The sequence below is a fragment of the Candidatus Nitrosopumilus sp. bin_7KS genome (assembly GCF_054095835.1).
In genome coordinates this window covers 57,672-115,342 of sequence record NZ_JBSWSO010000004.1, presented here as the reverse complement: position 1 = coordinate 115,342, position 57,671 = coordinate 57,672, and the positions used below count along the sequence as shown (strand labels likewise).

Genomic DNA, 57,671 nt, shown 5'->3' with positions numbered 1-57,671 from the left:
AAAGATACAGTATCTCCAAAAATTTGTCTCCATTCTGTTTTTAGAGAATCACTGTTCAAATCAATTGCTGTACCCATAATTGCAACATCATCCCCTCCATGAACTCGTTTATCAGGACCAGCATATGCACGTGGAGGACTATTTAGAGTACTTACAGTAATTTTTACATCATCAGTATCAGAATTTCCTTTAACATCAGTTACTTTAAGCTCAAACACTAGTGGCTCAGATAGAGATTGAATTGTTGGAGAAATAAAGTATGCAGAAGGTTGAGTTTTTTCATAAATTACAGTTGGAATGCCAGATTTTTGAGACCAGATAAATCTAATGTTGTCATTATCTGCATCAGTGCCTGTACCAACTAAATTCACAAATGTTCTCTGAGGAATATTTTGATCTTTTCCAGCATCAGCTATTGGAGCATGGTTTGATGGAATCACTTTGACTAGAGCCATGTCATTTGCATACCCATTACCTTGAGAATATCCAGTAACATGAAACGACAACAGTTCTTCATAGTCACCTATATCAGGTGCTGTAAATTCAATGTGATCTCCATGAAATGAACTAAGTGTAACAGGAGTTCCAATAAACTGAATCCAAAGATAATTAATTGGTTGATCATTTAATGTATGTCCAGTAACATCAAGACTTACAGTTTGACCTTCAGTAACTATTTGGATAGGTCCTGCTTCAATGGATATGGCCTTGTTGTTAATTTGACTAGAATACAATATTACATTTACAGTGTCACTTGCAACTCCTCCAAATCCATCATCAACAGTAATTCTAAATGTCAATGGTTCATTTTGTGAAAAATCAAAATAAACAGGCTGAAGTGTAAGATGTTTTTTTGTAATAGAAGATGAACCTACTTGTTGTCCTGAAACTTGTTCCCATTTGTAAGTTAGTGCATCCCCATCTTTATCTGTAATTTGAGGAATAATGCTGATTGCATTAATAGATTTAATTGCAAAGATATCAGGTCCAGCATCTACAACAGGTATATTATTTACAGAATTTACAATAATTTCTACAACATCAGAATTACTTTCACCTTGAGGATCAGTAACCAATAATTCAAAAGTGAGAACCTTGATTTCACCATTTTTGACATCAGGAGCCATAAATGTTGGCTCAAGATCAGTTGAGGAGGATAATTTTACAGGATCACCATAAATCTGAGTCCACTGGAAAGTAAGTTCTCCTGCATCAGAATCATATCCTTCGCCAATCAAAGTCACCAGTTTATTTTCAACAACATCAACTGATTCAATTTCTGCAAAAGATGATTCAGATATTTGGATATTAGTAGTATAGATAATGATGCCATTATGAAAAGTAATGATTGGGATTTCACGGTTATCACTTCTCGCAATTTCTCGACTATTAAGCATTCTATTCTTTGAACATAGACCATATCAAATATTTAGCCTCGATCCTCATTATGATCAACATATGAACTAGGCATGTAAGAAACACCCAAGAGTGAATTAACAAAAAATAATAAAGAAAGTGTTTATCTGAAGTGAATTAAATAGAAATTCTATTAATTATTTAGAAACAATGATCCCCAACCACGTTCAATTAACACATTTACTGAATCTATTTTTACGCAGGATGGTTTCTTTGTAATAAGTTTGTAAATCAGAACAGAGTCATTTTTACAATCAACGTGTGATTTTGGAATTCCTTTTTCTACTTGTTTTGCAGGTGGAAAATAATCCACAGGAATTTCAGCCTTTACTTTAGCAATTTTAAAAAGATTTAACTCATCTGCTCTTTCTAGAATTTTTTGGATTCTATCTTTATCTTTGTAATTCCATAGTGGATCTTTGTATAATGTAATACAGTCATCAGCCAATTGTCTAGGTTTTAGAATTTTGAATGTTTCCATACTAGTAATTTTATAATTATCATACCATGTTTCACATTGAATTAAATTTTTGACACGTAATTCGTATAGTCGTTTATTTTTAATTTCAGTGTCACCTACAATTTGACTTGCTGCAAGATTTCCACAAAGTCTTTTGCCTACAATTTTTTCTGCTTCTGTGATAGAGGGGTTATCTTGAATTAATTTTTTACAATCTTTTGCATCGTTAATGATAGTATCATAAGTGTCAGATTTAGATGTGCTTTGAGCATGTGCAGGAATGAGCAATCCCATTACTGCTACAAATAGTATGACATATTGAAGATGCACTACATTCTGGATCAGATAATAGAAGATAAAGCATTCTCATCAATGATCCAAACTTTTTACTTTCAAACCTAGAAGGATTTCAATCTAAACACATCAACATGTCTATAACTTCAAACCTTGACATCTGATGCATTATTAGATTTAGACTTTGCAAAAATTGCAATGATAATTATTGCAACAATGAGAATCAATGCCATAATTATTCCATATTCAGGTACGGTCTCTTCTTCCATGTTTTCATTTAACACATCACTTGAAACTGTAAAGTGTATCTGAGTTTTATCTTCTAAATCCTCATGACTTGCTTCAACAGTATATTTCCCCTCAGCAAAGCTAGGAGGAGTAGGAGTTATCATGTATTTGAATTTGCCCTCTGCATCAATTGTAACATTTGGTTGATAAACAATTTTCCCTGATGGATCATATACTACAAGTTTAATTGGATGAAATAATTGAATATCCCCCACATCTATAGTTCCCATAATTAGTAATCTATCAGTTGGACCTATTGTTGAATCATAAGATGAAAGAGAAATTTCTGCAAATGTCAAAGTGCCAAAGCCCAACATGAAAACCATAGAGGTAGTTAAAACAACAAAACCATATTTTAAAGTCAATTAAACATATCCTGACACGAAATACTTTTGAACATTACAGTTGACATTACGATGCATTTTTTGTTATTTGTATTAATACTTTAATTGAGTGATTTGAGAAATTCCCATCACATAGTTTCAAATCGTAGAAGATTTAGATTTTTGTTAAAGACACTCGAGCTGACTTTTGAGATTAGTTCAAGACTCTTACAATTTTTAGGGGAATTTGTTTCTAAATTTGGATAATCATAATAAGATTATGAAGTGTTAGAAAATAAAAAAAGAAAGCGTGCTTATCTTAAGCTACGCAGAGTTCGATTACTGTGTGTATCGCTATCGTTCCTGAATTTGTGATTGAGCCGCCACATAGGTTCATTATCTGACCCCAGTTTGTGATCGTGTTACTATTAGAAAACAATCCTTGATTTAGGATTGTATCGAAGTTCATAACTGGACCACTGTTGGTAAATGTGCCAGATGTCATGATTGTGCCGCTGTTAACCAAGTTCAATGAGTTGGTAAATGTGCCGCTGCTAATCAATACGCCATCAGTACCTATTTTGATAGCACCAGATGATGTGATTACACCAGTGCTAGTCAAGTGACCGTTATTTTGGATTACACCTGTTGGACCGTTAGTGATTGTTCCAGATGATGTTAGTTCACCAAAATTATTGAATGGACCACTATTTGTAACAGTACCACCGATGCTATCAATAACACCGTTATTGGTAAATGCACCAGATGTTGTTATAACACCGCCACTTGCGATGTTAATTTGTCCGTTATTTTGGATTACACCGCTGCTAGTTACTGTTCCAATGTCAAAGTTGACATTTGATGCAATTACTAGTGTGTCAGTTGGGCCAATTACAAGAGTTGCAACTACACATGTGGAAGTAACAGAGTTCCATGTTCCACCTACTGCTGGAGCTTCACAGGATATTTTATCATTGACTGTGGAAACTAATGCTGCTGCATCTTGAGCATAAAAAGCAACCATAGAAATCAATACTGCTAATACAGGAAGTATTAGGATTTGTTTAGTTCGTGTCATGTGTGTTCTAATGAGTATATTGTATTAAGCCGCGCTGACGTGAATGTGTGTTTAATGAACAAATGTAATAGTATAGTAGACGAATCTGTCAGTATTGTAAACCAGGCATCAAATAATTTTTGAAATCACTTTTGCAAAGTCCATGCCATTTTCAGTTAAAGAAACATGGATTTTATTGTCAATTACAGTAGATTTGACAAGGCCTTTTTTCTCCATCCAGACAAGATGTTTTGCAAGTCTTGCATAGTTTAGTTTTGTATCAAGTGCTAGCTGAGTTTTTCCGCCTGATGCATTTTCAGTCATGAATTTTACTATACGCATCAGAGTTTTCATGCTTGGATCAAAGGTAGGTGCAATAGATTTAGTTTTGATAATTTCTACCACTTTGGGATTGACGGCTTTGACCAATTACAAAACTTGATTAAAAAACAAAATTAATGTTGTTATCTATATTTCAATAAACAGGCATAAAGTCTATAGTTTTAAAGATATTTTGCTTTTGGCACTAATTACAACTATGCTCATAATTGAAACAACCAAAATCATCATCGCAATTGTTCCAAATTCAGGAACTACAATGAGTTCAAGATCTCCTCCATGAGGTACTGTTAGAGGAGCATCTGTTCCAATTCCTTGTAGTGTGATCTTAATCTTTACGTTATCGTTACTAGGCAATTCTTCTGTAAGATGATCACGAATACCTCTTTGATGGTTAATCATGATCTTGTCCAAAATAACTTGATCATTTTGAGTAACTAGAATATCATAGTTTACATCGATTAACTCTTGCCCATTTTCATCAGTAAATCTCAAATTAATTGTCATATGTTCTCTCTTTACAGGTTCTGAAGATGTAACAAATATCCAAGTAGAACCGTCATCTGAAAGAGTTTGTGTTTTTATCATTGAACCCAAATGATTTGGGCCAAGGCTAAGAGGTGATGGAATTGTTATTTCTGAAGCATAAACATTTGAACTGAAACTAGATAGAATAAACAATGAAGCAATTACAATAGAAAACCCATAAATGAAATTCATTTTCTTTTCATATATTTTAGATTTTATTGACAATGCATTATCTTATGTTATCAAGTATTAAGCGACGCTGACATGAATGTAGGTTTGAAGTACATAATTGGAAATAACATGGACAAAATTGTCAATGATAATAAAAGAATATTTTGTATTTTTATAAATGGGTTAAAATCCCATGTCTGAAAATTAAATTTTTCCTTGTATTCTTTCAAGAATAGTAAACAATGGCAATGCATCCCATTGATGAATATTAACATCTAATGAATCGGAACAAACTTTTGAATAATCTTCAAAGTATTTTTTTGCTTTTTCTTCTGTTGCCTCAAAGATAATCATACTAGTTTTATTGTCATCAAATCTTCCCGACCACATAAAATCACCTTTTCCACTCCATTGTCCATTTAATTCCTCAACCATAGGTTTGACAATATCTAATTCGTTTACAGAATCATTATTTTTTCTAGTACTGATAATCACCCACAATTTTCGTTCGTTAATTACATCTGGAATAAGTGGCACAGTTCACCATAATCATATCCCTATTAAAATTATTTTTTTCCAATTCAATTTACCAACATTTCTAGAAGAATAGTTTAGACCGTCAAAGGGTCTTTGTGTTTTAGTTTAAGACTCTTGGTTTGAATCCTTAGAGGCCTGAACCTTTCTTGGAGATAATTTATGATTCAATTTAGTCCGTCAAAGGAATTAGTGTTTTAGTTCAATTTTCTCGTAATCTAGAATAATTTTCAAAAATTTTAGAATAAAATAAAATGTGACTGATTATACTTGTAAAATACCATTTGTGATCAAATACTGAATTCCTTGAATGAATGCAGTATCATCTATTTGACCATCTGCCCACCAACCAGCATTATTCTTAATCCAAGATGGGATTTCATTTCCAGATGTCTCACCAGATTCTGTTTGAGGAATATCCATTATTTCCTCAGTTATCAAATACTGAATTCCTTGAATGAATGCAGTATCATCTATTTGACCATCTGCCCACCAACCAGCATTATTCTTAATCCAAGATGGGATTTCAGGTTCTGGAGAAAAAGGATTGAGTGCATCCGTGCCAATTATATCAATAAAAGAATCACCACTAAAAAATGGAATTACAAGAGTTCTAGATTCTGATGTAGAATCTATTTCTGCATAATCTGTTTCAAAACCATCAACTAAAATAAAAAATTCATCATCTAATGTGTCAAATTTTGCATCCAATAGTGATCTTGGAATTGTAATCTCAACAGTTCCATCAGAAGAAGTATCCATTGTAAGAATTAATTCAACAAAATCAGGATCCAAGAAAATTGTATCAAGAATTCCATTTTCAATATTATAATCTATATCAAATGAATCAACAGAAACGGTTCCAACATCCCCATATGAGAATGGAACCGATGTGAAAAGAATGAAAATAAATAGAAAACTCAAAAGATATGATGAATTTTTATAGTTCATCTTTAGTTCCCAGTGATATCTAGATCTTCTGCTAATTCTACAGAAAATTCATTTTCTGTTGTGTCATCTGTTGTGTCATCTGTTGTTGAAACAGTTTTTGTTAATGTACCAGTTCCATTAAGAAACCACATACCAGAAATTTTACTTTGAGGATTCAAAATTGAAACTTGAGTTGAATCAGTAATTTCACCTATAGGAGAATCTGCATTTAATGAAATTTTGAGCGTAGAATAAACTTTCTCAACCACAGCATCTTCTAAAAATGCTAAAACCACCAGAGAATCCTTTGAGCCGGAATCACCTGATGAAGTTGTTCGAGCTTTTCCAAATCCACAGTTGAAAGGTATACCATCCACTAGAATATCACATTTCTCTAATTCCAATTTTAGATTAGATTTGCTTTTGTCAAAAGTATTGAAAATTATAAAACCCTCAAGAGTAGATGATTGAGTTTTATTATGAATTCCAGAAAGGGTTACTGAATCAAATCTTAATTCGTATGTTTCAAATAAATTTAAAGTGGAAATTTTATCACCTAAGTAATCACCATTATTGATTTTATCAAGAATTTTTTGAGTTCTAGAATCTAATTTTTCTTGTTTTTCTAATAATTTTTTACGAATTTGATCAGATTTTTTAGCAATTTTATCTTCTACTTTTGCAGTTTTATCAGAAAATTTTTCAACATCCCCTGTAAAACTAGATTCAATTTTATTTTGATATTTTAATTTGATTTCTTTTAATTTTTCTTCATATTTGTTTATTTTTTTAGATAATTTCTCTTCAAGTTTTTTTCTATCAGAATCTAATTTTGCTTTCTTGTCGTCTAATTTTTGTTTTCTCTCATCATCTTTTTTGATTTCTTTTTCTTGTTTATCTTCTAATTTTTGCTTTCGCTCATCAGCTTTTTTGATTTCTTTTTCTTGTTTATCCAACTGTTTTTGATTTGCCTTTGAGTTTTCTTGATTAATAGGAATATCTTCTTCTGCAAATGAATTTTCAATTGAAAATAATCCAAAAGAACTACCAATCAAAATTGAGGCTAAAATTCCAAAGAAAATAAAATTTTTGTTCATTTAACAGCTCGACTAAACTATAGTTAAAAAGAATTGCTCAGCATTCATCTTATACGAATTAATTTTTTGATGTGTTCACAAGATTAATGAAATATTTGTGTAATGCCGTATCTTCAGTTAATTCAGGATGAAAAGCAGTACCAATCACATTTCCTTTTTTGACTGCAACTATTCGTTCATTAAATTTTGATAAAACTTCTACATCAGATCCTACTTCAGATACAGATGGTGCTCTGATGAATACTCCATTAAACTTTGGAATGTTGATGGAATCCATGGAGATATTAGATTCAAAAGATTCTTTTTGTCTTCCAAATGAATTTCTCTCCAATTTAATATCTAAAATATCTAAAAGTGGTTGATCAGTTTTACCAACTATTCGATCTTTTGCAGTATTTGATAACATAATCATTCCTGCACAAATTCCTAGAACAGGCATGCCGCTTTGAATTTTTTCTTTCATCACCTTTAGAGAGCCATTCACCAGAGATAAGTGACCAATTGTAGTACTTTCTCCACCAGGAATAATCAAACCATCCAATTGAGAAATGTCTTCAGGGGTTCTAACATCAACAACATTTCCATCTAGTCCTAATTCATCAATTGCAGATCTAGCTGACAAAATATTTTCTTGAACATCTCCTTGAATGGATAATACACCTACAGTAAGACTCATGCTGAGCCACCACGATCTTGCATACGTAATTCTAAAGTGTTAACATCTAATCCTATCATAGATTGTCTTTCATCAATCATTTTCTGTGCTTCTTTAACTTTATCTGATTCATTCCAAAAAGTAGTAGCTAAAACTATTGCTCTTGCTCTTTCTTTTGCATCATCTGAATTAAAGATTCCAGAACCAACAAAGATACCATCACAGCCTAAAGACATCAAATATGCAGCATCAGCAGGTGTTGCGATTCCACCTGCAGCAAAATTAACAACAGGTAACCTTCCAAGTTTTGCAGTTTGTTCAACAATATCATAAGAGACTTTGAATTCTCTTGACATTCTAACTAATTCTTGATTATCTCCAGAATCATAAATGGATTTAATGGTTCTCAACTCATCATTTACTTTTTTAATATGCTTGATAGCTTCTGCAACATTTCCAGTTCCAGGTTCTCCTTTTGTTCTAATCATAGATGCACCCTCTTCAATTCGTCTTAGAGCTTCTGCCAAAGATCTTGCACCATTAACAACTGGAGTAGTAAAGTCCCATTTCCAAATATGTCGAAGTTCATCTGCAGGTGTTAAAACTTCAGATTCATCAATCATATCTACATCAGTTTCTTGTAAAACTAACGCCTCATTGACATGACCAATTCTACATTTAGCCATCACAGGGATTGTAACAGAATCCATAATTTCTTCAATTATTCTAATACTTGCAGTTCGTGCAACACCACCAGCTTTTCTAACTTCAGATGGTAGTTTATCTAATACCATAACAGAGACAGCCCCAGCTTCTTCAGCAATTTGAGCTTGTTCTACATTTGTAACATCCATTACAACTCCATTTTTGAGCATGTGAGCGAACCCACGTTTAACAGTGGAAGAACCGCGTAGAGTATCAATTGAATTTATTTTGTCTGAAACTATTCCTTTAGCATCAAGTCGTTCACCAGATAAGGGAAGCATGTGTTAATTTTTCCTAAAGACTATTTGTATCTATTCACTAAATTCAGACATAATCAAATCTAATTCAGATTCAACCATAGTAATAATTGGTGGAATAAAATCTTCAGTTACATTTTGTTGTGGCCAATGAATTTGATTAACACGACCGTTTAGTGTAACTTTAACATTTGATTTTTGGTATTCAGTTGCATCTTCCATTATCTTAAAAGATTCAGAAGGAATTGAAATAAAACCAGTTTCTTTAATGAGTGCTTTAATTTTGTTAAGTTTGTTTTCGTCTAGTTTTGAGCTAACATCAGGTCTTAGATACCCTTGTTCAGTTACCGAATATTTTATGTCACCATTATTTTTGATATAAAGAATTTCAGTTTTTTGTGCACCAACACGCTCTGTTACACCATAAGAGATTTTTTTTAACTGATGTTTAGTATATTCAATTTCAACATTATCTGTATAATTAGCAGCTGATGTAGGAATTTCATTTTTGAGTAATAACGGAGTAGAAAGCAAAAGAGCAACAATAACTGGAATTGCACCCAATACAATGTAAATTGGTTTTACCATTTCACTGCAAATACCGCCAATTTGCAAATAAATCTTAGTAATGGTTAAAATTCAAGCAAAATATTTCGGTTCTTGTGGGTTCGTAGCCTAGCCTGGTAGGGCGATGGTCTCCAAAACCATCGATCGTCGGTTCAAATCCGATCGGGCCCACTTTGAAAAATTCTATTGATTGTTTCTCAATACATTTAGTGCAGATCCGGACTTGAACCATTCAATTTGTGATTTATTGTATGAATGGTTTAGAAGAATTTCATCTTTCTCTCCAGTAAGATGAGAAATGACACATCGTACTTGTTTATCCGGAGCTAATTCATTTAGTTCAAGTAAACTAATTTTATCGTCTTCTAGAATTTTTTCGTAATCTTCTGGATTACTAAATGTCAATGCCAAGATGCCTTGTTTTTTTAGATTTGTTTCATGGATTCTTGCTAAACTTTTTGTGATAACTGCTGCACATCCCAAGAAGCGAGGAGTCATTGCGGCATGTTCTCTACTACTTCCTTCACCATAATTATTATCAGCAACAATCACCCATCTCATCTGTTTTTCTTTGTATTGTCTAGCAATTTGTGAAAATGATTCTTGATTATTATTTAGAACATTTTTACCCTGTCCAACTTGATCATTGAAAGCATTAACTGCACCCAAAAGCATGTTATCACTAAGATTATCCAAATGTCCTCGTAAAGAAAGCCAAGCTCCTGCAGGGGAAATATGATCAGTAGTGCATTTACCTTTAGCCTTTACCATAATTGGAATGTTTTCAAAATCTTTACCATCCCATTTTGAAAATGGCTCTAAACGCTGTAATCTTTTACTATTAGGATCAATGATGACTTCAATATCATTAGAATTACTAGGAGGTGCAATGAAAATTCCTTCAGGCCTCATAAAACCTTCTTCAGGAACTTCTGGTGCAGGTTTAGGTGGTTCTAGTTTGAACTTTGTTCCATCAGATGCAATAAGATCATCCTTTAAGGGATTAAATGAAAGTCTACCACCTAATGCTAAAGCAATAATCATTTCAGGACTACCAATAAAATTCAGAGTATTTCTCTTACCATCATTTCGTCCTGGGAAATTTCTGTTAAATGTTGTAACAATAGTATTTTGTTGATCTTTTTCAAGTTCGGGTCTATTCCATTGACCAATACATGGACCACATGCATTTGCTAAAACAGTTGCACCTATGTCCAATAGAGAATTCATTTGTCCATCTCTTTCTATAGTACCGCGAATTTGTTCAGAACCAGGAGTTACCAATAGAGGGATTTTTGCTTTGACGCCTTTAGCTTTAGCTTGCTCAGCTAAACTTGCAGCTCGAGACATATCCTCGTAAGAAGAATTTGTACAACTACCAATTAATGCAACAGAGATTGAATCAGTATAATCATTAGATTTTACATCATCAGATAATTCAGAAATGGTTCTTGCCAAATCAGGAGTATGAGGACCAACAATGTGAGGTTCTAATGTTGAAAGATTGATTTCAATAACTCTATCAAAGAATTTTTCGGGATTTGATTCTATTTCAGGATCTGCAATAAGAGATTCTTTGTTTTGATTTGCTAGTTGAGCAATATCTTCTCTGTTCGTATATTTGAGATATGTTTCCATTCTTTCATCATAGGGGAATACAGAACAAGTAGCACCAATTTCAGCTCCCATATTAGTAATAGTGGCTTTGCCTGTACAACTGATAGATTTTGTTCCAGGTCCAAAATATTCTACGATTGCGTTTGTACCTCCAGAGACGGTCAACTCCTCTGCAACTTTTAAAATAATATCTTTTGGAGCAGTCCATCCAGTAAGTTCTCCAGTTAATTTTACACCAATTTTTTTAGGATAGAGTAATTCCCAAGGCAAGCCAGCCATGGTCTCTGCTGCATCTAATCCGCCAACACCGATTGCAATCATTCCAAGACCTCCTGCATTTGGAGTATGAGAATCAGTACCAATCATCAATCCACCAGGGAATGCATAATTTTCAAGAACTACTTGATGAATAATTCCCGCACCAGGTTTCCAAAAACCACATCCATATTTTGCAGATGCAGATTGTAAAAATTTAAAAACTTCACTATTTTCATCAAGGGAAACTTTCATGTCAATATCACCTTGAACTTCGGCTCTAATGAGATGGTCACAATGCACAGTTGTTGGTAATGTGGTTTGTTTTAATCCAGCTTGCATAAATTGAAGCATTACCATTTGGCCTGTAACATCTTGTAATGCAACTCTATCAGGTTTTAAAAAGACATAGTCTTTTCCACCTGTGAAAACAGTATCATCAATTTCATTTAGATGTCCAGATAAAATTTTTTCAGAAAGTGTTAATGATCTTCCAACTAGATTTCTATATTTTACAATATTATTTTTTAATTTCAAATAAACATTAGAAACAAGTTCTTCAGTAGTGTCAGTTTCCACAAAACATGATAAATTAATCCCAAATTTAATATTTACAATTGAAAAGTTCAAAAAATTCTTTCAATAGGCATACAAATTCTCAACAATTATAAGCCAAATACTGCTTTTTAATACAGTGCGGAGTAGTAGTAAATTTTCTAAATTGAGGTATAATTATGGTCAATAAAGGATTCCCAAAATTCGGTATGTCACAAGCAGGGGCATTTGTTGCAGCTCTCAAAAATTACAATTTACCTGATTTTATTTTAGTTTTGATTGCAAAAGAATGCAAATCAGAATTGCTTGAAAGAGGAAGAATAGATGATAGATTACAAAGTATGAATGATGATGCTTTAGAATTATTACACAAAGTTTTTGTTGGATGTGAAGAAGATTCTGCAGGAAAATATGCTCAATACAGATTCTTTGCATATGTTTCAAGTATGTATCATAAATGTGAGGTCATAGTTAACGATACCATTCCAGGTGCTTCAGGTAAAAATCACAAAGTTCCTATTGCAGTAAAAAACAATGGAATGTACATTGCAGTTGCATTTAACAAAGCAAAAGGAAATCCAGTAAACAAAAAAGAAACATCCAGATTTTATGAGATGGTAGATGATATCAAAAAAGGAGATCACGGTACCATGTTAACTGATGGAATTTATGGTTCTTCAATAGGCTTTAGAGCAGATGCTCTTGTAGAACTTGAAACATTAAGTAAATCAAGAAATAATGATCCAGAAAACAAATTAGATTTTAAAACTGCAAATTTTGAAAATAACATTTACTCAGTAACAAAATGTTAATTGTAAATATTTTTATTTTAAATTAAATTGAGAAGTATCCATTGCTAAAAACATCGGCTTACCATCAGTTTTTTTAAAATCTTCACCATACTGTTCAAATTCTAACTGTTCAAAAAGATGTTTGGTCCACACATCATGTACATCCTGAATGAATTTTTTATGTCCAGTAATTCTTAGCATTTCATGAAGTAGTTCATGTGAGACAATAGTGCAATTTTTTTCTGCAAGGAATAAAGTATCATCAGATTCTTTTGGAGATTGCCAAAATGCCATTCCAAAATTTTCGGCATGATATCCATCACAAGTACAATCAGTCCACCAAGGTTTGAAATGAGTTAGATAGAAATGGTAAATGTCATCTCCTCGTTGATGATGATCTCGTACTAACGTATGTGTATCAAGTCGTTGAAGAATGCTTCTAGGAGATGTGATCATTTCATCACATTGAATTTCAAAATCTTGATCAAATTTTTCTTTTAACCAATGCTGAAAAAATTTGCTCATTTTTTTAACATATTCAAATTCAAATTGTCGTTTTTCACGATCTTCCTCAGGCACCACAAAAATGAAATGCAGAATCATAATAAGAAAAAAAGGTGTTTATGTTTGACCTTCAATACCCATCAAGGTAAGAGTTGAACGAATCTTTTCAATTTTCCTGATTTTCCAGGTTATTGTTTCTCTAAGTTTTTCGACAGTGTCAGATTCGATCTTGGCCAAAATATCATATGCACCAAAAGTTCCATGAACTTCTTTTACACCTTCTAAGCCCTTTAGTTGCTTGATAATAGCTTCTTCAGAACCTAGTTCACAGTTTATTAAAACATAAGCTGTTGCCATACAGAAATTAGATAAATCGACTATATCAATAAAGCGATTTTTGTTAGGTTTGAGACATCTTTACAATTGCATCCCAGATAGGTTTGGGTACTGGCATAACAGATAATCTTGAAATTCTAATTAACTCCCAATCTTTGAATTTTTTCTCTTTTTTCATTTCATCAAGGGTTACTGGACGTTTCAATGTTTTTTTATATTTCACATCAACTACAATGAATCGCTCTACATCTTCTTTAGGATTTGAATAGGGTTTTGAAGTAACTTGCATAATTCCAACGGCTTGTCTTTCATCTCCTGTATGATAAAAAAATACTAAATCACCTGATTTCATTTCCCGCATGTGCTTTAATGCCAAATTATTATGAACGCCATCCCATACGGTTGTTTTTTCTTTTTTGAGTTGTTCAAAATTATATCCTCTTGGTCCACTAGGCTCTTGTTTTGCCAACCAGTAATTCACCATTTCATTTTATCATATTTTATCGGTGTTTAATGGTTTTTGAAAAAAGATATGTTCCCCGGTTCTGACTCGCACAAACTCATTGGTCATAGCCATACGCCTCCTCGCGTTCTGAAACCGGGGTTGCCCATAATGTAGCACGCCTGGGTGAATTAGAAATCACTGGTATCATTACGATCGACTCATCCTAATCCGTCTGCATGCTTGCTCTTGGGCGATTAATTATAGAATTACTCCTACTAAAAACCATTGAAGGAATAATGTCAAAAAGTATTTTGAATAAATTAATTTTAATTTTTAAGAATAGAGTCAGTCAATGAAATCTCAAATCCCACTACAGGTACGCGTATTTTATAATTTTCAATAATCTTTGAATCAATTTTTCCAACAATTCCAATTGGAATGTTATTTAGAAGAACAGATGCACAATGACCTTCTTCAAATGTAGGATTAGTTGCAGTCTTTGTTTCTATTTTAATTCCAAATCCAATGTTTAATGCAGATTGTATTATTGATTTTATTTCGGTGAAATTTGCATCTTTATGAGCACTAATTCCAGAAAAATTGATTTTTTCAGATATAGGGTTTTCAGTTGCAAACACTGTTCCAGTTTCAAACATTTTTTGAGGATAAGACTCGTGAATATTCCTTGAAAGATTTTCTAATAATCCTGGAAGTACTGAGTCCCGTAAAATAGTATGTTCTCGACTTTTTGAATCAAGTACTGAGAGAAGTTTGGTTGAATCCCTGTTGGTCATTTCATATAGCACACGCTTACTAGTCAAACTAGAATTCAATGCTTCAAGATATCCAAGTCCAATCATAGTTTGATCTAGTGATTTAAGTTTCAATGAAACTGAATTTGTTTGTCCAATAGTTTGAGAAGGAGATATTGTAGGTTCAAGATTTTGAATTCCATATCCTAAAGCAACTTCTTCTACCAAATCCATAGGACCAAAAATATCAAATCTATATGCAGGTATTGTGCAAATAATATTTGTTCCTTTAGATGATGCATCCAATCTAGATTTTTTCAAGGATGAAATAATTTTTGAAGATGTAAGATTCAAACCTAAAATTTGATTAATCAATGAAGAATTGACAGTTATTTTTCTATATTCTAATTTTGGTGAAGAATTTTTAGCGCCAGCGATTTTTACTGATTCTAAGGTAAACCCAGCACTTTGTAAAACAGTGGCTACCACTGATAACATATCTTCAGCATCGTCTTTATTGAGACCAGTTACCTCTACAAAGAGATTTTTTGTTTTAGTAGTGACAGTTGTAACTGAAGCGTTGATGATTGGAGGAAATGATACCATATTTTGTTTTGCATCTAAAATGATAGGAACTTGTGGAGACTGTCCAAGTAAAGAACCATAATCTTTTCCAACATCAACAGTATCAAGTATTTCTGAAATACTCAATTCTTTTTCAGAATTTAGTGGAATGAATTTGTGACTTCGATTAGTTGTAGTGTAAACTAATGGAAATGAGATTTTATCTAAATCATGTATTCCTATAGAAGACTTTTTTCTTTTTCTTCCAATTCCAAAATGAAGATCTTCTTGCATCGTCATTAATTGTTTAATTGTTTTATCGTCAATTTTTCCATTTTTTGCAATAATTCCAGTTACAAATGGTCTAATTCTTGAGACAGTAGATTTAACAGAAATTGGATACTTGTTTGATTTTTTTACATTTAGTTTAATTGGACCAGTCTTAATCCCAAGCAATCCTTGCAAACCAAGTGCAATTCCAAAATCAGTTGAATAATCAGGTCTATTTGGACTATATTCAACCCTTACAAGATCTTTATCTTCGGATTCAATATCCAATCCAAGAAAAGGTAAAGAATCAGAAATTTGTTTTTTTGATACTTTTCCAATTAATTTTTGGAGACGCGAATAAGATAATTCAACTACTGGCATTTTTTAGCACTCCTTAACCATCCAAGATTATTGTTGTAAAACTCTCTTACATCATCTAGATCATATTTTAGCATTGCAATTCTTTCAATCCCACCTCCCCAAGCTAAAACAGGTTGTGTAATTCCAAGTGGTTTAGTTACTTCAGGTCTAAAAATACCCATTCCAAATAACTCAATCCATTTCCCCAATTTTTCATTGTAAACCATAGTCTGAAGTGATGGTTCAGTATATGGGAAAAATGTTGGCCAAAATTTTATCTTAGTTATTCCAATTCGTTTGTAAAACTCTCGTTGAATTCCCATTAAATTTTTCAAGGATGCATCTTTTCCGACAACAACTCCTTCTATTTGATTAAATTCTACAAGGTGTTTGTAACTAACTTTTTCATTTCTAAATACACGTCCTAAAGAGAAAATTCGTGCCTCATCAGGCTTATTTTCAGCTAAATGTTTGATAGTTACACAAGTAGTGTGAGTTCTAAGAACCATTTTTCTTGCTTCGTTAATGTCCCATTGATATCTCCAATTCTTTTTGTGGGATTCAGAAACTTTTTTAATTTGTTCAGACGTTCCAATTTTTTTAGCATTTATTCTATCAAGATAAAATGTGTCTTGTAATTCTCTAGCCGGATGATCTTGTGGAGTAAAAAGAGCATCAAAATTCCAAAAGCTTGATTGGGTCATGTTCCCTAAAATTTCAGAAAAACCAAGTGTAACAAATATTTCACGAATTTCATCAATTGTGTCTTTTAGTGGATGAGTTCTTGCAACAAAAACTTCTGGAACATTAGCTTCAACATCAATTGCATCTGAAGAATCAGATAATTCTATTTTCATCGCTGTGTCAGTTAGAGAAATTTCTTTTGTCTTTTTAGGAGTATCAATAATAAAATCAGGACGTTTCAATAATGATGCTAAATCATTTTCATCAACAAGACTTTTAGGAATTTGTTTGGTTCCAATTTGTTTGAGAGTTTTTTCTCCTGGAAGTTCATCTGCAGAAACAAAAATCGATGAAATTTGATCAGTTGTTATTTCAATCCAGTTATTTTTTTTACATAATCCCATAGCTGGTCCAAAAATTGTTCCTAATTCTTTTTGTAAATCAGATAATTTTCTAGGGCCATCTTTTAGTAAATCTAACAAACGTCGTTCAGGTAAATTCATCTTCAAAGATTCGATTCCATTTTTACCTAAACTTAGAATACTAACAGAGGATTCATCAACAATAGCTAAATCTTTTAGTTTCAACCATTCAATCCCTCGTCTTATCTGATCTAGTGAAAGTCCTGTAGAATTTTGAAGCATTTCAGGAGATTGTTTTCGATTAGCTCTTAATGAGGTGATAATTTTTTTTTCAATATCATGAAAAACTTGCGACAACAGCAAAGAATCCGAAAAAGACTTTTTAAACCTTAACCTAAGTCAAGATGAATGTCAGCTGATGACTTTATTGTAACACCTTGGCATGTTGAGGGTGAAATTGACTATGATAAACTAATCAAGCAGTTTGGAACTGAAAAAATTTCTTCAGAATTACTCGAGAGAATTAAGAGAATTACAGGCGAGGATCATTTTATGCTCAGAAGAGGTATTTTCTTCTCACATAGAGAACTGAATAGAATTCTTGATGAATATGAGAAAGGAAACAAATTCTTTCTATATACTGGAAGGGGTCCCTCAGGACATACTCACATAGGACATTTGGTACCATGGATGTTTGCAAAATGGTTACAAGAAAAATTTGATGTGAATATGTATTTTCAACTTACCGATGATGAGAAATTTTATTCTAAACCTAATCTTACTTTAGAAGATACAAAAAAATTTGCTTATGAAAATGCATTAGATTTTATCGCATTAGGTTTCAACCCAGAAAAAACAAAGATTATCATCAATACAAGGAATATTCAAACATTATATCCAATTGCAGCTCAGGTAGCAAAAAAAATTAATTTTTCAAATACAAAAGCAACATTTGGTTTTACAAATGAAACAAATCTTGGAATGATATTTTATACATCATTACAATCAGCTCCATGTTTTATTGAAGATAAACCAGTTCTAATTCCATTAGGTGTAGATCAAGATCCTCATTTTAGATTAACAAGAGACATTGCTCCAAAAATTGGAAAACAAAAACCAGCGTTGGTTCACAATATCATGATTCCCAGTTTAGAAGGACCAGGTGGAAAAATGTCAGCGTCAGATGAAAAAGGTACAATCTACACAACTGATTCACCATCAGAAGTAAAAAAGAAAATTAACAAACATGCATTTTCAGGAGGACAACCAGATATTGAACAACATAGAAAACTTGGTGGAAATCCAGATATCGATGTTTCTTATCAATACCTAAGAATATTTTTTGAACCAAATGATGAAAAATTAAAAACAATTTATGAAGATTATAAATCAGGTAAACTACTTTCAGGTGAACTAAAAGCTATTCTGATTGAGAAAATTAATGCATTTCTTGCAATCCATCAAGAAAATAGAGAAAAAGCTAAAAACCGAATAGAACAATTTCTTTTTGAGAATAAATGAAGATCAGTATTACTTGTGATGATGAATATGAGGCACAAAAACTAGCCAGTCTTATTTTCATAAAGGATGGAAAAGAAACTTTTATCACAGGGATTCTAAACATTGTGAAAAATGAACTTGTGATTTCATTAAAAGACAAATCTGCTCATAGTATACTACTCAAAGATGAAGAAACAGTAGAGAATTTTGCAGATTTTATTCAATCAGTATTGGACAAAGAACACATGTTAATTTCAACGAAAATTATTGAACATGTTGTAGAATTAGTCAAAGAGTGATTCTAGAGACCAAATACAGCATATGCAGTTACAATTCCAACAACAACAATTAGAGAGATCCCTAATGCCTTGAAATCACTATTCATAGATTAATTTGAAAATAATTATAATTAAAGTGTTAATAAATTCTCAAAAATGATTTTATAAATTATCTAGGAAAATATTTGCTCTTTTTTGATTTTGGTCTTGAACTGTCTTCAGAACGTTTTTTCGTAGGTTCTCTGATTTGATTACAATTTAAACAAAATACCTTTAATTCTTCTCTAGCAACATCAGGTGCGGAGATATATTTGCCCCATGAGGCAACATCGCCACCACGGCCAGAGTTATCAGAAGTAACATTTTCAGAAATTGGACTAATTCCTAAAGCTCTTTCATCACTAAAACCACAACTAGAACAGACTTTTCCACCTAAAATTTCATATAGTTTTTCTTTTATTGTTTCAAAAAATTTGTCTGAACCACCGGAAAAGAAACTCTCTTGTTTTCTCAAAAATTTATCACTTCGGGGTTTTCTAGATCTGTTATCATCTCTACTAGATTCTCGTCTAGATGAAGTTCGTGAACCTCTATCATCTCTGGAATATCTTGAGCCTCTATCATCTCGTGAAGAACGTGAACCTCTATCATCTCTGGAATATCTATCATTTCCTGAATCATCTGGTTTGTGTTGTCTGAAACAATCACTACAGTAGACTGGTTTGTTACTTCTTGGAACAAATGGAACTGTACATTGATTTCCACAATCAGCACAAGTTACCTCGGTATCTTCTCTATCATTATCTCTTGAACCTCTATCATCTCTGGAATATCTTGAGCCTCTATCATCTCGTGAAGAACGTGAACCTCTATCATCTCTGGAATATCTATCATTTCCTGAATCATCTGGTTTGTGTTGTCTGAAACAATCACTACAGTAGACTGGTTTGTTACTTCTTGGAACAAATGGAACTGTACATTGATTTCCACAATCAGCACAAGTTACCTCGGTATCTTCTCTATCATTATCTCTTGAACCTCTTGTATCTCCAGAATTTCTAAAAGAACGAGATGTATTATTTTCTCGTCTGGAATTTCTTCCATCTGTTTTTCCATCTGAATACTTTGATTTGTATAAGTCCATTAATAGAGAAATTAAGATCAATTGGTTATAGATACTTAGAGCTTTGATTTGTGCCTAGAATAAAAAAATCTCATTAAACTAAAGATTTGTCCATTTCAGTCGACATTATTTCTTGTACTTTAAGGAAATAGAGTTTTGTGGAATATGGCATATCATCTAAATTATTATCAACTACAATCATAAAATATCTTACAGCACGTTTTGAGATATCTAAATTAAATTTCATTGGAAGAACAGGATCTTGATGTACTTTGATTTTATCCTGTAGCCATGGAGGAGCCATATCAATAGTTTCTTTGATAATCTTATCATACCAATATGAAAGATTTTGAGGATGTAATCCCTGTTTGAGATTTGCTACATCAGTATCAATTTTTTTCATCATGTGGTTAATGATTGCCATAAGGCTCAATCCAAAAATTTTGTTTTATTCCAATTACTCAAAGTTCGATAAGCTACTTGTCAATTGATAGCAAGTTTCCATCGATATCGATTTCAGAATTCTTAATTCTAGTCGTAGATATTCTAGTACCATCTTTTGCTAAAAACATTGGAACCGTAACAACTTGAACGAGTGGAAGATTCTTTTTTGCTCTCAATTCATTAAGAATGGTTCCCTGAATACTAGTTTCGTCACTAACAACTAATGCTTCAACTCCTTTTTCTAGAACTGCCGGACCAAAATCATTTTCTAATTTACTAATTTCAAAAGAAGCATCAGGAAATTCTTTTGTTAAAACGGATGTTAAATTTTCAAAACGTTGATCATATTTGTTTATAGGAATTTTTCCTTTTTTTGCAGCAAATTCATCACTTGTAATTCCTATGATAACTTTATCAGAAATCTCAAATGCATTGGATAGTAAAGTGAGATGACCTTTATGGATGATATCAAAAGTTCCACCCATTGCTACAAGAGAGAATTGAGACATGCAATATGATAATTTTCTTTAAAAATAAATCTACTAGTTTTTTTATTGGTTTTTACTCTAAATTATTTAGAAATTTTAGGTTATTTTGATAATTTCATGAATCCTTCTTTGATTAAGAATTGAATTCCTTCAACAAATGAATTGTCATCTATTTGTCCATCTGCCCACCATCCAGCATTGTTCTTAATCCAACTAGGGATTTTATTATTTTGAGAAACTGAACCTTGTTCAGTAATTGGGATTTGCATGAATCCTTCTTTGATTAAGAATTGAATTCCTTCAACAAATGAATTGTCATCTATTTGTCCATCTGCCCACCATCCAGCATTGTTCTTAATCCAACTAGGGATTTTATTATTTTGAGAAACGACATCGTTAGAAATTACTTCAAATGCAATAATTGCAATTGTTGCCTTTGAATTCCCATATTGGGCTTTTACCGTAAATTTACCATCACTAAATTTTTCATTAAGATTAACTTCATGCAAGAAAGTACCATCTGCATTTACAGGAGTTTTTTGAGATACAATTAGATTATTGCCAGTACCAAAAATTGTAATTCGTAAATTTCTGTCTTCATCATATTTGTTTACGCTACCAGAAAATACTACAGATTCTCCAAGTGAATATGATGTATTATCAGAAATAATATCTACAGTGTAATTGTTAGCGCTGCTTTGTTCAGGAGGTCCACCATAACCCAAAACTGACTGTCCGGATGAAGATATTAAAATTAAAGAGATTATTGAAATAGTGAAAATTTTCTTATTCATAATTATGATTGTACATTCCTTTCTGCATTTAAACGGTGAGAAATGATGAGTAGATTTAGTTTACAATTATTAGAACAAATGGACCCTGCTCAGCAATTGGGATATTATTTCGATCCCAAACAAATGTTTCAATGAAATACAAACCAGGTTTTTCTGGAATCCAATCTATGACTTGTGATTCTTGACCAGTTCCAATAAATCGCCCATCATACGATCCAATATATTCCACATATGGTGATTTCCCAGATTCCTTTACTTGCACATAGTATGTGTAAGCAGTTTCATTAGATTCTTCATCTGCAGCAAATTCAATTTGGGTTTTACTTTTTATGTTTACTTGAGAACCTACACTTAGTTCAGATAAGCTATTTCCACTAATATCTTCTACTGATACATTTGATATTGTGATTAGTTTATCAGGAATTTGGGATTCAGGAATTTTGATATCTACCCAGTCAGAAACAAAAACACTAGATTCTGCAAATAAGAAAAACCCTACTGCTCTTGAGTTAATTTCTTCATTCAACTCGAAAGACACATCAGTGTTTAGAGGTATATTTCCTAGTTCTATTGTGGATACGCTAAGAATTCTAGGAGGTTCAAATCCATCATAAAATGCAAGATAGACATTGGTATTATTACTTGGAGCTCCTCCATTTTGTAAAACTCCTGAGAATCTAAAGGATGTATCTAAAAATACATCAGTAGAATATGCTGTGAGTCCTGAGAATTTTTGTGGTGACGGATCAAATCCTACAAGGGAGATAGATGCATCCGTGATTTCAGGATTAGCAGTTTTTGAGCTTATTGAAAATGTGGATTTACCATTTTTTGCAATTACTTCAAGGGTAGTATTTCCCGTAACAATCTCTAAAGGAGCAGGGTCAAATTCATCAAAAAATTTAACTTGAATTTTAACATTTTCTATAGCTGTTTGGGAACTATTGTTTTCAGCAATTCCAACCACAACAGTATATCCATCTGAATCTCGATAGACATGGATATTTTCTTCGTTAAGAAGTACAGTTAGAGTGGAAGGAGTATCAGTAACTTCTGCTGAAAATGCTTGTGAAAAAGGAACTAACAGTAATATCAAAAATGAACATAAAATGACTTTGATCATATTCTTCCATGAGATTAGGGATTAATTTCAGGTAGCATAACAAATAGTGAACAAGAAAGGTAACAACGTTAAACCCAGTTCACACTAAGATTAGAAGAATAAAAAGAAATTAAAATAGATGTAATTATTTTATTTTCTCTTTGCGGTAATTGCTAACCAGTAAACTAAACCTGGAGCTAAACCAACAATGAGTGGAATCCATACAGGCCATCCATCGACTACACTTGTCATAAGAAAAAACCCAAACTTATCCTATTTAAATCCATCCTGAAGTCTGAATTTCATCATAGATCGGGAAGTTAGAAAGTGGACCGGACGGAATTTGAATCCGTGACCCCCCGCGTGCAAGGCGGGTATACTACCAGGCTATACTACCGGCCCACAAAAAGAATGAATAAAGTGTGGATTTTAATTGTTGTCTTCTTGGCAAGAATTTTATTTGAAAACATGATATTTTCAGCATGGTACTTTTAGAATCACAAATCAAACTAAAAACAGGAGATATCGCACCAGATTTTGAATTGTTAGGTATTGACGATAAAATGCATTCATTAAATGATTATGGAAAATACAAAGGGATTCTAATAATTTTCATGTGTAATCATTGTCCATATGTAAAAGCAAAGGAAGATGCACTCAATGAACTATTTGAAAAGTGCGGTAAAGATATTGCAATAATTGGAATCAACAGCAATGATTCCACAGATTACCCTGAAGATAGTTTTGAGGCTATGAAAGAGACAGCAAAAGAGAAGGGGTTTGAATTTGATTATCTAGTAGATGAAACACAAGAAATTGCCAAAAAATATGGTGCCATGTGTACACCAGATCCTTTCTTGTTTAATGCACAAAAACAACTAGTTTTTCATGGAAAGATAGACAACGCCATGAAACCAGATGATCAGGCAACTGAAAAAACTATGATTATCAATATGGAAAAATTGATAGCTGGAGAAAAAATTGAAAAAGATTTTGACCCATCAATTGGCTGTTCAATCAAGTGGAAATAAAATTAAACTTAAATGAGTCTAGCCTAGAGATTTCTTCGTGGGCTCGTAGCTCAGCTTGGCTGGAGCGTTCGACTGATAATCGAAAGGTCATGTGTTCGAATCACATCGGGCCCATTTTTTATCATTTTAAATTTTGAGAAATTGTTTGAGACCATTGTAAAATATCACCTATTTTTTCAGATGTCAAATCGGATTGGATTTTAGTTTTTTTAGATACTTTTCCACAAAGTGCTAATTTCATTTGTTTTCCAGATTTTTCTTTTATTGGATTTATAGAATCTGCAAAAAAGTTTAGACCTTCATAAGTTTGAGAGAAAACTGTTATTATCAAAATGCCAGGTTTCTGTTTCCAAATTTTTCCTATTAATTTTTGAAGATCAAGATCAAATAATATATTGATTGAAGAAGACATATCTCCCAAATGAGAAACCTTCCATCCATCAGAATGATAAACCGCAGAAGCTGCTTCAGAATATAATACACTTTGAGCATCAGCAGCAATTACAATTATGTTCTTTTTTGGATCAGAGACAACCTGAATTTGGTTAAAAATTTGAAGGGATTTTGAAATAGTATTCATCAAGAGATTTTGTTCAGAAGTCCCAATTTTTCCATCATCAAATAATTTCTTGATATGATCAATGGATGGGAAAATGACTTCCAATACCAATCTATTCACTGTACCCCCAGAGTGAATACAATTACGAATCAAAGAATAGACTTGATCCTCCGTACCTTTTACCAAATAATCAAGATACTCCGGAATCACTTTGAAATAATCATCAGGAAATTTGAAAGATTTCTGACCAGGTTCTAAAAACCATAAAGTGACATTTCCAATATTTTTTTGTCGAAGCAATCCTTCTGCAGCAAAAACCTTGAGATATTTTGACATTGTAATTCTACTGATACCAATTTTTTCAGAAATTTCAACTCCAGACATTCCAGAAACTGAATCACCCAAAATTGAAATTAGTTTTTCTCTAATCTCCTCAGTTGAATAGCCTCTTCCCATAGTGCTCTTGGACTATAGTATTCTATAAAGACTAATTTTCATTTAGAATAACAGGTATTATTTTAGAATAAAACATTATATACTTGGGTACTGTATAGTACGGTAAGGAAAAGTAAATTGCCAAAAGCCGGATTCAAATCAATCACTGTTTCAGAAACTGTTTATGATAAATTCCATGAAGTTTATCAAAAGAGTAAAGACGACCTAACAATGAAAGGGGTCAACAGTTTTGCAGGTTATGTAACTTACATGTTAGAGGAGATGATGCAAAAGGACAAGACCTTTGCAAGGTATGCTCCAAAGATTGAAAAAATTTCAGTTGATGATGATCGTGTTGTTCTAAAAGATAATATCAAAAATAGAATTGCAGAAGTTGCAATTCAAAAAGGCGAATTATTTTGTCAGCTCTGTGATGAGAAAGATTGTGTCCATGTTGGATTTGTATTCTCATTGCCAGATGTTTATGAAGTTCTAAATTCTAGAGGAATCAAAAATCCAAGATAAGTGGAGGAGGTGGGATTTGAACCCACGAACTCCTGAGAGACAGGATCACCCATTATTTGATCTTAAGTCCTGCATGTCCAAAAGCACATAGTGCTTACTTTGGCCAGGCTTGATTACTCCTCCAAAAGGATAAAAATCTGAGTGAAATTTAACAGTTTAGAGTGAATTGGCCCAGAATGAAGAATTATAAGGATTTTCTACAGGGTGAATTTGTGCTTCGGTAGCTCAGTCTGGTAGAGCGTTACATTGGTAATGTAAAGGTCACGGGTTCAGATCCCGTTCGAAGCTTTCTATTTTCTAAATCATAGATTTTACCAATTTACGAAATTTCTATTTAAGCTATTTCATGACTAGGAAAAAGTTAGTTCCAGATCAAATTATTTTATGTATAGTACTGTTAATGATTTTTGCAATTACAACTATTGAAACAAGAATACAGTCAAATTTCAACTGTAACCCCAAAGCCATTTGTAAAATGGGCTGGTGGAAAACGTCAACTAATTCCTATACTAAATGAAAATTTACCCAAATCCTTTGGCACATATTATGAACCATTTTTAGGTGGAGGTGCATTATTGTTCCATATTCTTGCTGAAAGAAATGCTCAAAAATGCAGTATCTCAGATTTGAACTCTGATTTAGTTTTGACATATACTGCAATTCGAAATAGAATTGATGAGTTAATTTCATCTCTAAAAAATCATGAAAGGAATTATCAAAAGGATTCTAAAACATACTATTATTCAGTTAGAGAATCAAATCCAAGAAGTGAAATTGAAAAGACATCAAGATTGCTTTTTTTAAATAGAACCTGTTTTAATGGATTATACAGAGTTAACAGTAAGGGGAAATTTAATGTCCCCCTAGGCAGTTACACAAATCCCAATATAGTAAATGAAGAAAACTTACGTTCAGTTAGTGATATTTTACAATCAAGTAAAGTTGCCATAAAATGTAGAGATTTTGAATCAGTACTTCAAGATGCAAAAAAAGGAGATCTAGTATACTTTGATCCACCATACCAACCAGTTAGTGAAACTGCCAATTTTACAAGTTATACCAACAAGAGTTTCACATATGAGGATCTAAACAGACTTGCTGAACTTTGTATGAAATTAGATTCCAAAGGATGTAAAGTTCTATTGTCAAATTCAGACTCTAAAGAAGTTGCAGAAATTTTCTCAAACAAATCTTGGAAAATTAATAGAATCCGAGCAAACCGTTCTATCAATTCAAACTCCAAAAAACGAACTGGACACTTTGAATTATTGATTAAAAATTATTAAAAAAATATAATTTAATTTTTTTAAATTTTTAAAATCAAAAATTTTTGTAGAGAATCATCTAAGGGGTAAATAATAAAATGAAAAGGTTGGAGTGTTAGTCCCACTTTGACCAAGCGGCCATCCATCTGTATGTCCAAGTGTTCAATTTACAACCTAAAGCTGCAAATGTACATGCCAATACTGCACCTGCACCTGCACCGAGAGCAACTGGGCTGTTATAGAATTTGCCGACTTGCGGTTCGATTGGTGTCATATATGGTGGCAATGTTGGTCTTGGATATTTGAATGCCGTTTCTAGTGGGTCTGCTACTGTTATCAGGTTTACCATGTTGAATAATGGTAATGACATTCCTACCAGTACGCCGCCAAACAGTATCAAGGAGTGCTTGTTCTTCTTTGTTGCCCAGTAAACCAAATCCAACAGCATTGCTGAAGGTAGCCAAACTGGAGTTACAATGAAGTCATATGGATATCCGAGTGCAAACCATGCACCTTTTGCAATCCATGTGTATACTGTCATAATTAGAGCGTAGTACGTTGCTGTGCCTGGAACGCCTGTAAATGTAAGATAGTATGTAGCACCTACAATAAGCATCAACGTTTGCGATATTGAAAATACCGTGTACGAAGTCCAAGCCCAGTCAGTGTAGAAGATGTAGTCTCCTGCATTAATTGTTAACAGTGTTGAGTTAACTGCAACAACTACTATGAATAAGTAGTGTGTACATCGTCTTAACCAGACCATAAGAAGGTGAAGAAATGGTCTGTATATAAAATTTTAGAGTGTGATGAAGATCGTTAACCAAAACTAAAAAGGAAAATGAAAAAGAAGTGTCTGAAGGGGTTACCTTCTAGTTACCAACGAATAGTGTTATGAATATAGTACCTGCTGTAACTGCGGCAATACTGCCTGCTACGATACCATTACTATTCTTATTGGAACCTTCTTCCATGACTTTAACACAGAAGATGTAACCTATTGCCTCAATGATTGTCAATACGATGAATGCAAAGTGACCACTTGGTGTTGGATATGCCCAAGGATAATAGAAGTATCCTGCTGCAGTTCCACCAAAAGTTGCTAACCATGCTGCCCAGAATGAAATAGTTATCATACCAGTCATGTTTTCAACGCGTCTACCAATCATTCGTTCTACATCGGCACTTGATGATCCACCAGCGCCGCCAGAACCGAATCCTTTAGGAAGAGTCATTCTGGAATTATTCTAATTCAGATTCTTTTAAGTCTTTCTTAATTGAATAGGACTTGTACGATCTACGTCGTTTTTTAAAAAAATAAAATAAAAAATGTGCTAATGCACTTTTTCTAAGGAATTGCTCGGCTGTACAATTTGCCTTCTAAGGCCATCTTGTACATCTCTGCAACGTATGGGTTCTCTCCAGGAGTTTCTGCACCAAGTTCTACGAGTCGAGCATATACTCTAACTACGTATGCTAGTGCACCCATGAAAGCCACTACGACTCCCATGTTAAACATCCAATGGTTTGGAACTGCAAATATTTCTTCTACAAACCAGAAATGCCACATCTCATTGACACCAATTGTAAACATGGTTGCAAGGTAACCAAGAATGGTCATCTTCAATCCAGTGTTCATTGAATTATTTGGGCCTCTAAGAACTGGGATTTTTCTATCATAGATTGCTGCTGCTCCCCATCCAAGTGGTAATGTGATGAAGTGGGAGTATAGCCACCAGTGAGCTGGTGTGAAAGCACTATCTCTGATAGAGGTTTGATGCAAAGAACCATCAACGAAGTTATCAACTTCGACTGATGCTGCAGTAGAACCCATAGCAATAACGATGAGCCAGATTTTCTTTAGTCTCTGGATCTCAACTTCTTTTGGGATTAATGCGGGCATCTGTGCCATGTACACTATCATGTGAATTCGGAATATAAAGTAAGAGTTTTAGAAGACAGTGATTTTTTCCAATTTATTATAATTATTTAGAAACAATATAGAATTATTACACATTCATACTTTAAAAATTCTATTATTTAGTACATTTTTTTATCACTTTCATTGTTATACATCAATGATATACAATGAATTCAATATCGATCCTCGTTGTTAAGGTAAAACATATAACGACGTGTTTTGTTTCCTGACTTTAGGGATAACTATGGTCGAAAAAAGAATTTTCGTATTTGGACTAGCTGTAGTACTTGCACTAGGAACTTTAGGTTTCAACTGGGTTGAATCCGTACTTCCAACTGCAGATGCACACGGTGTCCAAGCACAACTCCAGAGTCGTTTCATCAGAATTGAGGATGAAACCTTCAACAGACAATCCCTACAAACTGGCGAAACCTTGACACTTCAAGGAACTTTAGTTAGTTTAGTAGAAAGAGACCTAAGAGGATGGCTATCCATTTTCACAGAGTCAACCAACGCAGGTAACAGATGGGAGATGTTGGCAAGAGATCCACCAGGAAACGTCTTTGACATTCCAGGTAACTCAGTCATCGATTACTCACTATCTGCCAAAGCACTTGAAGCAGGTGTATACCACGTACACACCCAACTCAATGTAGCAAAAGTTGGTCCAGGACTAGGTCCAGGTCAAACAGTAGTAGTTGAAGGAGATCCAATTATCAAACCAATCCCATATACTAACATCGCATATCAATCAATCATTATCGGTGTTGGATATGTCATTACGTTTGCAACACGACCCTGGCAAGTAATCTAAACAACCCACTTTTCCTTTTCATTTATTAGATTCTTCTTTACGGTTTCCGTAAAACAATAAACCAAGTTTTATCTTCTAGAAAATAATAATAAAAATATGCTAAGTTTTAAGATAACAAAATTAGATATTTTTCAAAGTTATTTTTTTGGAGAGATAGAATTCCGTTCTGACAAATACAAAATGAACATTCAAAATCAAAGAAGAGGAAAAGTTCTAAAATTACCATTTGAGATAAAACCAAAAAATGAAAAAATTGTGGTAAGAATATCAGGAGAAGGAGGTTTGTTTATGGAAGATTATCTTCCTTACAAAGGAGAATCAGAATGGTTAGAAATTGACTCTGATGAGATAACATACTTTCTTGCAGATCATCAAGACCAATGTGACACCATTGAAATTATGTATGAATAAGAGAAAGGACTTTAAGGAATCTGGTCAAAGTCATCACGATGAAATATCCTGGAATGGGGGATCCATACAAGAAAAAGAAAACTATCAGATTTCTTTTGATATCTGCAATCATAGCAGTATCAATAGGATTAGGAAGTACTGTAATTCAAAGTCAATTGAACCAAGACAATCCTCTCAAAGTCTGTATAGATGATAGAGAAACCCCATACAAAATGAAAGTCACTTTGGAGTTAATTATAGATGGTCTTCCAACACCAATTCCTGCCAATATTAACGCCGGATTTAATGAAGGAGAATGTAAAAGGACTATGTACACTCTAACAGACGATGGAACCATCTATGTTGAATGGGAAGAGGATTATTCATGGGAAATTGGTCACTTTTTGTGGATGTGGGAATTCCCTCTAAGAGACATGGATCAAGACAAATCAACATTCTATGTTAATGATAAAGAATCATCACAATTCATCAATACCCCATTACAAGACGGATATCACTACAAAGGAGTATTCACTACAAAGGATTATGATTCATCCAAAGACAAAGACTTCCTACCAGAATTAGAAAATTAGTATTTGTAAACTTTGTAAAAAATAAAATTGAAAGAATATAATAATTTGAAATTATATCATATGCAATAACTTAAGCTGAATCTACATAATTTTTAGATTTTAAAATACCATAGTTTCCACTGAAAGATATTAAAAATAATGAAAAGATGAAAGTTGGTAATATTACCAGTATTTACCGTTGTCTGGAATGAGACCGATACCTTCTCTTTCGAAGTGTCTGTCTAATTCGTCAACCCATCTCTCACGGTTGTCTTTGTAAGCCCAGCCGTGTACACGTAACCAGAATGAAATAATTCCAAGAAGGAATACTGTGAACATAATGGTTCCGAAGATGTAAATCATTACATCGTAAAACAATGGATCATAGTTTGGTCCTAGTTGTCCTGTAATTGAAGACAGGATGCTTAGGAAAGTACCTACGATAGGAATCATAATAATTTGGCTCTATTTGTGCGATATATACATTTCTTTTATTTTCAGAAAGTACGAGATCAGTATTCATCAAGAAAGAAAATGAACAAACTCAGTTTACACTAAGAAAAGATAATAAAATAAGAGAAATGTGAGGTTTGTTTATCCTCTGCCCATTGCTGCGTATTTGCCTGATCTTCCTCTTAAGAAGAAGGCTCCTGCAATACCACCGAATACTGCACCTGCAATAACTGCTGCACCAACTACACCACCTGCATCAAGATATGGAGTTCCTGAGCCAGATGCTGGGTTAGCTTCTGCTGCTGCGATTCTTCTTGTTTGAATCTCAAGTGCTTCTTCTAATGTGTATGATCCGGTTTGTCCTTCACTACCGACATTACCCATGTACTGTGCAAATGCTACTGCACTTTCTGCATAGAGTCCTATAGTGAATACAGCGATTAAGGATGCTGCTAAGAGTATTTTTGTATTCATACGATTTACCTGCTCGTTTTGGCGGACGAGAGATATTTAACTTTTATTCTGAACATCAAATTTCGATATAATGTACGAGATCAGTATAAGTAACGTTTAATTCTGTTCTATATTGAGCCAAATCATGGGACGAATGCATACACACAGACATGGGAAATCACACTCCATCAGACCTGCTGTACTTCGTGCACCTTCTTGGATTACACTGAGTCCTGAAGAAATTGAAGAATTAGTAATTAAATATTCTAAAGATGGTTTGACTCCAAGTCAAATTGGAATTAAATTAAGAGATCAACATGCCATTCCTCTAATCAAATCAATTACCAAAAAAAGTATGGGTCAGATTTTAGAGGAAAATGATTTGAAAGCAGAGATGCCTGAAGATTTAGGAAATATTGTTACAAAAGCAGTAGGTCTTCAAAAACACCTCAAAGCAAACAAAGGAGATAACAGAAACGTAAGATCTTTGGAATTAATTGAAGCCAAAGTTCACAGACTATCAGTCTACTACAAAAGAATTGGAAGAATTGATAAAACATGGAAGTATAAATCCGTGGTTGCTCAACTAGAGTAATGACAAAATCACTAGATGAATCACTGTCATTTTTCAAAGATAAAATTTTAGATTGTATAAAATCAAAAAAATCAATTTCTGTTACAACACATATTGATTGTGATGGATTAACATCAGGAAGTATAATCACTAAAGCCCTAATCAGAGCAGGAGCCAATTGTACAGTTAGAACATCAAAGGAATTTAGTAAAAATGTTCTAGAGTCATTCAAAACAGATTCTAGAGATTTTCATATAGTTACTGATCTTGGAGGAGGTTTTGCAAATGAATTAGACAAAACATTAGGAGATAATTGGATTGTTTTAGATCATCACCAAATTCCAGATGAGGAATTAGATAATCAAAATGTCATAAATTCTTGGAAATATGGAATTGATGGAGGATCTGATATTTGTGCTGGAGGAATGGCATATCTAGCCTCGGAAGCACTAGATGAAAGAAATTCAGATTTGTCTGCAATTGCTATTGTTTCTGCTTTGGGAGACAGACAAGACCAAGGAGAAAGAAAATCATTTACAGGTAAAAATTTTGAAATTGCAAATACCGCCAAAGAACTGGGTTTAGTAGATATAGATTTAGACTTGTTGCTAGTTGGAAGAGAAACAAGACCTCTTGCAGATTCTTTGGCATTTACATCTCAACCATTCATTGAAGGATTAACCTGGAACAGAGAAGCATGTTTTTCACTACTAAAATCATCAGGAGTTAATCTCAAGGAAGAAGGTAGATGGAGAGTGCCAGCAGATCTTAATGAGGAAGAAAAAAGACAAGTCATAGAATCAATTACAAAATTTGCATCTGGAAAAAATACGACTGAAATAATGTCAGAATTAATCGGATATACCTATACATTTCCAAGAGAAGACAACAGAAGTTTCCTAAGAGATGGACGAGAATTTTCAACAATGTTAAACTCTTGTGGCAGAATTAATCGCTCAGGAGTTGGAATGGCAGTATGTATGGGAGATAGGAATAAAATCCTACGAGAAGCTGAAACCATCCTAACAGATTATAGAAAAATGATCAGAGAATATATGAATATTTTATCAAATGAAAGATGGAGAATTTCAGAAAGTGAGACATGTGTAATGGTCAATGGCGAAGACATAGTTCCAGAAACAATGACGGGAACTATTTCATCATTAATTGCAGGATCACCTAAAAACTCTGGAAAAATTGTAATATTGAGAACCAAAGGAGAAGAGAATACAATAAAGTTCTCATCAAGGAAATCTTTTGGATGTACATCAGACATCAATCTTAGTGAAATTATGAGAAATGGAGCTGAAAGATTTGACGGTATTGGAGGAGGTCATAATGCTGCTGCAGGAGCCAAAATAACTAAAGACAAATTGGATGAATTTCTTAACTATTTAGAAGTAAATGTCGTTAACGTGCCAAGTTCAAGTAATTCTCAATAATATATCAAAAGAAAAAGCTGAAGCTGTGAAAAAAGCCTTAGAACCAGACAATGTAGATTTTCCAGAAGGATTGAGTCTTTATGTTGAAAATATTGATAACAAACTAGTTTTTAATTTTGAAAGTAAGAAGAACATGAAACAGCTTACAAGTACAGTCGATGAAGTTATGGAACATATCCAAGTTGCTCTAAAGGTGATCGAATAATGTTAGATCCTAAACTAATCAAAGAGAAACCACAAGTAATTCGAGAGATGCTTAAAGCAAGAGCTGTTGATTTTGATTTAGATACACTAATAGAATCTGATCAAAAAAGACGTGAATTTATTATCAAAACAGATGAGTTAAGAAAAAAGAAAAATGAGATAGGTATTCAAATTGCTCAAAAGAAAAAAGCAGGAGAAAATACAACTCAAATTTTAAATGAAATGGTTCAAGTTTCAGCTGATCTTACAAAATTAGAAACAGGTCAGGAAACAATTGAAAATACATATTCTAAATTAGCATTAACCATTCCAAATCTCATTCATGAATCAGTTCCTATTGGAGCAGATGAGAATGCAAATAAAGAAATCAAAAAGTGGGGAGAAATTCCAAGTTTTGATTTTAAAATAAATGACCATATCGATATCTCTGAGAATTTAGATTTGGTAGACCTAGAAAGAGCTGCCAAAGTAGCAGGAGCTAGATTTTATTATTTGAAAAATGATCTTGTTAGATTAAATCAATCATTAATCCACTATGGATTAGATTTTCTGGCAAAAAAAGAGTATTCACTTGTTCAACCCCCATACATGATTAATCGAGAATCTATGGAAGGAGCTGTAATTGCTGATGATTTTGAAGAAGTAATCTACAAAGTTGAAGATGAGGATCTATATCTTATAGGAACATCCGAACACGCTATGGCCGCTATGAGAGCAAAAGAAATTCTGGAAGGAAAAGAATTACCATTAAGATATGCAGGAGTTAGCCCATGTTTTAGAAAAGAAGCAGGAGCTCATGGAAGAGATCAGAAAGGAATTTTCAGAGTTCACCAATTTGATAAAATAGAACAATTCGTATTTTCACGACCTGAAGATTCTTGGAAAGAACATGAAAAAATGTTAGCAGTGGCTGAAGAATTTTATCAAAACTTGGAAATTCCTCATAGAGTAATGTTACTATCATCAGGAGATATGGGAAAGGTTTCTGCAAAGACATATGATATTGAGGCTTGGATGGCAGGACAAAACGCATACAGAGAAATTGTTTCATGTTCAAACTGTTTAGATTATCAAGCAAGGAGATTGAAGATTAGATTTAGAGATAAGACAAATGAAGATACACAGTACGTGCATACTCTAAACAGTACTTTGATAGCTACAACCAGAGTTTTAGTATCAATAATGGAGAATTTCCAAACCAAAGATGGCCACATTAGAATCCCTAGTGTTTTACAGAGTTACATGGGAAATCAGAAAGAGATCTAGTGATATACCCTTATATTTTGGGTTCAAAGGTCGTTAATAATTGGCACGTAGAAAAGGTCGAGTAAAGGACAAGTGGCGAGAAAAACGCTGGGTTACAGTATATGCACCAGATTCATTTAACAATGTCCCAATCGCATATGTTCCAATTACAGATGACGAAAATGCAGTAGGTAGAGTTATCGAAGTGACACTATATGATATTCTAAAAGGAGATCCTTCACAACATCAATACAAAATCTATTTCCAAATTCACAAGATTGATGGAGACAAAGCTACAACAATTTTCAAGAGATATGAATATTCAAAAGAATTTTTGCGTAGTTTAGTAAGAAGAGGATCATCAAAAATTAATTACAGTATTGATATTAAAACAAAAGATGGCTATGTCTTTAGAATCAAATTATTGGCTCTAACACATAGAACATTAAACACATCCAGACAACATGCTCTAAGATTAATTGCTCAAGAAGTAATTAACAAAACAATTCCAGAAATGACAATTGATCAATTTGTTCAAGCAACATGTTACAGTAAAATTAATTCAGACATTATGGCAGCATTCAAGAGAGTAATCAGAGTAAGACATGTAGGTCTTGAGAAAGTAAAACTCATCAGAACTGCAGACAAAGAAACAAAATTACTAGAAGCATAACCAACAAAGTTATTCTTTTACAATATCATGGTAGATAAGATTGAAATTACAATCGATGTAATTGTTCATGCAACAGAAGATATTTCAAAAATTTTTCAATCTTTTGAAGATGTTTTGAATCTCAAAGAAGAGTGTTTTACAATTGAAGAAACAGAAGGACATTATGAAAATCCAATCATCATGTTAAAGGCAAAAATTGTAAAAAAACAGGCTCAAAATTTGATGAGTAAAATGCTTGAACGATTAACAGATGAACAAATCAATGACTTAACTGAAGAAATTGAAGAAAGAACAGAAGATTCTAGGTTCCACATGAGACTAGATAAACAAGAATTGATCAAAGGCAATCTAATGATTAGTGAAAAAGAGACAATAAAATTAAAAATCCACACACCAATTTACAACAGAAAAGACACTGTCAAAATATTTACAGGAATTTTTCACAATGCCAACTAGATTAAATAGGAATAAAACAACCATACAATTTGGGAATGAGGAAATATTAGCCGCTCCAGTCTGAGCGAAAGCTTTGAAGACGCCGCGACGAACCGACCCCTTTTATCGATCAATAATTTTGAGTTATTGATTTTACATACTATTTGATGGTATTATTTTAAATACCGATAGACAAACCCCAATATCGTTGGCAGATTATGATGTTATAATCGCAGGTGGAGGTCTTGCAGGTACAATTACAGCACAAGCTGTTTCTCACTATTCAAAACAAAATTTGAAAATCTTAATTGTTGATAGGAATACAGAATTTGTACCAGGTCGAAAATCACTAGCTGGATGGGTATGTGGAGATGCATGCTCCAAAGAAGCAGTTGATTTTATGACAGAGAGAATCAAAGTTGAATGGACCAAACCAGAAATTGAACATGATGTAAAAGGAGTAATGGCATTCTCCCCAGATAAAGAAACTTCAATTCCTTTTGACGGTGATGGGTTTATGCTAAATCGTCAAAAATTACCAGAAATTCAAAATGAAAGATGTAAAAAAATGGGAATTGAATTTGAATATGAAATTAATGTTACAGGTTTAATTTACGAAGGACAACAAGCAGTTGGAATTCAAGGAGTGGATAACAAAACAAAACAGCCATTCAAAAAAACATCAAAGATTGTAATTGATGCAACAGGAGTCACATCTATGCTTAGAAATGGTCTTCAGAACTCTACCAAAGTAGAAAAAAGAATCGATAGACGTGATTTAGAATCAACTGGAAGATATATCATGCATTTTGAAAAAGGTCAAAACGATCTTACTGAATTTGATCCAGATTATTGTATTATTCATTTAGATCAAGACATTGCTCCTGGTGGATATGGATGGGTTTTTCCAAAAGGAGATACTAAAGTTAACATTGGTTTAGGAGTTGAAAAATCCCTACTAGATAAAAGAAACAAACGATTAGGGAAAAAAGATAATGTTGAATCATTAATGAAAGAATACCTTTACAGAAATACTGCAATTAAAAATGCAAAGTTATCAGAAGAACCTCAAGATATTAACAATAATTCAGGAGTGTTCCAAGTTTCAGTTAGAAGACAAAACGATTGTATGGTTTCAGGAGGATACGTGATGGTAGGAGATTCAGCATGGATGCCAAAACCAATTGATGCGGGTGGTATTGGGCCCGCTTTAATTGCAGGTACAATTTTAGGAAACAATGTGGCCCAAGCATTAGAAGCAAATGATGTTTCTGAAGCAGGTTTATGGCAATACAATTTAGATTACATCAAAGAATACGGATACAAAACTGCAGGTCTTGAACTCTTTAGACGATTAATTCAACAAATGTCTAATGAACAAATTAGTTATGGAATGAAACACTTTTTGGGAAAACTTGATGCTGAATCAATTAGTAAAGGAGAACATCCAGACTTTTCAGGATTAGGTAAGATTGGAATGATAATTAGAGGTGCAATGAATAAAACAGTTGCAGATGGACTCAGATATACTTCTAAAGAAAATCAATGGTTAGTTGAACATTATAATAATTATCCAAAAGATCCATCAGGATTTGATGAATGGAATAAAACGCTACATCAAAGACTACAAGAAGCATTTACAAAAATAGAATCATTTGATTCTTAGATCTAATATTAAATATTGTAGAATTCATTGAAAACATACTTTGGTAGAAACTCAATATCTAGACTGGAATAATTCAATTCAAATTCTAAACAAAGCATTTGAGGCAGGTCTTTTTGTGCTCATAATTGGTCCAAAAGGAACGGGAAAGACATCACTGGTAAGGGATTTTGCCAAAAATAAAAACATCAATTTAGATTCCATCAATTTTAGTTTAAGAACTAGAGAAAGTCATTTGGTGGGTACTAAAACACTAACAGATGGAACAGTTAGTTTTGACGAAGGTCTGTTAATCAAATCAATGAAAAGTGGAGATATACTATACCTAGATGAAATCAATTCAGCAGAAGCAGATGTTTTACTTAGGTTAGATGAAGCATTAGATGACAGACGTCAAATTGTCTTAAAAGAATCTACAGGTGAAGTAATCAAGGCAAAAGAAAATTGGTTTGTAGTTGCAACAATTAATCCATTAACACATAGTGGAACAAAAGAATTGCCACCACAATTACTTAGTAGATTTCCAGTAAGAATTAGATTAGAATATCCACCTGAGAATATAGAATTAGAAATTATAAAAAAATACGTTTCAGGAAATCACGAATCAGAGATAATTCAAGCAGTTAAACTAGCAAATACATTAAGACAGGCGGCTGCAGTTGAAGAATTATTTTATTCACCAAGCTTAAGAGAAACAATTGCTTTTGCTAAATTATTAGATAAAGGTATGGCAGCAAAAGAAGTAGCTAAGATTGTTTTTGGAAATGTCTATACACAATGGGGCGATATAGAATATCAAAAAGTAAGTGACATCATAACTTCAATGTTTGGAAACTAAATGCAAGCAATTCAATTACAAAATGATTCTTTAGTTGAAATAGCAACTTTTCTTGTTAGAAGATGGTCTGAAAATGAAAACATAATTGTAGAAATTTCAGATAAAACAGAAACAAAAACACGTCTAAAAGAAAACAAAGTAATCTTAACTCCAATGGAAAAACGAATTGGGAATGATTTTCAAAAATATCGTCAATTTAGAACATCATTATGGTATGAGGCCATGAGAATAAAATATTGCAAAAAAATTCTCAGTGATGATCATGCATTTGGATTTATTCTCAATTCAATGGAGGCTCAAAGAATTGAAAAATTGGGAAGAAAGATTTGGAGGGGTATGGATGAAGAAATCATTTTCAATTATACGTATATGCTTGTAGCAAGACCACAATTACACACAGTATATGGGAAAGCGAGGATTATAGAGGCATTTTATCAATATTTCATGTTTGGGGCATTGAAAGGTGAAATTCAACCAAGTGACTTTGAAAAAATAAAAAAAGCAGTAATTTTTGCCAAATCAATTGTTGATCAAGCAATTGAAAAAAAACATGATACCGATTGGATTGAAAAAAATATCACTGAAATAATAAAAATATTAGATATTGATTCTCTTCTAACCATTCCAATTTCTTTGCCTTTTATGAAAGCTGGAATGGCATTATCAGAAGAAGAATTGCTAAAAGTACTCAAAATAATTTCTAAAAATAAAGAAGGTGAATTGGGCACAATTGATCCAAAATCCGTAATTAGAGGAGATGATGTTTATGATGAATACAAAGTACTATTAGATGAAAATAAAAAAACAGAAAATAAAGGATTAGCAACTGAAATAATAGGAATTCAAACTCCATCAATAAGAAATGTAGACGAAACAACAATCTATGATATGAGTTTGATTAATGGATTAAAAACAAAATTCAAAGAATGGAAAATGGGTTGGAAAGAACAACATCTCAGTTCAGGAGATGAATTTGATGAGGAGAATTACATTGAAGGTAATGAGCCATTTTTTACAGATGTTAAAAAATCAATTAAAACAAAAATTGTTATTCTATTAGATCATTCATCCAGTATTGCATCAGATGCAATTGAATATAAAAAAGCAACTCTAGCATTATGTGAAGTATTATCTTTTCTTAAAGTGAAATTTGCAGTTTATGCTTTTAGCACTGAAAATAGATCAATGGTTTGTTGGTCAATTAAACCAGAAAATGTAAAATGGAATAGTATCACTGCAAAAAGATTAACACAAATTGTTGCTAACGGTTCAACGCCATTAGCTGAAGTTTATGATAAAATGTTTCCAATTTTACAATCAAAGAGGCCAGATATTTTTTTGACATTAACTGATGGGGAACCTTCAGATCCTGATGCAGTAAGAAATATGACTAAATCTTTCAAAAATTTAGGAATTAGCATGGTGGCTTTAGGATTGGGCACAAATACAGTTAGAGCCACCACCATAGCAAATAATCTTAGGCATTTAGGATATGAAAAAACCATGGCAGTTAGTAGACTAAAAGATATTCCAAACAAAGTTATCGGTATTTTAGATGTATGAAGTAAAATCAAAAATGAATCAATTTCAAATAATATCAGATATTTTATATGAGCAAAAAATTGACTGCACCTAGAGAAAATATGTCAGAAACTGATTATGATAAACCTCTACTGGAAAAATTTGAGCAAGAGATTTGGAGTAAAATTCCGCACTTAGAAGGAGAAAAAGTTGTGAACGCAACGCCGTTAATTGACCTTACAACTGATTTTAAGGAATGTGCAAAAAATCTCTACAAACTAGACATTTCAGATTTAGACTTGAAAGTGTATGGAAAATTTGATGCAAACTTAGTATCAGGTTCAATCAAAATTAGACCCGCAATTCACATTATGCATGATGCAATTAAAACTGGGAAGTTGAAAAGTAATCAAACAATTATTGAAGCAACATCAGGTAATTTTGGAATTGCTCTTGGACAAATGTCAAAACTTGGATTGACTGTTGTATCACTTGTTTCAAGGAAATTACAAGAAGGAGTCTTTAAGGAATTAAGAGATGAAAATATTCGGATAATGGATTTGGATATGGATATTTGTCCCGCTCCTGGAATGAAAGATAGTGATGCTGATGCATTAAAAGCAAAAGCAACGGCAGCAAATATTCGTTCTCAATTAGCCGAATTGGGTTTTGATCCTATAATTTACGATAAATCAATTTCTGAAGTTGAAACACTATTAGCTGCACAAGATATTATCAATCTTGCAAAATTACTTTCTAAAATGTATGGATGTTTTTGTCCAGAACAATATGATAACGAATTAAACATTCAAGCTCATAGAACAATTACAGCAGTAGAAATTGATCAGCAATTACATGAAAATGGAGATTCATTAGAAGATTATAGAATTGTGTGTTCTTTTGGAACAGGTGGTACATCTGGAGGATTAAGTAAATACATGGATGAAAAATATGGTAAAAAGGCAATTCACGTAGTATTCCCAATTCCAGGTCAAGATGTAGCAGGAATTAGAACAAAAGCAAAGGCAGACGGATTAAAATTGTATAATCCAGAGGCATATGCTGCTCAACACGAAGTTGATTTTGGACAGGCAAAACACTTACTCAAATTCTTTGTTGAGAAAGGTCACAATATTGGTGAAAGTACTGCGTTGGCCCTATATTCGGTTTTAGAAATGCTCAGTAATGGAGATAAAGGTAAATTTGTAGTTGTAGTTGCAGACGGTATTGAAAAGTATAGGAAAAATCTAGAAGCAATGTCAAATAATCAGCGTATGCAAGTCTCATTAGATGAAGCATCAGCAAGTGTACAAGAATATGATAAAATAATATGGGTACATACATCATATACTCCAAAAGAAGAAGGGATTGAAATGATTGCTAAATCTTTAGGAATAGATAAAGAGAAAATTATAATACCCAAAGCCAGTACAATTAATCAATTGTTATCTACACAACAAATTCCTGAAGAATTAAGTAAAGATCTAGACGGTTCTAAAGGTAAATCATTGTTAATTTGTATGGCTGGAAATACATCATTAATGACTGCTCAAGTACTTGCAAGTAAGGGCATAGTAACTGAAAGTTTGAATGGAGGTATAACAAATTTGCCAGAAGGGCAAGGTAAAAACCCAGGTCAATATATCAAAGCAGCTACCGAATAATAGATTTGAAATGTCTTTCAGTTTCACAACCATTTGCTGATTTAATTATTTCAGGAAAAAAAACTATTGAATTAAGAAATTGGAATACAGAATTTCGTGGAGAATTGTTAATTCATTCTCCACTAAAAATTAGGACAGAAGATTCTAAAAGATTAAAAATTAATAAAAAATTCATCACAGGTGCAATCATTGGCAAAGCACAGTTATACGATGTTAAAAGATATGATTCATTAAAAGAAATCAAATTAGATCAGAAATATCATTTTGCATCAAAAAAATTTCAAACTAAAATATTTGGTTTTATGTTAAAAAATGCTAAACCATTACGAATTCCAATTCCATGGAAAGGTCAATTAGGAATCTTTGATGTAAATATTCCAAAAACAAAAATCAAAAATAAAGAAATTGTATCAGACATCATAGATGAAGAATATCGTTATCAATGGATTGGACATCATTAGAAAATTAAAAATCAATAAAAAATTTGACTAGTATATATAAAGGCCATATATAAAGTCCCTCGTTATGCCTCAAACCAAACCTATTGTTAGTGTTGAAAATGTTGTGGCATCAGCATCAGTAGACCAAAAGATTGATCTTATTGAAATTACTAAAAAATTCCCAGATACTGAATATCATCCAGAACAATTTCCAGGACTTGTGTTTAGATTAACAAAACCCAAAACTGCAACTCTAATTTTTCGAACTGGAAAAATGGTATGTACTGGAGCAAAATCAGAAGAGATGGCAATTAAAGCTGTTAACACAGTTGTTCAACAACTAAGAAAAGGTAAAGTTAAAATAAAAAAAGATGCAGTTATTACAGTTCAAAATATAGTCGCATCAATAAATCTGGGTGGAAAAATTCATTTAGAAAAAGCTGCTCGAACATTACCTAGAAGCATGTATGAGCCCGAACAATTTCCAGGACTTATTCATAGAATGGTAGATCCAAAAACAGTATTATTGTTATTTGCATCAGGAAAACTAGTGTGTACTGGGGCAAAAAATGAATCAGATGTTTATCGTTCAGTTCACAATGTACATGCATTATTAGAAGAAAAGTCTCTAATGATTTATGATGAATAATTTTTAATTTGTTAAGTTGACTAAAGACATTTTTGAGGATGAAAAAATTAAATTAACTCCTGAAAGAGGTTTTGATTTAGTTGGGATTGATTATTTTGCAGAGCCTGGTAATCAATTGTATTTAGTAGAACATTTTGAAATGTATCAGGATGCTCTTAATGCAAAAAAAGATCGAAAAATTCAGGATGAATATTTTGTTCTTTACAAAGGAACAGGGAATGAATATTTCTGTAGATAGATTAGAAAAATCATAAAACTTTACTAAAGTTTACACAATCTCTTATCATTTAGTTAAAAAATTTAGAAATAGTGTCTGATGAAGCAAGGGATTTAATTGATACGTTATATGAAAAAGAAAATCCAATCCAAACTCAACAAATATCCAAACAAATGAATCGTAAAAGTCCAAAAGCAAAATACCAGATTTTTGATGAGTCAGAGTTTACGCGAGGAAGAGAAGTTCTAGGGGATCTTATTGTTCATGGAATGATAGCCTCAGGAGGCACAGATATTGATTGGTTAATTGAACATAGAGGAGGATTCATCATTTTGGAATTTAAGGGATTTCATAATGATAAAATCAACATAGCAAAAGGACAGATGATAGCTTATGAAAAGTTACATGAAAAATTAAACATGGCAACAAAATGTTATCTATACGTTGTCGGATGTGATGATATTGATTTTTCTAATCCAGATTCAACAATATGGATTTTTGAAATGAATCAATGGAAATCAGGTGCAATACCCAAAAACACTACAGACATCTATGACAACGATGTAGGTAAACAAAACAAATTCATTGTTTATCGTGAATATATGAATGAAATAAGTGTAGAAAAGTTACGAGATTTAGTAGACTCACATTGGAAAGAATTTGAATAAATTATGCAGTAAATGAAAATGTGTTTGATTTTATTTCTTTACCATCATCTACTGTAATTGTATAAGTGCCAGATTTTTCCCATCCTGAACCTCCTGCAATAGCTAAAGTTGAAAATCTTCCATCACTTTTTAATGATATTTGTTCTGCCCACACAATTTCATTATTTTGATTCTTTATTGAAAGATTCACAGTTCCTTTAGAAGTAGACACTCCACTAATTGAAATTAAATCCTTTTTGTTGTAGGATTTTAAATCAGTTTGAATTGGTTGTGAAATTGATGTATTATCAGATGAAGTGTTAATTGAAGTTCCAGTTGGAAGACCATTAAGAGAAACTGCTGCTGCAATAATTATTACTAAAGCTAGTCCACCAATACCAAACATAATTTTTTTATTTTTTGATTTTGAATATGATATTCTTGGGACTTGAGTTTGGAATGATTGAGTTTGTTGAATAGATTGAATTTTAGGCATAATCACATCAGGAACTGATGGTTTTTCTGTAACTGAAGGAGTTGGAGTAAATTCAGGTTTTCTTCCTAGATGTTTTTCAGCTAATTGTCGGACATAATTTCTTTCATAATTACTGATAACTTCATTATTTTCACACGCTCTACAAATTTGCTTGAGAATTCTGTCATCCCCAAAATCCTTATCCAAAAGAGCTTTTACATCATCCAACAATGGATCTGTCATGTGTATTTTCTCTCAAATTGATTATTTATGAATATATGTCAGAAAGCTATTTTGCATAGATTTTTTGGGCTTGTATTATGACTGTTCTAATGTAATCCTTAGCAGTTGAATCAGTAACCCCCATTTGCTTTGCTCTTTGATAAAGATCAATTTCTTTAGGATTTAACAGATAACACTTCAAGAGATAATTGAGCCTATGAGACCTTTTTTCATCACTTTTCATAATTTTATTTTTCTCAGATACTAAAAAGGTCAGAGGATTATGACATAACCAACTAGAGCCATAGTATCATAAAATTTGAATAAAAACATATGATCTTTTTTAAACAATACGAAAAAAAGAATGGAAATGAAACGAATTGAGGCAACTGTTCAATCAACCAAGGTTGGGGCAGTAACTGAAGCAATAAATGATATTGTTGGAGGATACACCGTTCTAGAAGGTAAAGGTAGAGGTTCTGGAGCCAGACAAGAAATGAGATCTGGTAGAGGGACTGGTACTGTTACTGCAGAATACAACCATGTTGCATATGTTACTACAATAGTAGATGACTCAGACGTAGAGAAAGTTTCCACAGCAATTGCTGATGCAGCTTTTACAGGCAAAGGCGGAGATGGAATTATTGCCGTATCCAATGTCGATAGCGTTCTGAATATCGCATCTAAAAAGAGTGGTTCTGAAGCCCTCTAATCATTTTCTTTTATTGAAATTATAAAATATTAGAATTAATGTAAATTAAACTGCTGAGAGGAATGGTGAATAAACCTCTCAGGGTGGTATCCCTTTGGGGGACATGTTTTTTGAAGGGATGGTATAGCATTACAATTTTAGTATAAAAGCGAAGGATTTTGAAGATTATTGTTGACCTTCAATTCCCATTAACGTTAGTGTTGATCTAATTTTTGGGATTTTCCTAATTTTCCATGTGATAGTCTCTCTCAGTGCTTCGACTTGGCTTGATTCTACTTTAGCCAAAATATCATATGCACCAAAGGTACCATGTACTTCAACAACACCTTCAATAGACTTTAGTTCTGAAATAACAGATTCTTCAGAACCTAGCTCACAGTTTATGAGGACATAAGCTGTTGCCATTAAAATTCAATTCCTATTTTCATACACAAAATACACTCTTGAAATATATAAGAATAGTCCATTTTACTTAAAAATTCAATTAAAATTGAATCATATGATAAACAAATGTAAAGAGATTTTATTTAATTTAAAATATTTTTAAGATAAAGAATATGCATCTTTCATAATTTTTTCTAATTCTTCAATATTTTTTGAAAGAGTGATTTTGGAGCGTAATTTTGAACCGCCTTTCATCCCTTTAGTAAATCTCATGGCCTGACCCTTGATGTTTGCAAATTTTATCTTGTATTGATTTGTAATGTGTAAATAATCAAAAAAAGAATCTAATCTATCTTTGAATGAATATTCATTGTAAGAGTTAGTTTTTAGATAATCATTTATTTGTTCAAACAAAAACGGATTACCCATTGCACCTCTACCAATCATTACATAATCACAGTTCGTATGATCAATCATAGTTTTAGCATCCTCAGGAGTAGTAATATCACCATTTCCAACAATTGGAATACTAGAAATTTCTTTTAATTCTTTGATTAAATCCCAATCAGCAATTCCAGAATATCCTTGACTGACAGTTCTAGGATGCAATGTAATCATTTCAATGCCTTCATCTTCAGCAATTTCTGCTATATCTCTAAAGAGAAATTTACTTGCATCTGTAACTCCAGAACGAATTTTTAAAGTTACAGGTTTTTTAACAGCATTCACAAGAGTGCTAAAAATTTGTTGGGTTAGATTGACTTCTTGTAACAATGCACCACCTGCCATTTGTTGCGTAATATGGGGAGCTGGACAACCCATGTTATAATCAATGATGTCAAAATATGGCTCTACAATCTTTGCAGCTTTCTCTAACGCAGGAAGATTAGAACCAAAAAGTTGAATTGAAAGCGGGCGCTCATCATCAGAATATTCAATGAATTCTTGAATTGTTTGCATTCTTTCTTTGAGTTGACTTTCTTTAGCAATAATACTATGAATATTTGTAAATTCTGTTACAACTAATCCAGCACCCATTTTTTTACATTGTAAACGAAGTGCAGGATCACTTACACCTGCCATAGGTGCTAAAAATGCCCTACTAGAAAATTTTGGAAGCATATTCTAACTTTACAAACTGAATATATTTATCATTCAAAAAGATACCAAAAAATTCTATTAATTATCTGGGCAACCGTCTAAATCACGGTCACCATCATAATCTTCAGGATCAAGAGGACATAGATCTTCATCATTGATGATACCATCTAAATCATCGTCGTGGACAAATCTTTGTTGTTCTGGAGCAGTGTCAGGACAACCGTCATGATCATTGTATTTATTCCAGGTTTCTGGACTTGTTGGACAAGAATCAATTGCATCCCAATATCCATCACCGTCTGAATCAGGTCTTGTAGGAGTGGTAGAATCTGCTGCCAATACATCAGGACAACCGTCCCAGTCTAGATATCCATTAAAATTCTCTTGTTCATCAGGACATGCATCTTTTCTATCATCTATTCCATCTCCATCAGCATCTGCAAATATGTAAGAGGGTATTGTACTAATGATAGAGTCTGGACAACCGTCTTCATCTTGATAGAAATTATAAGTTTCAGGTTCTAGTGGACATGCATCAGAGACATCAACAATTCCGTCCTGATCAGAATCTATTGTAAATACTAATTTGTCAGGGCAACCGTCTTTGTCTTGGAAACCATTGAATGTTTCTGGTTGAGCAGGACAAGAATCTAGAATATCAGGAATGCCGTCACCGTCAGAATCTACTGTACGTTTGTTATCATGAATTTGATCTGGGCAACCGTCTTCATCGAGATACCTGTTGTAAGTTTCTTTAGAATTAGGACATTGATCTACATTATCAGGAATACCATCAAAATCAGCATCACCATAGGAATCATATGCTATAGTGTCTGGACAACCGTCTTCATCTTGGAAACCATTGTATTTTTCTGCAAATGTAGGGCATAAATCAAATTCATCTGGAATTCCATCGTAATCAGCATCTGGTAAAGCAGATTTTGAAAATCCAGGAATGTCTGGACAACCATCAGTATCTAAGAAATCATTATAATTTTCTGGCTCGTTTAGACATTGATCCCATCTGTCATCAATTCCATCACCGTCAAGATCCGGAAATATGTAAGATGAGACGATAGAGTCAGATGAATCTGGGCAACCGTCACCGTCTTTGAAGAAATTATAAGTTTCTGGTTCTAGTGGACATGCATCTAAAACATTTGGAATGCCATCTTGATCAGAATCTATTGTAAATACTAATTTGTCAGGGCAACCATCACTGTCTTTGAAACCATTGTAAGTTTCTGGTTGATTTGGACATTGATCTAAATTGTCAACAATACCATCACCGTCAGTATCATATGTTTTCGAACCATCAGTAATTAAATCTGGGCAACCGTCTTCATCTTGGAATTTATTGTAAGTTTCTTTTGTATAAGGACATAGATCAAATTGATTTAAAATTCCATCACCGTCAGAGTCACCAGAAATTGAAAGTTTAATTTCATCAGGACAACCGTCTTCATCTTGGAATTTATTAAAATTTTCACGTTCAAATGGACATTCATCTACAGAATCAAGAATGCTATCATAATCAGAATCAATCAATCCATTAGAATCTGCACCAAGAGTATCTGAGCATCCATCCCAATCCAAATATCCATTATAATTTTCTGGCTCGTTTAGACATTGATCCCATCTGTCATCAATTCCATCACCGTCAGTATCTGGAAAAACATAAACAGAATTAGCAGTATCAACGCTATCTGGACAACCGTCTAGGTCTTGATAGAAATTATAAGTTTCAGGTTCTAGTGGACATGCATCAACCCCATCAGAGATTCCATCTCTATCACTATCCCTTAAATTGGAAGCATTATCTGGACAACCGTCTTTATCATCAAATCCATTGAATGTTTCAGGTTGATTTGGACATGAATCCATGAAATCAGGGTAACCGTCACCGTCAGAATCAGTGATTCCTTTTTTACCTTGAGGGGATGAATCAGGGCAACCGTCTTCATCTTGGAATTTATTGTAAGTTTCTCTTACAGTTGGGCAATCATCAATATGATCTTGAATTCCATCATAATCAGTATCATACCAAGGAACAAAGTCTGCAGGACAACCGTCTATGTTGTTACCATATTGAGGATCGTAGTCTTCTAGAAGATGTGGACAAAAATCTAGATTGTTGGGAACGCCGTCACCGTCTGAATCTATTGGAGTAGCAGCAAATGCACTAGATGGCAGCATTCCAATTGTGGATGTAAGTAAAAGTAAAAATCCTAAAAGATATTGTTTTTTCATTCTATCTGACTCCGCTATTATCATGTATTTATTAAGTCTCACGTTAAATAGATTCTTCTAAAATCGGAAATTAGTAAAGAGACTATGGATCAGGACAGCCGTCTAAATCACGGTCGCCGTCATAGTCTTCTGGATCAAATGGACACAAATCTTCATCATTAATGATACCATCTAGATCATCATCATGGACAAATCTTTGTTGTTCTGGAGCAGTATCAGGGCATCCATCCCAATCTAGATATTTGTTCCATGTTTCTGGGCTTGTTGGACAAGAATCAATTACATCGGGATAACCGTCACCGTCAGAATCAGCATATGTAGGAGTTGTTGATTCTGCACCTAAGACATCAGGACAACCGTCAGAATCTAGATAATCATTATAATTTTCTGGTTCATTGATACATGAATCCCATCTGTCTTCAATTCCATCACCGTCAGAATCTGGGAATTGGTATTGTGCTTTAACAGAATCTACAGAATCAGGACAACCGTCAGAATCTAGATATTTGTTATAAGTTTCAGGTTCTAGCGGACATGCATCAAATACATCAGGAATGCCGTCACCGTCTGTGTCTAGGTTTGATGCAAGTTTATCAGGACAACCGTCTTTGTCTTGGAAACCATTGAATGTTTCGGGTTGATTTGGACATGAATCAACGATATCAGGAATGCCGTCACCGTCTGTGTCAGCAGTCATTTTATTATCAGCAATGTAATCAGGACAACCGTCTTTGTCTTGGAATTTATTGTAAGTTTCTTTTGCATGAGGACATTGGTCTACATCATCATAGATACCGTCACCGTCTGAATCACCAATGGTTTTATAATCAACACTATCAGGGCAACCGTCTTCATCTTGGAAATCATTGTATCTTTCAGCTAATGTTGGACATTGATCTAAATGATCAGGGATTCCATCATAATCAGCATCAAGCATATCACCTGCAGTTGTTCCTGGTACATCAGGACATCCATCAAAGTCTAGATAATTATTATAATTTTCTGGTTCAGTAATACATGAATCCCATCTATCTTCAATTCCATCACCATCAGTATCTGGGAATTGGTATTGTGCTTTAACAGAATCTACAGAATCAGGGCAACCGTCATAGTCTTGGAATTTATTATAATTCTCAGGTTCTAGTGGACATGCATCTAAAACATTTGGGATACCATCTTGATCAGAATCAAGAGCGGAATTATATTTATCAGGGCAACCGTCAGCATCTTGGAAACCATTGTAAGTTTCGGGTTGATTTGGACATTGATCTAAATTATCAATAATTCTATCACCGTCAGTATCAAATGCAAATTTGTTATCTGCAACATAATCAGGGCAACCGTCAGAATCGAGATATTTGTTATAAGTTTCAGGACTAAATGGACAAGAGTCTAGAATATCAGGAATACCGTCACCGTCAATATCACCTGTAAATGTTAATTTTAATTCATCAGGACAACCGTCAGAATCTTGGAATTTATTATAATTTTCACGTTCAAATGGACATTCATCTACATCATCAGGGATTCCATCATAATCAGCATCTGGTGCTTTCAAAGATGTAACACCTGGTACATCAGGACATCCATCAAAGTCTAAATAATTATTATAATTTTCTGGTTCATTGATACATGAATCCCATCTATCTTCAATTCCATCACCGTCAGTATCTGGGAATTGGTATTGTGCTTTAACAGAATCTACAAAATCAGGGCAACCGTCTTCATCTAGATATCTATTGTAATTTTCAGGTTCTAGTGGACATGCATCAAGTCCATCAGAGATTCCATCACGGTCTGAATCCTTTTGAGTCAAAGCATTATCTGGACAGCCGTCTTTATCGTCAATTCCATTGAAAGTTTCTGGTTGATTTGGACAGGAATCCATGAAATCAGGATAACCATCACCGTCAGTATCTGCAATTCCTTTTGGATTAACAGGTGATATATCAGGACAACCATCATCATCTTGGAATTTATTGTAAGTTTCTTTTACAGTAGGGCAATTATCAATATGATCTTCTACACCGTCATAATCAGCATCATACCAAGGAACAAAGTCTGCAGGACACCCGTCTATGTTGTTACCATATTGAGGATCATAATCTTCTAGAAGGTGAGGACATTGATCTAAATTATTTGGTACACCGTCACCGTCAGTATCTATTGGATCAGCAGCAAATGCACTAGATGGCATCATGCCAATAGTTGAGGTAAGTAAAAGCAAGAATCCTAAAAGATATTGTTTTTTCATCTAGATACTCCTATGGGTCTGGACATCCATCAGTATCTCTATCATTGTCATAATCTTCAGGTTCTAGAGGACACATATCATTCTCGTTGATAATTCCATCTAAATCAGCATCATGTTTGTATCGAGATTGTTCTGGTGCAATGTCAGGGCAACCGTCTTCATCTTGGTATTTGTTCCAAGTTTCTTTATCAGTTGGACACAAGTCAATAGAGTTAAGGATTCCATCTCCATCGGTATCAATCTTTGTATCCCAAATTGGAATAGTATCAGGACAACCGTCATAGTCAACATATCTGTTCCAAACTTCATCTTGTTGTGGACACATATCCATTACATCTGGAACACCATCACCGTCTGAATCTGGCTGAGTATCATCTACATCTGGACAACCGTCTTCATCTTGGAAACCATTATAGTTTTCAGCAACCAAAGGACATTTGTCTTTAATATCATTAATTCCATCGTTATCAGAATCTACTACAAATGATTTAGTCACATTATCAGGGCAACCATCATCATCTTGGAATTTATTCCAAGTTTCTTTTGCAGTTGGACATGCATCAATTCCATCTGGAATACCATCCATGTCTCTATCATTCTTTATAATATAATCATCAGGGCATCCGTCTCTATCAAGAATTCCATTGTAAGTTTCTGGTTGATTTGGACAATGATCATCGTAATCATTTATTCCATCATTATCAGAATCAGGAGTTCCTTTGTTATCCCCTACATAATCAGGACAACCGTCTTCATCTTGGAATTTATTGTAAGTTTCTGGAACCAAAGGACATTGATCAGATTTATCAGGAATTCCATCATAGTCAGAATCTAATGAAGTGATGTAATCAGGATAGTCTGGACAACCGTCTTCATCTTGGAAACCATTGTATCTTTCTCTAACAAGTGGGCATTGATCTACAGAATCTGGAATTCCATCACGATCAGAGTCTAATTCTATTGGATCGTCTGGACAGCCGTCATGGTCTTGATAACGATTCCAAGTTTCTGGTTCTGAAGGGCATTGATCTAATGTGTCTCTAATACCATCACCGTCAGAATCCAATACAGAAATATCAGGACAACCGTCTTGGTCTTGATAACCATTAAAGGTTTCTGGTTCTAGTGGACATTTATCATTAATATCAGTAATTCCATCGCCATCATAATCTGATCCTAATAATCCACCCTTACCATCTGGACAACCGTCTTCATCTTGGATATTATTGTAAGTTTCTTTTGCAGTTGGACATGCATCTAAATTATCTGGAATTCCATCACCGTCTCTATCAGATGAAGAGTCATTATCAGGACAACCGTCTCTATCAAAAATACCATTGTAAGTTTCTGGTTGATTTGGACATAAATCAGAGTAATCATTAATTCCATCACCGTCAGAATCTGGAATTCCTTTATCAGATGTTACAAAGTCAGGACAACCGTCTTCATCTTTGAACTGGTTGTAAGTTTCTTTTACATTTGGACATTGATCAATACTATTTGGAATTCCATCACCGTCAGAATCATTATCACTTGTATAAGGAGGCATGTCTGGACAACCGTCTTCATCTTGATAACCATTGTATCGTTCTGGTTCTAATGGACAAGCATCATTAGCATCCATAATTCTATCACCATCAGCATCATTTAATGTACCATCAAATGATGGAATACTATCTGGACAACCGTCATAATCTGCAAATCTATTGAAAGTTTCAGGATGATCAGGACAAATATCAAATTTATCTGCAATTCCATCACCGTCTCTATCAGTAAATGAAGTATCTAGTGCGACATCAGGACAACCGTCTGTATCTCTATAACCATTATACACTTCTGGTTCTAGTGGACATAAATCAATTTTATCTTGAATACCATCATTGTCAGTATCAATGAAAGAAGAATCTTTCAGAGTATCAGGGCAACCGTCTTCATCTTGGAATCGATTATAATTTTCAGGGCTTAGTGGACATTGATCAAGATAATCTGGAACTCCATCTCTATCTCTGTCACCAGAACCATAACTATCAGGGCAACCGTCTCTATCTAAAATTCCATTGAAAGTTTCTGGTTGATTTGGACACAAGTCAACCAAGTCGATAAAGCCATCACCATCTGAATCTGCTGCACCACCAGATCCTGTACCAGGAAGTGTATCAGGGCAACCGTCTTCATCTTGGAATTTATTGTACTTTTCTTTAAGGTTTGGACATTGATCAAGGTGATCCTCTATTCCATCATAATCTTCATCATACCATGGAACAAAATTTGATGGGCAACCGTCTATTGTACCTTCATAATCTTCTCGTAAATTAGGACATAAATCAACGGAATTAGCAACTCCATCATTATCAAAGTCATCAACTGCAGCAAAAGCCGGGTTAATCGGCATACTAGTCAATGTGGTTACAAGTAACAGTAAGAAAGATATCGAGTGTATTTTGTTCAAAGCCTAAAAATACCTCGAGGATCCAGTTATTAAACCTCACTCTAGAATCGACTAAAAATATCAATAGATTTGAGAAAAGTTTCCATGTTGGACAAAAATCTCGATCAATTTAAGTAAACCAGAACACGATCTGAACTAATGAGTTGCTCTGGAGAAACTGTCGAAGAGGACGATGAGCAATTACTTCAGATCAGACCTGTAATTACCGCACAATTAAAAAAAGCAAAGTACGGTGTAGCAGATCATTCAACTGTAGGACTTTGTCATTGGACAAAAAAATCATTCAAGCATGAAGGTAGTTGTTACAAACACAAGTTTTATGGAATTTCAACTCATAGATGTATGGAATTTTCCCCTGCTGGCATGTATTGTGAAAATAGATGTGTGTATTGTTGGAGACCAATGGAATTTTATGATTCTATGCAAATGAAACCAGAACAAGTTGCAGAACCAGAACAGATTTTAACAAAATTGATGGCTGAACGAAAAAAATTGATCAATGGGTTTTACGGTGATTCAAGAAATGACAAAGAAAGATTAGATGAATCTTTATTGCCTGCACATTATGCCATTTCACTTTCTGGAGAACCCACAATGTATCCTAAACTTCCAGAATTAATTAAATATCTAAAAACATTTGAAGCAACAAAATCAATTTTTCTTGTAACTAATGGACAAGAGCCAGATATGATTCAAAAATTACAAGACGAAGATGCATTACCAACACAATTGTATCTGTCAACCAATGCTGCAGACTATGAATCGTTTATAAAAATAAACAAGCCAAGATACGATGATTCATGGGAAAGATGGAATAGGACACTGGACATGTTAAAAGATTTGAAAACAAGGACAGTGTTAAGAATTACATTGATCAGGGATCATAATGATCAAAAAGAATCAATTCCAGCATTTGCAGAAATGTTTAGAAAAGCAAGTCCGCACTTTATCGAAATAAAATCATACATGCATATTGGACGCTCAACAAACAGATTAGAATATACAAACATGTTAGAAATGGAAGAAGTGAAAAGGTTTAGTGAAGAAATTGCAAAGCAAAGTAAAATATTTTCAATAATGGATGAAAGTATTGTTTCAAGAATATCAATATTACAAAATAACGAACGATTTATTGATCGTTTTATTCCTACTTATGCAAATACCATTTAGAGAATTTTTTTAGCGCCTTGTATCTGTGTGATAATTCATTTTTATTATTTAATTCTGCAAATGTTTTCTTGGAATTATTTGGAATAAATATTGGATCAAATCCCCAACCTTTACCTTTTTGAATTTTAGATATTTTTCCATCTAGCTCACCTACAAACGATTGTAAAATTGTTTTATCACAATAAGTAATAATTGAAACAAATTTTGCTTTTCGGTTATTTTTTAATAAATTTAAAATTCCTTTATTCCCAATTGTTTTGAAAACATATGAAGAGTACGGACCTGGAAATCCATCAATTGAGTCTATGAATAAACCATCATCTTCAATAATAACAGGTTTTTTAAATTTAGAAAATGCATCTCTAGCTTTTGCCATTGCAATAGTATCAAGAGAGATTGATTGAATTTCTTCTAAATTTGATTTTAAATATCCAATATCAATTCCCAGAGAATCTAAAATAATCTTAGCTTCTTGATATTTGTGATTATTAGAAGATACAAAAAATAGATCAAACGACTTGCGCATATCTTCCACGACTTTCTATTTCTGAGACCAATTTAGTTATTTTAGAATAATAGGCATGACCAACTACAGATTTGTAACCATTGAGAAAATTTTTCCATGAAAGTAACATAATTTTGGCATGAGCACTGTTAAGAATTTCTTTAATTAATCTCAAATCAACAGCATGATCTTCGGGCTTAATTGAAGTTTGAGATAATCCGAAATCAATTACATATACAGTATTTTTACTCAAAATAAAATTTGAAGTTGTTAAATCACCATGCATTACTCCGTTCTTATGTAAAGTACCCACCAATTTCCCAATGTCTTTTGATAATTCTATAATTTTTGATTCAGGCAAGTCATGTACTGGCGTCCCTGAAATCTCTTGCATAGTAATTGATGTTTTATCTAAATTTACAAAGTATACGAGAGGTGTAGGTATTCCAAATGATTTTACAAGTGAGAGCATTTGAGATTCTTTGATAGTTCTTTGTTTACGAATTTTTGAATCAAGAGAAGAATTCCTATATGTTTTGATTTTTCTAATTTTTAATATCGCCTTTGAATTTTGCCATTTAGTTTGATACAAATCTGCTTCAGCACCTTTTTTGACTAATTTCATTAACATTATATCCAGAGGAATTCAATAAAAATTAATCATGGATGAAGGAGAAAAACGAATCAAGCAAGAAGATTGTAGTGAAGATAATCTAGGTGCAGGAATACTAACATTAACAAACAAAAGATTAGCATTTGATAAAACTAATGCAAGAATAATGGACTTTTCTAAACATTTTGGAGATACAGTATTAGATATTTCGTTAGATAAAGTAACAAAAACATGGAAAGAAGGATTATTGATGAAAAAAGTATGTTTTACAGCAAAAACAGATGATGGTGAACAAACTTACAAGTTCGGAGTCTTCAATACTAAAAGTTGGGTTAAAATTATTGAACAGACCATTGGTGAAAACAAAAATTAGTAATCAATTTTAACAGAATCTAATCTCCAAGATTGTGTAACAAACGTATCTTTTAATTCTACACCAGGTTTTATTTGAGACTCTAATAAACCAGTCCAGCAAATTTGACTTCCACAATCTCCAGCATATTTTAATGGAACAACAAAAAATTTACAACCATGTCTTTTACAAACATCTTTTAGCATTTCAGATAATCGTTTGTTAGCAGCAACTCCTCCAACAATCATTAATTCTTTTTTTCTTGTAAAGGATAGAGCACGTTCTACTGCCTCACTTATCATAGCAAATGCAGTTTCTTGAAGTGAATAACACGCATCTACCTTACTTTTTGTTGCAACTGATTTTGTTGCAGACAATAATCCAGAAAACGATACATCATTACCTTTTACAGAGTAGGGTAATGTAACATAGTTTGAAGATGTAGACGCTAACTCTTCAATATTTTTTCCACATGGAGATGCAAATCCAATTGAACGTCCAAATTGATCTAATAATTGGCCTAAAGTAATATCCAATGTTTCTCCAAATACTCTCCACTGTTTATTTAGAAATGCCAAAAGCATAGTATGCCCTCCAGATACTAAAAGTACTAGAGGGTTAGTTGAGCCAGTTAGTAATTTTCCCAATTCAATATGTCCAATTGCATGATTTACAGGATATATTGGAATTTTGTAGTATGAAGAAAGAGATCTAGCAACTATAGCACCCACACGTAAACATGGGCCTAAACCTGGTCCTGCAGCATATGAAACAATATCCAAATCTTTGACTGTGATATTTGCTTCTTGAAGACAATCAGATAGTACTTGGGAACTATTCTCAATATGATGACGTGATGCCTCTCTAGGATGAATCCCTTCCCCCTCTTCAGGTCGATAGATTTTTCTAATATCTGAAAGAATTTTTCCTTTTTTCCCACGTTTTTCAATTATTGCACAAGAAAATGTATGAGCAGTACTTTCTATTCCCAATCCCAACATATCAACCACGACTTAATGTAGAAACAATTTTGATTACATCGCCATTTTTGAGTTTTTGATCTCCACTAATCCTTTGTTTTGTTTTACAATCTATTGCATGTAAAAATCCCTTTGCGATATCTGCATGAATCAATCCTGCTAAATCTTTAGCAGTTGAATCTTGTGGAACTAATTTTGTATCAGGTAAAATTACTCCGTCTTTGTTAGTAAGTTTAGTTTCATCTTCTACAGGATACACAACGATATATTTTAGAGAATCAAAAACAGCAGTATTTAGAATTTTTTGAATTCCCGTAGAATTAATTTTTGAAAAAACCGATTTTACTAAATCAAGTGCTTTTTGTTGTGGTAAAGGAATTTCTTTTCCTTCAACAGGAGTAAATCCTTCGTCTCCAGAAGAATAATTTACAATTCCAGCTTTTGATGCTTTTCGTAAAAGCAGTTCAGTTTCAGCACTACATGGAATTACATTATCAGTAATTTTCGTAATTATGTCCAAGTCTTGACAAAGATCTGCCTTGTTTGCTGCAATAATCATAGGCTTTGTACTCTTTCTTAATTCTTTGACAAAAGTTTCAATGTCATCATCTACCCATTCTTTTGGATTTTTAGCCATGAACCCCAATTTTTGAAGAATTTCTTGAACTTGAAAATCTTTAATTCCCAATCCAGAAAATCTTTTTGCAATACCATCAGTTAGTTTTGCAC

63 protein-coding genes, 5 tRNA genes and 2 pseudogenes (2 of these 70 cut by a window edge) are annotated in these 57,671 nt (G+C 33.2%); 29 read left to right on the top strand and 41 right to left on the bottom strand.

Going from position 1 to position 57,671, the window contains the following annotated elements; translation table 11 throughout:
• The 12 genes and pseudogenes from ACW9W4_RS03905 to ACW9W4_RS03850 form a co-directional block, all read right to left on the bottom strand.
• Positions 1-1,397, bottom strand: partial view of a PKD domain-containing protein gene (locus ACW9W4_RS03905; protein ID WP_457761186.1) — the 5' portion only. The gene continues 748 nt to the left of window position 1, outside the view; only the first 1,397 of its 2,145 coding nucleotides appear in the window; the start codon lies at positions 1,395-1,397; its stop codon lies beyond the left edge, outside the window.
• 152 nt (positions 1,398-1,549) lie between these two features.
• Positions 1,550-2,206: a hypothetical protein gene (locus ACW9W4_RS03900; protein WP_457761185.1), complete on the bottom strand. Its 657-nt coding sequence runs from the start codon at positions 2,204-2,206 to the stop codon at positions 1,550-1,552.
• Between the two features lie 110 nt (positions 2,207-2,316).
• On the bottom strand, positions 2,317-2,823 hold the full coding sequence (locus tag ACW9W4_RS03895; protein ID WP_457761184.1) for a PEFG-CTERM sorting domain-containing protein: 507 nt from the start codon (positions 2,821-2,823) through the stop codon (positions 2,317-2,319).
• Between the two features lie 277 nt (positions 2,824-3,100).
• Entirely contained in the window at positions 3,101-3,859 is a 759-nt protein-coding gene (locus tag ACW9W4_RS03890; protein WP_457761183.1) for a transporter, read from the bottom strand.
• A 108-nt stretch (positions 3,860-3,967) separates the two neighbouring features.
• Positions 3,968-4,267 carry a hypothetical protein gene (locus ACW9W4_RS03885; RefSeq protein WP_457761182.1) on the bottom strand — a complete coding sequence of 100 codons (300 nt, stop codon included), beginning with the start codon at positions 4,265-4,267 and terminating at the stop codon, positions 3,968-3,970.
• Between the two features lie 66 nt (positions 4,268-4,333).
• Positions 4,334-4,930, bottom strand: a complete 597-nt coding sequence (locus ACW9W4_RS03880) for a PEFG-CTERM sorting domain-containing protein (RefSeq protein WP_457761181.1) — start codon at positions 4,928-4,930, stop codon at positions 4,334-4,336.
• A gap of 150 nt (positions 4,931-5,080) precedes the next feature.
• Positions 5,081-5,413, bottom strand: coding sequence for a hypothetical protein (locus ACW9W4_RS03875; RefSeq protein ID WP_457761180.1), 333 nt, complete (start codon positions 5,411-5,413; stop codon positions 5,081-5,083).
• 261 nt (positions 5,414-5,674) lie between these two features.
• Positions 5,675-5,947 (bottom strand): annotated as a pseudogene (locus ACW9W4_RS03870) (peptidase); the annotation flags it as partial.
• A gap of 416 nt (positions 5,948-6,363) precedes the next feature.
• The gene (locus ACW9W4_RS03865) at positions 6,364-7,437 is read right to left on the bottom strand and encodes a hypothetical protein (RefSeq protein ID WP_457761179.1); all 1,074 of its coding nucleotides are present in this window, start codon (positions 7,435-7,437) and stop codon (positions 6,364-6,366) included.
• 58 nt (positions 7,438-7,495) lie between these two features.
• Positions 7,496-8,113 carry a pyridoxal 5'-phosphate synthase glutaminase subunit PdxT gene (gene pdxT / locus ACW9W4_RS03860; protein ID WP_457761178.1) on the bottom strand — a complete coding sequence of 206 codons (618 nt, stop codon included), beginning with the start codon at positions 8,111-8,113 and terminating at the stop codon, positions 7,496-7,498.
• Complete coding sequence (gene pdxS / locus ACW9W4_RS03855) at positions 8,110-9,078, bottom strand: pyridoxal 5'-phosphate synthase lyase subunit PdxS (RefSeq protein ID WP_457761177.1); 969 nt, start codon at positions 9,076-9,078, stop codon at positions 8,110-8,112. The genes pdxT and pdxS overlap by 4 nt, the downstream gene beginning before the upstream one ends.
• A gap of 30 nt (positions 9,079-9,108) precedes the next feature.
• A complete protein-coding gene (locus ACW9W4_RS03850; RefSeq protein WP_457761176.1) occupies positions 9,109-9,642 on the bottom strand; it encodes a hypothetical protein in 534 nt (177 codons plus the stop codon).
• Positions 9,643-9,718: 76 nt separating this feature from the next.
• On the opposite strand from ACW9W4_RS03850, the gene ACW9W4_RS03845 reads away from it, so the two are divergent.
• Positions 9,719-9,792 (top strand) — tRNA-Trp (locus tag ACW9W4_RS03845).
• A 12-nt stretch (positions 9,793-9,804) separates the two neighbouring features.
• Here the strand turns inward: ACW9W4_RS03845 and ACW9W4_RS03840 are convergent.
• Positions 9,805-12,072 carry an aconitate hydratase gene (locus ACW9W4_RS03840; RefSeq protein ID WP_457761175.1) on the bottom strand — a complete coding sequence of 756 codons (2,268 nt, stop codon included), beginning with the start codon at positions 12,070-12,072 and terminating at the stop codon, positions 9,805-9,807.
• Positions 12,073-12,227: 155 nt separating this feature from the next.
• Between ACW9W4_RS03840 and ACW9W4_RS03835 the strand changes: the two genes are divergently transcribed.
• On the top strand, positions 12,228-12,860 hold the full coding sequence (locus ACW9W4_RS03835) for a hypothetical protein (protein WP_457761174.1): 633 nt from the start codon (positions 12,228-12,230) through the stop codon (positions 12,858-12,860).
• Between the two features lie 12 nt (positions 12,861-12,872).
• Here ACW9W4_RS03835 and ACW9W4_RS03830 read toward each other — a convergent pair whose 3' ends face one another.
• The 5 genes from ACW9W4_RS03830 to pheS all read right to left on the bottom strand — a co-directional run bounded on the left by ACW9W4_RS03830 (position 12,873) and on the right by pheS (position 17,473).
• On the bottom strand, positions 12,873-13,442 hold the full coding sequence (locus ACW9W4_RS03830; protein WP_457761173.1) for a hypothetical protein: 570 nt from the start codon (positions 13,440-13,442) through the stop codon (positions 12,873-12,875).
• A gap of 18 nt (positions 13,443-13,460) precedes the next feature.
• Complete coding sequence (locus ACW9W4_RS03825; RefSeq protein ID WP_179362453.1) at positions 13,461-13,700, bottom strand: Lrp/AsnC ligand binding domain-containing protein; 240 nt, start codon at positions 13,698-13,700, stop codon at positions 13,461-13,463.
• A gap of 43 nt (positions 13,701-13,743) precedes the next feature.
• Positions 13,744-14,163: an EVE domain-containing protein gene (locus ACW9W4_RS03820; protein WP_457761172.1), complete on the bottom strand. Its 420-nt coding sequence runs from the start codon at positions 14,161-14,163 to the stop codon at positions 13,744-13,746.
• Positions 14,164-14,450: 287 nt separating this feature from the next.
• Positions 14,451-16,091, bottom strand: coding sequence for a phenylalanine--tRNA ligase subunit beta (gene pheT / locus ACW9W4_RS03815; protein WP_457761171.1), 1,641 nt, complete (start codon positions 16,089-16,091; stop codon positions 14,451-14,453).
• Complete coding sequence (gene pheS / locus ACW9W4_RS03810; RefSeq protein WP_457761170.1) at positions 16,082-17,473, bottom strand: phenylalanine--tRNA ligase subunit alpha; 1,392 nt, start codon at positions 17,471-17,473, stop codon at positions 16,082-16,084. The genes pheT and pheS overlap by 10 nt, the downstream gene beginning before the upstream one ends.
• Positions 17,474-17,524: 51 nt before the next feature.
• Between pheS and ACW9W4_RS03805 the strand changes: the two genes are divergently transcribed.
• Together ACW9W4_RS03805 and ACW9W4_RS03800 are read left to right on the top strand one after the other, a co-directional pair.
• Positions 17,525-18,637: a tryptophan--tRNA ligase gene (locus ACW9W4_RS03805; protein ID WP_457761169.1), complete on the top strand. Its 1,113-nt coding sequence runs from the start codon at positions 17,525-17,527 to the stop codon at positions 18,635-18,637.
• Complete coding sequence (locus ACW9W4_RS03800; RefSeq protein WP_457761168.1) at positions 18,634-18,915, top strand: hypothetical protein; 282 nt, start codon at positions 18,634-18,636, stop codon at positions 18,913-18,915. Before ACW9W4_RS03805 ends, ACW9W4_RS03800 begins: the two co-directional genes overlap by 4 nt.
• Before the next feature lie 148 nt (positions 18,916-19,063).
• Here the strand turns inward: ACW9W4_RS03800 and ACW9W4_RS03795 are convergent, their stop codons facing one another.
• The 6 genes and pseudogenes from ACW9W4_RS03795 to ACW9W4_RS03770 all read right to left on the bottom strand — a co-directional run bounded on the left by ACW9W4_RS03795 (position 19,064) and on the right by ACW9W4_RS03770 (position 23,247).
• Complete coding sequence (locus ACW9W4_RS03795; protein ID WP_457761167.1) at positions 19,064-20,038, bottom strand: CxxC-x17-CxxC domain-containing protein; 975 nt, start codon at positions 20,036-20,038, stop codon at positions 19,064-19,066.
• 73 nt (positions 20,039-20,111) lie between these two features.
• Positions 20,112-20,441 (bottom strand): hypothetical protein, encoded by a 330-nt coding sequence (locus ACW9W4_RS03790; RefSeq protein ID WP_457761166.1) that lies wholly within the window; start codon positions 20,439-20,441, stop codon positions 20,112-20,114.
• A gap of 52 nt (positions 20,442-20,493) precedes the next feature.
• Positions 20,494-20,970, bottom strand: coding sequence for a phosphopantetheine adenylyltransferase (locus ACW9W4_RS03785; RefSeq protein ID WP_457761165.1), 477 nt, complete (start codon positions 20,968-20,970; stop codon positions 20,494-20,496).
• 80 nt (positions 20,971-21,050) lie between these two features.
• Positions 21,051-21,326, bottom strand: a pseudogene (locus ACW9W4_RS03780) (hypothetical protein); the annotation flags it as partial.
• A gap of 472 nt (positions 21,327-21,798) precedes the next feature.
• Positions 21,799-22,866 (bottom strand): hypothetical protein, encoded by a 1,068-nt coding sequence (locus ACW9W4_RS03775; protein ID WP_457761164.1) that lies wholly within the window; start codon positions 22,864-22,866, stop codon positions 21,799-21,801.
• A 307-nt stretch (positions 22,867-23,173) separates the two neighbouring features.
• Positions 23,174-23,247, bottom strand: a tRNA-Ala gene (locus ACW9W4_RS03770).
• A gap of 80 nt (positions 23,248-23,327) precedes the next feature.
• On the opposite strand from ACW9W4_RS03770, the gene ACW9W4_RS03765 reads away from it, so the two are divergent.
• Together ACW9W4_RS03765 and ACW9W4_RS03760 are read left to right on the top strand one after the other, a co-directional pair.
• Positions 23,328-23,876: a thioredoxin family protein gene (locus tag ACW9W4_RS03765; protein ID WP_457761163.1), complete on the top strand. Its 549-nt coding sequence runs from the start codon at positions 23,328-23,330 to the stop codon at positions 23,874-23,876.
• Positions 23,877-23,915: 39 nt separating this feature from the next.
• Positions 23,916-23,990 (top strand) — tRNA-Ile (locus ACW9W4_RS03760).
• A 7-nt stretch (positions 23,991-23,997) separates the two neighbouring features.
• On the opposite strand, the gene ACW9W4_RS03755 is transcribed toward ACW9W4_RS03760, so the two are convergent.
• On the bottom strand, positions 23,998-24,891 hold the full coding sequence (locus ACW9W4_RS03755; protein ID WP_457761162.1) for an ArsR family transcriptional regulator: 894 nt from the start codon (positions 24,889-24,891) through the stop codon (positions 23,998-24,000).
• Positions 24,892-25,008: 117 nt separating this feature from the next.
• Here ACW9W4_RS03755 and ACW9W4_RS03750 point away from each other — a divergent pair, with 117 nt between their 5' ends.
• Positions 25,009-25,395, top strand: a complete 387-nt coding sequence (locus ACW9W4_RS03750) for a hypothetical protein (RefSeq protein ID WP_179362465.1) — start codon at positions 25,009-25,011, stop codon at positions 25,393-25,395.
• A 1-nt stretch (position 25,396) separates the two neighbouring features.
• On the opposite strand, the gene ACW9W4_RS03745 is transcribed toward ACW9W4_RS03750, so the two are convergent.
• Positions 25,397-25,518: transfer RNA gene (locus tag ACW9W4_RS03745), tRNA-Leu, on the bottom strand.
• A gap of 91 nt (positions 25,519-25,609) precedes the next feature.
• Between ACW9W4_RS03745 and ACW9W4_RS03740 the strand changes: the two genes are divergently transcribed.
• Positions 25,610-25,683: transfer RNA gene (locus ACW9W4_RS03740), tRNA-Thr, on the top strand.
• A gap of 134 nt (positions 25,684-25,817) precedes the next feature.
• Positions 25,818-26,681, top strand: coding sequence for a DNA adenine methylase (locus ACW9W4_RS03735; RefSeq protein ID WP_457761453.1), 864 nt, complete (start codon positions 25,818-25,820; stop codon positions 26,679-26,681).
• 94 nt (positions 26,682-26,775) lie between these two features.
• Here the strand turns inward: ACW9W4_RS03735 and ACW9W4_RS03730 are convergent, their stop codons facing one another.
• From ACW9W4_RS03730 to ACW9W4_RS03720, 3 genes are all read right to left on the bottom strand, one after another.
• On the bottom strand, positions 26,776-27,426 hold the full coding sequence (locus tag ACW9W4_RS03730) for an ammonia monooxygenase family protein (RefSeq protein WP_086907103.1): 651 nt from the start codon (positions 27,424-27,426) through the stop codon (positions 26,776-26,778).
• Between the two features lie 106 nt (positions 27,427-27,532).
• Positions 27,533-27,895, bottom strand: a complete 363-nt coding sequence (locus ACW9W4_RS03725) for a hypothetical protein (RefSeq protein WP_179362466.1) — start codon at positions 27,893-27,895, stop codon at positions 27,533-27,535.
• Positions 27,896-28,008: 113 nt separating this feature from the next.
• Positions 28,009-28,572: a methane monooxygenase/ammonia monooxygenase subunit C gene (locus tag ACW9W4_RS03720; RefSeq protein WP_179360580.1), complete on the bottom strand. Its 564-nt coding sequence runs from the start codon at positions 28,570-28,572 to the stop codon at positions 28,009-28,011.
• A 253-nt stretch (positions 28,573-28,825) separates the two neighbouring features.
• Here ACW9W4_RS03720 and ACW9W4_RS03715 point away from each other — a divergent pair, with 253 nt between their 5' ends.
• The 3 genes from ACW9W4_RS03715 to ACW9W4_RS03705 all read left to right on the top strand — a co-directional run bounded on the left by ACW9W4_RS03715 (position 28,826) and on the right by ACW9W4_RS03705 (position 30,378).
• Complete coding sequence (locus ACW9W4_RS03715) at positions 28,826-29,395, top strand: methane monooxygenase/ammonia monooxygenase subunit B (protein WP_179360581.1); 570 nt, start codon at positions 28,826-28,828, stop codon at positions 29,393-29,395.
• 96 nt (positions 29,396-29,491) lie between these two features.
• Entirely contained in the window at positions 29,492-29,806 is a 315-nt protein-coding gene (locus ACW9W4_RS03710; RefSeq protein ID WP_457761161.1) for a hypothetical protein, read from the top strand.
• 38 nt (positions 29,807-29,844) lie between these two features.
• Positions 29,845-30,378: a hypothetical protein gene (locus ACW9W4_RS03705; protein ID WP_457761160.1), complete on the top strand. Its 534-nt coding sequence runs from the start codon at positions 29,845-29,847 to the stop codon at positions 30,376-30,378.
• 162 nt (positions 30,379-30,540) lie between these two features.
• Here the strand turns inward: ACW9W4_RS03705 and ACW9W4_RS03700 are convergent, their stop codons facing one another.
• A complete protein-coding gene (locus tag ACW9W4_RS03700) occupies positions 30,541-30,810 on the bottom strand; it encodes a hypothetical protein (RefSeq protein ID WP_179362470.1) in 270 nt (89 codons plus the stop codon).
• Between the two features lie 141 nt (positions 30,811-30,951).
• On the bottom strand, positions 30,952-31,284 hold the full coding sequence (locus ACW9W4_RS03695) for a hypothetical protein (protein WP_179362471.1): 333 nt from the start codon (positions 31,282-31,284) through the stop codon (positions 30,952-30,954).
• Positions 31,285-31,408: 124 nt separating this feature from the next.
• On the opposite strand from ACW9W4_RS03695, the gene ACW9W4_RS03690 reads away from it, so the two are divergent.
• The 14 genes from ACW9W4_RS03690 (at position 31,409) to ACW9W4_RS03625 (ending at position 43,496) form a co-directional block, all read left to right on the top strand.
• Complete coding sequence (locus ACW9W4_RS03690; RefSeq protein ID WP_457761159.1) at positions 31,409-31,858, top strand: 30S ribosomal protein S15; 450 nt, start codon at positions 31,409-31,411, stop codon at positions 31,856-31,858.
• Complete coding sequence (locus ACW9W4_RS03685; protein ID WP_457761158.1) at positions 31,858-33,279, top strand: DHHA1 domain-containing protein; 1,422 nt, start codon at positions 31,858-31,860, stop codon at positions 33,277-33,279. The genes ACW9W4_RS03690 and ACW9W4_RS03685 overlap by 1 nt, the downstream gene beginning before the upstream one ends.
• Complete coding sequence (locus ACW9W4_RS03680; RefSeq protein ID WP_457761157.1) at positions 33,242-33,484, top strand: KEOPS complex subunit Pcc1; 243 nt, start codon at positions 33,242-33,244, stop codon at positions 33,482-33,484. The genes ACW9W4_RS03685 and ACW9W4_RS03680 overlap by 38 nt, the downstream gene beginning before the upstream one ends.
• On the top strand, positions 33,484-34,749 hold the full coding sequence (serS, locus tag ACW9W4_RS03675; protein ID WP_457761156.1) for a serine--tRNA ligase: 1,266 nt from the start codon (positions 33,484-33,486) through the stop codon (positions 34,747-34,749). The genes ACW9W4_RS03680 and serS overlap by 1 nt, the downstream gene beginning before the upstream one ends.
• A gap of 40 nt (positions 34,750-34,789) precedes the next feature.
• Entirely contained in the window at positions 34,790-35,401 is a 612-nt protein-coding gene (locus tag ACW9W4_RS03670) for a 30S ribosomal protein S3ae (protein WP_457761155.1), read from the top strand.
• 27 nt (positions 35,402-35,428) lie between these two features.
• Positions 35,429-35,857: an RNA-binding domain-containing protein gene (locus ACW9W4_RS03665; protein WP_457761154.1), complete on the top strand. Its 429-nt coding sequence runs from the start codon at positions 35,429-35,431 to the stop codon at positions 35,855-35,857.
• A 187-nt stretch (positions 35,858-36,044) separates the two neighbouring features.
• Complete coding sequence (locus ACW9W4_RS03660; protein ID WP_457761153.1) at positions 36,045-37,502, top strand: NAD(P)/FAD-dependent oxidoreductase; 1,458 nt, start codon at positions 36,045-36,047, stop codon at positions 37,500-37,502.
• Between the two features lie 40 nt (positions 37,503-37,542).
• Positions 37,543-38,337 (top strand): AAA family ATPase, encoded by a 795-nt coding sequence (locus tag ACW9W4_RS03655; protein WP_457761152.1) that lies wholly within the window; start codon positions 37,543-37,545, stop codon positions 38,335-38,337.
• Positions 38,338-39,900, top strand: coding sequence for a VWA domain-containing protein (locus tag ACW9W4_RS03650; protein ID WP_457761151.1), 1,563 nt, complete (start codon positions 38,338-38,340; stop codon positions 39,898-39,900).
• An 80-nt stretch (positions 39,901-39,980) separates the two neighbouring features.
• The gene (locus ACW9W4_RS03645; RefSeq protein WP_457761452.1) at positions 39,981-41,522 is read left to right on the top strand and encodes a pyridoxal-phosphate dependent enzyme; all 1,542 of its coding nucleotides are present in this window, start codon (positions 39,981-39,983) and stop codon (positions 41,520-41,522) included.
• A gap of 5 nt (positions 41,523-41,527) precedes the next feature.
• Positions 41,528-41,983 (top strand): ASCH domain-containing protein, encoded by a 456-nt coding sequence (locus ACW9W4_RS03640; protein ID WP_457761150.1) that lies wholly within the window; start codon positions 41,528-41,530, stop codon positions 41,981-41,983.
• A gap of 64 nt (positions 41,984-42,047) precedes the next feature.
• Entirely contained in the window at positions 42,048-42,611 is a 564-nt protein-coding gene (locus ACW9W4_RS03635) for a TATA-box-binding protein (RefSeq protein ID WP_457761149.1), read from the top strand.
• 16 nt (positions 42,612-42,627) lie between these two features.
• Complete coding sequence (locus ACW9W4_RS03630; RefSeq protein WP_457761148.1) at positions 42,628-42,849, top strand: hypothetical protein; 222 nt, start codon at positions 42,628-42,630, stop codon at positions 42,847-42,849.
• A 71-nt stretch (positions 42,850-42,920) separates the two neighbouring features.
• Entirely contained in the window at positions 42,921-43,496 is a 576-nt protein-coding gene (locus ACW9W4_RS03625) for a hypothetical protein (protein ID WP_457761147.1), read from the top strand.
• A 1-nt stretch (position 43,497) separates the two neighbouring features.
• Here the strand turns inward: ACW9W4_RS03625 and ACW9W4_RS03620 are convergent, their stop codons facing one another.
• Positions 43,498-44,193: a hypothetical protein gene (locus ACW9W4_RS03620; RefSeq protein WP_457761146.1), complete on the bottom strand. Its 696-nt coding sequence runs from the start codon at positions 44,191-44,193 to the stop codon at positions 43,498-43,500.
• A 349-nt stretch (positions 44,194-44,542) separates the two neighbouring features.
• On the opposite strand from ACW9W4_RS03620, the gene ACW9W4_RS03615 reads away from it, so the two are divergent.
• Complete coding sequence (locus tag ACW9W4_RS03615; protein ID WP_457761145.1) at positions 44,543-44,884, top strand: P-II family nitrogen regulator; 342 nt, start codon at positions 44,543-44,545, stop codon at positions 44,882-44,884.
• A 165-nt stretch (positions 44,885-45,049) separates the two neighbouring features.
• Here the strand turns inward: ACW9W4_RS03615 and ACW9W4_RS03610 are convergent, their stop codons facing one another.
• The 5 genes from ACW9W4_RS03610 to ACW9W4_RS03590 form a co-directional block, all read right to left on the bottom strand.
• Complete coding sequence (locus ACW9W4_RS03610) at positions 45,050-45,289, bottom strand: Lrp/AsnC family transcriptional regulator (protein WP_179362489.1); 240 nt, start codon at positions 45,287-45,289, stop codon at positions 45,050-45,052.
• Between the two features lie 138 nt (positions 45,290-45,427).
• Positions 45,428-46,390 (bottom strand): tRNA dihydrouridine synthase DusB, encoded by a 963-nt coding sequence (gene dusB / locus ACW9W4_RS03605; protein WP_457761144.1) that lies wholly within the window; start codon positions 46,388-46,390, stop codon positions 45,428-45,430.
• Between the two features lie 57 nt (positions 46,391-46,447).
• Complete coding sequence (locus ACW9W4_RS03600; RefSeq protein ID WP_457761451.1) at positions 46,448-48,619, bottom strand: thrombospondin type 3 repeat-containing protein; 2,172 nt, start codon at positions 48,617-48,619, stop codon at positions 46,448-46,450.
• An 82-nt stretch (positions 48,620-48,701) separates the two neighbouring features.
• Complete coding sequence (locus tag ACW9W4_RS03595) at positions 48,702-50,873, bottom strand: thrombospondin type 3 repeat-containing protein (RefSeq protein WP_457761143.1); 2,172 nt, start codon at positions 50,871-50,873, stop codon at positions 48,702-48,704.
• A gap of 10 nt (positions 50,874-50,883) precedes the next feature.
• Positions 50,884-53,265: a thrombospondin type 3 repeat-containing protein gene (locus ACW9W4_RS03590; RefSeq protein ID WP_457761450.1), complete on the bottom strand. Its 2,382-nt coding sequence runs from the start codon at positions 53,263-53,265 to the stop codon at positions 50,884-50,886.
• Positions 53,266-53,460: 195 nt separating this feature from the next.
• On the opposite strand from ACW9W4_RS03590, the gene twy1 reads away from it, so the two are divergent.
• Positions 53,461-54,492 (top strand): 4-demethylwyosine synthase TYW1, encoded by a 1,032-nt coding sequence (gene twy1, locus ACW9W4_RS03585; RefSeq protein ID WP_457761142.1) that lies wholly within the window; start codon positions 53,461-53,463, stop codon positions 54,490-54,492.
• Here twy1 and rdgB read toward each other — a convergent pair.
• Together rdgB and ACW9W4_RS03575 are read right to left on the bottom strand one after the other, a co-directional pair.
• Complete coding sequence (gene rdgB / locus ACW9W4_RS03580) at positions 54,470-55,018, bottom strand: RdgB/HAM1 family non-canonical purine NTP pyrophosphatase (RefSeq protein ID WP_457761449.1); 549 nt, start codon at positions 55,016-55,018, stop codon at positions 54,470-54,472. The genes twy1 and rdgB overlap by 23 nt on opposite strands.
• Positions 55,002-55,622 carry a KEOPS complex kinase/ATPase Bud32 gene (locus ACW9W4_RS03575; RefSeq protein ID WP_457761141.1) on the bottom strand — a complete coding sequence of 207 codons (621 nt, stop codon included), beginning with the start codon at positions 55,620-55,622 and terminating at the stop codon, positions 55,002-55,004. Before ACW9W4_RS03575 ends, rdgB begins: the two co-directional genes overlap by 17 nt.
• A 37-nt stretch (positions 55,623-55,659) precedes the next feature.
• On the opposite strand from ACW9W4_RS03575, the gene ACW9W4_RS03570 reads away from it, so the two are divergent.
• On the top strand, positions 55,660-55,983 hold the full coding sequence (locus ACW9W4_RS03570; protein WP_457761140.1) for a hypothetical protein: 324 nt from the start codon (positions 55,660-55,662) through the stop codon (positions 55,981-55,983).
• Here ACW9W4_RS03570 and kae1 read toward each other — a convergent pair.
• Positions 55,980-56,963 (bottom strand): KEOPS complex N(6)-L-threonylcarbamoyladenine synthase Kae1, encoded by a 984-nt coding sequence (kae1, locus tag ACW9W4_RS03565; RefSeq protein ID WP_457761448.1) that lies wholly within the window; start codon positions 56,961-56,963, stop codon positions 55,980-55,982. The two genes, ACW9W4_RS03570 and kae1, sit on opposite strands and share 4 nt — an antisense overlap.
• Before the next feature lies 1 nt (position 56,964).
• On the bottom strand, positions 56,965-57,671 hold the 3' portion of the coding sequence (locus tag ACW9W4_RS03560; RefSeq protein ID WP_457761139.1) for a redox-regulated ATPase YchF. It continues 481 nt past the right edge of the window; 707 of the gene's 1,188 nt are visible here — the last part of the coding sequence; the start codon falls outside the window, past its right edge — the gene reads right to left on this strand; the stop codon is at positions 56,965-56,967.

What these genes read in the sequence shown, in the direction of transcription:
- ACW9W4_RS03890 (WP_457761183.1), bottom strand. Translation starts at nt 3,859, where the DNA reads ATGACACGAACTAAACAAATCCTAATACTTCCTGTATTAGCAGTATTG.
- ACW9W4_RS03865 (WP_457761179.1), bottom strand. Translation starts at nt 7,437, where the DNA reads ATGAACAAAAATTTTATTTTCTTTGGAATTTTAGCCTCAATTTTGATT.
- pdxT (WP_457761178.1), bottom strand. Translation starts at nt 8,113, where the DNA reads ATGAGTCTTACTGTAGGTGTATTATCCATTCAAGGAGATGTTCAAGAA.
- pdxS (WP_457761177.1), bottom strand. Translation starts at nt 9,078, where the DNA reads ATGCTTCCCTTATCTGGTGAACGACTTGATGCTAAAGGAATAGTTTCA.
- ACW9W4_RS03850 (WP_457761176.1), bottom strand. Translation starts at nt 9,642, where the DNA reads ATGGTAAAACCAATTTACATTGTATTGGGTGCAATTCCAGTTATTGTT.
- ACW9W4_RS03835 (WP_457761174.1), top strand. Translation starts at nt 12,228, where the DNA reads ATGGTCAATAAAGGATTCCCAAAATTCGGTATGTCACAAGCAGGGGCA.
- ACW9W4_RS03830 (WP_457761173.1), bottom strand. Translation starts at nt 13,442, where the DNA reads ATGATTCTGCATTTCATTTTTGTGGTGCCTGAGGAAGATCGTGAAAAA.
- ACW9W4_RS03825 (WP_179362453.1), bottom strand. Translation starts at nt 13,700, where the DNA reads ATGGCAACAGCTTATGTTTTAATAAACTGTGAACTAGGTTCTGAAGAA.
- ACW9W4_RS03820 (WP_457761172.1), bottom strand. Translation starts at nt 14,163, where the DNA reads ATGGTGAATTACTGGTTGGCAAAACAAGAGCCTAGTGGACCAAGAGGA.
- pheT (WP_457761171.1), bottom strand. Translation starts at nt 16,091, where the DNA reads ATGCCAGTAGTTGAATTATCTTATTCGCGTCTCCAAAAATTAATTGGA.
- ACW9W4_RS03805 (WP_457761169.1), top strand. Translation starts at nt 17,525, where the DNA reads ATGTCAGCTGATGACTTTATTGTAACACCTTGGCATGTTGAGGGTGAA.
- ACW9W4_RS03800 (WP_457761168.1), top strand. Translation starts at nt 18,634, where the DNA reads ATGAAGATCAGTATTACTTGTGATGATGAATATGAGGCACAAAAACTA.
- ACW9W4_RS03795 (WP_457761167.1), bottom strand. Translation starts at nt 20,038, where the DNA reads ATGGACTTATACAAATCAAAGTATTCAGATGGAAAAACAGATGGAAGA.
- ACW9W4_RS03790 (WP_457761166.1), bottom strand. Translation starts at nt 20,441, where the DNA reads ATGGCAATCATTAACCACATGATGAAAAAAATTGATACTGATGTAGCA.
- ACW9W4_RS03785 (WP_457761165.1), bottom strand. Translation starts at nt 20,970, where the DNA reads ATGTCTCAATTCTCTCTTGTAGCAATGGGTGGAACTTTTGATATCATC.
- ACW9W4_RS03775 (WP_457761164.1), bottom strand. Translation starts at nt 22,866, where the DNA reads ATGATCAAAGTCATTTTATGTTCATTTTTGATATTACTGTTAGTTCCT.
- ACW9W4_RS03765 (WP_457761163.1), top strand. Translation starts at nt 23,328, where the DNA reads ATGGTACTTTTAGAATCACAAATCAAACTAAAAACAGGAGATATCGCA.
- ACW9W4_RS03755 (WP_457761162.1), bottom strand. Translation starts at nt 24,891, where the DNA reads ATGGGAAGAGGCTATTCAACTGAGGAGATTAGAGAAAAACTAATTTCA.
- ACW9W4_RS03730 (WP_086907103.1), bottom strand. Translation starts at nt 27,426, where the DNA reads ATGGTCTGGTTAAGACGATGTACACACTACTTATTCATAGTAGTTGTT.
- ACW9W4_RS03725 (WP_179362466.1), bottom strand. Translation starts at nt 27,895, where the DNA reads ATGACTCTTCCTAAAGGATTCGGTTCTGGCGGCGCTGGTGGATCATCA.
- ACW9W4_RS03720 (WP_179360580.1), bottom strand. Translation starts at nt 28,572, where the DNA reads ATGGCACAGATGCCCGCATTAATCCCAAAAGAAGTTGAGATCCAGAGA.
- ACW9W4_RS03715 (WP_179360581.1), top strand. Translation starts at nt 28,826, where the DNA reads ATGGTCGAAAAAAGAATTTTCGTATTTGGACTAGCTGTAGTACTTGCA.
- ACW9W4_RS03710 (WP_457761161.1), top strand. Translation starts at nt 29,492, where the DNA reads ATGCTAAGTTTTAAGATAACAAAATTAGATATTTTTCAAAGTTATTTT.
- ACW9W4_RS03705 (WP_457761160.1), top strand. Translation starts at nt 29,845, where the DNA reads ATGAAATATCCTGGAATGGGGGATCCATACAAGAAAAAGAAAACTATC.
- ACW9W4_RS03700 (WP_179362470.1), bottom strand. Translation starts at nt 30,810, where the DNA reads ATGATTCCTATCGTAGGTACTTTCCTAAGCATCCTGTCTTCAATTACA.
- ACW9W4_RS03695 (WP_179362471.1), bottom strand. Translation starts at nt 31,284, where the DNA reads ATGAATACAAAAATACTCTTAGCAGCATCCTTAATCGCTGTATTCACT.
- ACW9W4_RS03690 (WP_457761159.1), top strand. Translation starts at nt 31,409, where the DNA reads ATGGGACGAATGCATACACACAGACATGGGAAATCACACTCCATCAGA.
- ACW9W4_RS03685 (WP_457761158.1), top strand. Translation starts at nt 31,858, where the DNA reads ATGACAAAATCACTAGATGAATCACTGTCATTTTTCAAAGATAAAATT.
- ACW9W4_RS03680 (WP_457761157.1), top strand. Translation starts at nt 33,242, where the DNA reads ATGTCGTTAACGTGCCAAGTTCAAGTAATTCTCAATAATATATCAAAA.
- serS (WP_457761156.1), top strand. Translation starts at nt 33,484, where the DNA reads ATGTTAGATCCTAAACTAATCAAAGAGAAACCACAAGTAATTCGAGAG.
- ACW9W4_RS03665 (WP_457761154.1), top strand. Translation starts at nt 35,429, where the DNA reads ATGGTAGATAAGATTGAAATTACAATCGATGTAATTGTTCATGCAACA.
- ACW9W4_RS03650 (WP_457761151.1), top strand. Translation starts at nt 38,338, where the DNA reads ATGCAAGCAATTCAATTACAAAATGATTCTTTAGTTGAAATAGCAACT.
- ACW9W4_RS03645 (WP_457761452.1), top strand. Translation starts at nt 39,981, where the DNA reads ATGTCAGAAACTGATTATGATAAACCTCTACTGGAAAAATTTGAGCAA.
- ACW9W4_RS03635 (WP_457761149.1), top strand. Translation starts at nt 42,048, where the DNA reads ATGCCTCAAACCAAACCTATTGTTAGTGTTGAAAATGTTGTGGCATCA.
- ACW9W4_RS03620 (WP_457761146.1), bottom strand. Translation starts at nt 44,193, where the DNA reads ATGACAGATCCATTGTTGGATGATGTAAAAGCTCTTTTGGATAAGGAT.
- ACW9W4_RS03615 (WP_457761145.1), top strand. Translation starts at nt 44,543, where the DNA reads ATGAAACGAATTGAGGCAACTGTTCAATCAACCAAGGTTGGGGCAGTA.
- ACW9W4_RS03610 (WP_179362489.1), bottom strand. Translation starts at nt 45,289, where the DNA reads ATGGCAACAGCTTATGTCCTCATAAACTGTGAGCTAGGTTCTGAAGAA.
- dusB (WP_457761144.1), bottom strand. Translation starts at nt 46,390, where the DNA reads ATGCTTCCAAAATTTTCTAGTAGGGCATTTTTAGCACCTATGGCAGGT.
- ACW9W4_RS03600 (WP_457761451.1), bottom strand. Translation starts at nt 48,619, where the DNA reads ATGAAAAAACAATATCTTTTAGGATTTTTACTTTTACTTACATCCACA.
- ACW9W4_RS03595 (WP_457761143.1), bottom strand. Translation starts at nt 50,873, where the DNA reads ATGAAAAAACAATATCTTTTAGGATTCTTGCTTTTACTTACCTCAACT.
- ACW9W4_RS03590 (WP_457761450.1), bottom strand. Translation starts at nt 53,265, where the DNA reads ATGCCGATTAACCCGGCTTTTGCTGCAGTTGATGACTTTGATAATGAT.
- twy1 (WP_457761142.1), top strand. Translation starts at nt 53,461, where the DNA reads ATGAGTTGCTCTGGAGAAACTGTCGAAGAGGACGATGAGCAATTACTT.
- rdgB (WP_457761449.1), bottom strand. Translation starts at nt 55,018, where the DNA reads ATGCGCAAGTCGTTTGATCTATTTTTTGTATCTTCTAATAATCACAAA.
- ACW9W4_RS03575 (WP_457761141.1), bottom strand. Translation starts at nt 55,622, where the DNA reads ATGAAATTAGTCAAAAAAGGTGCTGAAGCAGATTTGTATCAAACTAAA.
- ACW9W4_RS03570 (WP_457761140.1), top strand. Translation starts at nt 55,660, where the DNA reads ATGGATGAAGGAGAAAAACGAATCAAGCAAGAAGATTGTAGTGAAGAT.
- kae1 (WP_457761448.1), bottom strand. Translation starts at nt 56,963, where the DNA reads ATGTTGGGATTGGGAATAGAAAGTACTGCTCATACATTTTCTTGTGCA.